Origin of the sequence: Pseudomonas sp. NFPP07, assembly GCF_900115645.1 — a bacterium.
In the GTDB taxonomy this organism is placed as follows: domain Bacteria; phylum Pseudomonadota; class Gammaproteobacteria; order Pseudomonadales; family Pseudomonadaceae; genus Aquipseudomonas; species Aquipseudomonas chlororaphis.
Genome location: NZ_FOXG01000014.1, coordinates 38,083 through 95,753 on the forward strand (window position 1 = coordinate 38,083; position 57,671 = coordinate 95,753).

At 65.0% G+C, this 57,671-nt stretch carries 28 protein-coding genes and 1 pseudogene (1 of these 29 running past the window's edge); 19 read left to right on the plus strand and 10 right to left on the minus strand.

Annotated features, from left to right (window positions below):
- Positions 1-150: 150 nt before the first annotated feature.
- The 7 genes from BM019_RS28920 (at position 151) to peaD (ending at position 9,786) form a co-directional block, all read left to right on the plus strand.
- Entirely contained in the window at positions 151-1,533 is a 1,383-nt protein-coding gene (locus BM019_RS28920) for an MATE family efflux transporter (protein WP_009044842.1), read from the plus strand.
- Between the two features lie 90 nt (positions 1,534-1,623).
- Positions 1,624-3,453, plus strand: a complete 1,830-nt coding sequence (locus BM019_RS28925; protein WP_092422278.1) for a hypothetical protein — start codon at positions 1,624-1,626, stop codon at positions 3,451-3,453.
- 25 nt (positions 3,454-3,478) lie between these two features.
- Positions 3,479-4,651, plus strand: coding sequence for an aminotransferase class I/II-fold pyridoxal phosphate-dependent enzyme (locus tag BM019_RS28930; protein ID WP_092422281.1), 1,173 nt, complete (start codon positions 3,479-3,481; stop codon positions 4,649-4,651).
- 553 nt (positions 4,652-5,204) lie between these two features.
- Positions 5,205-6,785: a quinohemoprotein amine dehydrogenase subunit alpha gene (gene peaA / locus BM019_RS28935; RefSeq protein WP_092422363.1), complete on the plus strand. Its 1,581-nt coding sequence runs from the start codon at positions 5,205-5,207 to the stop codon at positions 6,783-6,785.
- Positions 6,786-6,864: 79 nt separating this feature from the next.
- The gene (gene peaB, locus BM019_RS28940; RefSeq protein WP_092422284.1) at positions 6,865-8,298 is read left to right on the plus strand and encodes a quinohemoprotein amine dehydrogenase maturation protein; all 1,434 of its coding nucleotides are present in this window, start codon (positions 6,865-6,867) and stop codon (positions 8,296-8,298) included.
- Position 8,299: 1 nt separating this feature from the next.
- Positions 8,300-8,623, plus strand: coding sequence for a quinohemoprotein amine dehydrogenase subunit gamma (qhpC, locus tag BM019_RS28945; protein ID WP_092422287.1), 324 nt, complete (start codon positions 8,300-8,302; stop codon positions 8,621-8,623).
- Positions 8,624-8,661: 38 nt separating this feature from the next.
- Positions 8,662-9,786: a quinohemoprotein amine dehydrogenase subunit beta gene (gene peaD, locus BM019_RS28950; RefSeq protein WP_092422290.1), complete on the plus strand. Its 1,125-nt coding sequence runs from the start codon at positions 8,662-8,664 to the stop codon at positions 9,784-9,786.
- Between the two features lie 87 nt (positions 9,787-9,873).
- Here the strand turns inward: peaD and BM019_RS28955 are convergent, their stop codons facing one another.
- The gene (locus tag BM019_RS28955) at positions 9,874-10,275 is read right to left on the minus strand and encodes a lysozyme inhibitor LprI family protein (protein WP_062825161.1); all 402 of its coding nucleotides are present in this window, start codon (positions 10,273-10,275) and stop codon (positions 9,874-9,876) included.
- Positions 10,276-10,467: 192 nt separating this feature from the next.
- Between BM019_RS28955 and BM019_RS28960 the strand changes: the two genes are divergently transcribed.
- Genes BM019_RS28960 through BM019_RS28970 form a run of 3 tightly spaced genes read left to right on the plus strand, consistent with a single transcriptional unit; the run spans position 10,468 to position 12,094 of the window.
- The gene (locus BM019_RS28960) at positions 10,468-10,923 is read left to right on the plus strand and encodes an SRPBCC family protein (protein ID WP_092422293.1); all 456 of its coding nucleotides are present in this window, start codon (positions 10,468-10,470) and stop codon (positions 10,921-10,923) included.
- A complete protein-coding gene (locus BM019_RS28965; RefSeq protein ID WP_092422296.1) occupies positions 10,913-11,272 on the plus strand; it encodes an ArsR/SmtB family transcription factor in 360 nt (119 codons plus the stop codon). The genes BM019_RS28960 and BM019_RS28965 overlap by 11 nt, the downstream gene beginning before the upstream one ends.
- Positions 11,273-11,287: 15 nt before the next feature.
- Positions 11,288-12,094 carry an aminoglycoside phosphotransferase family protein gene (locus BM019_RS28970; RefSeq protein WP_092422299.1) on the plus strand — a complete coding sequence of 269 codons (807 nt, stop codon included), beginning with the start codon at positions 11,288-11,290 and terminating at the stop codon, positions 12,092-12,094.
- 221 nt (positions 12,095-12,315) lie between these two features.
- Here BM019_RS28970 and BM019_RS28975 read toward each other — a convergent pair whose 3' ends face one another.
- Positions 12,316-12,720, minus strand: a complete 405-nt coding sequence (locus BM019_RS28975; RefSeq protein WP_009044831.1) for a GFA family protein — start codon at positions 12,718-12,720, stop codon at positions 12,316-12,318.
- A gap of 508 nt (positions 12,721-13,228) precedes the next feature.
- Between BM019_RS28975 and darA the strand changes: the two genes are divergently transcribed.
- The 3 genes from darA (at position 13,229) to darC (ending at position 15,667) form a co-directional block, all read left to right on the plus strand.
- A complete protein-coding gene (gene darA / locus BM019_RS28980) occupies positions 13,229-14,170 on the plus strand; it encodes a 2-hexyl, 5-propylresorcinol biosynthesis aromatase DarA (RefSeq protein WP_092422302.1) in 942 nt (313 codons plus the stop codon).
- A 7-nt stretch (positions 14,171-14,177) separates the two neighbouring features.
- Positions 14,178-15,329, plus strand: coding sequence for a beta-ketoacyl synthase DarB (gene darB, locus BM019_RS28985; RefSeq protein ID WP_007921929.1), 1,152 nt, complete (start codon positions 14,178-14,180; stop codon positions 15,327-15,329).
- Between the two features lie 80 nt (positions 15,330-15,409).
- Positions 15,410-15,667 carry a 2-hexyl-5-propylresorcinol biosynthesis acyl carrier protein DarC gene (gene darC / locus BM019_RS28990; protein ID WP_139217398.1) on the plus strand — a complete coding sequence of 86 codons (258 nt, stop codon included), beginning with the start codon at positions 15,410-15,412 and terminating at the stop codon, positions 15,665-15,667.
- 89 nt (positions 15,668-15,756) lie between these two features.
- On the opposite strand, the gene inhA is transcribed toward darC, so the two are convergent.
- Positions 15,757-16,443 carry an isonitrile hydratase gene (gene inhA, locus BM019_RS28995; RefSeq protein ID WP_092422308.1) on the minus strand — a complete coding sequence of 229 codons (687 nt, stop codon included), beginning with the start codon at positions 16,441-16,443 and terminating at the stop codon, positions 15,757-15,759.
- Between the two features lie 114 nt (positions 16,444-16,557).
- On the opposite strand from inhA, the gene BM019_RS29000 reads away from it, so the two are divergent.
- On the plus strand, positions 16,558-17,550 hold the full coding sequence (locus BM019_RS29000; protein WP_092422311.1) for a GlxA family transcriptional regulator: 993 nt from the start codon (positions 16,558-16,560) through the stop codon (positions 17,548-17,550).
- Here the strand turns inward: BM019_RS29000 and BM019_RS29005 are convergent.
- From BM019_RS29005 to BM019_RS29025, 5 genes are all read right to left on the minus strand, one after another.
- On the minus strand, positions 17,536-18,438 hold the full coding sequence (locus BM019_RS29005) for an alpha/beta fold hydrolase (protein WP_092422314.1): 903 nt from the start codon (positions 18,436-18,438) through the stop codon (positions 17,536-17,538). The genes BM019_RS29000 and BM019_RS29005 overlap by 15 nt on opposite strands.
- A gap of 134 nt (positions 18,439-18,572) precedes the next feature.
- Positions 18,573-19,043 carry a cysteine hydrolase family protein gene (locus tag BM019_RS29010; protein ID WP_092422317.1) on the minus strand — a complete coding sequence of 157 codons (471 nt, stop codon included), beginning with the start codon at positions 19,041-19,043 and terminating at the stop codon, positions 18,573-18,575.
- Between the two features lie 102 nt (positions 19,044-19,145).
- Positions 19,146-20,966: a glycoside hydrolase family 15 protein gene (locus BM019_RS29015; protein ID WP_092422320.1), complete on the minus strand. Its 1,821-nt coding sequence runs from the start codon at positions 20,964-20,966 to the stop codon at positions 19,146-19,148.
- The gene (locus BM019_RS29020; RefSeq protein WP_062825171.1) at positions 20,959-21,759 is read right to left on the minus strand and encodes a glucose 1-dehydrogenase; all 801 of its coding nucleotides are present in this window, start codon (positions 21,757-21,759) and stop codon (positions 20,959-20,961) included. Before BM019_RS29020 ends, BM019_RS29015 begins: the two co-directional genes overlap by 8 nt.
- 119 nt (positions 21,760-21,878) lie before the next feature.
- Positions 21,879-22,466, minus strand: a complete 588-nt coding sequence (locus tag BM019_RS29025; protein WP_092422323.1) for a TetR/AcrR family transcriptional regulator — start codon at positions 22,464-22,466, stop codon at positions 21,879-21,881.
- Between the two features lie 131 nt (positions 22,467-22,597).
- On the opposite strand from BM019_RS29025, the gene BM019_RS29030 reads away from it, so the two are divergent.
- Positions 22,598-23,791, plus strand: a complete 1,194-nt coding sequence (locus BM019_RS29030; RefSeq protein ID WP_092422326.1) for an MFS transporter — start codon at positions 22,598-22,600, stop codon at positions 23,789-23,791.
- A gap of 3 nt (positions 23,792-23,794) precedes the next feature.
- Here the strand turns inward: BM019_RS29030 and BM019_RS29035 are convergent.
- Positions 23,795-24,927, minus strand: a pseudogene (locus tag BM019_RS29035) (cupin-like domain-containing protein).
- Between the two features lie 311 nt (positions 24,928-25,238).
- Between BM019_RS29035 and BM019_RS29040 the strand changes: the two are divergent.
- Positions 25,239-25,979, plus strand: coding sequence for a thioesterase II family protein (locus BM019_RS29040; RefSeq protein WP_085533874.1), 741 nt, complete (start codon positions 25,239-25,241; stop codon positions 25,977-25,979).
- A 346-nt stretch (positions 25,980-26,325) separates the two neighbouring features.
- Here BM019_RS29040 and BM019_RS29045 read toward each other — a convergent pair whose 3' ends face one another.
- Positions 26,326-27,294: a siderophore-interacting protein gene (locus BM019_RS29045; RefSeq protein ID WP_009044816.1), complete on the minus strand. Its 969-nt coding sequence runs from the start codon at positions 27,292-27,294 to the stop codon at positions 26,326-26,328.
- 211 nt (positions 27,295-27,505) lie between these two features.
- Here BM019_RS29045 and BM019_RS29050 point away from each other — a divergent pair, with 211 nt between their 5' ends.
- The 3 genes in view from BM019_RS29050 to BM019_RS29060 are tightly spaced (at most 12 nt apart) and all read left to right on the plus strand, a layout consistent with a single transcriptional unit that may run on beyond the window.
- A complete protein-coding gene (locus tag BM019_RS29050) occupies positions 27,506-38,665 on the plus strand; it encodes a non-ribosomal peptide synthetase (protein ID WP_092422329.1) in 11,160 nt (3,719 codons plus the stop codon).
- Entirely contained in the window at positions 38,665-45,261 is a 6,597-nt protein-coding gene (locus BM019_RS29055; protein ID WP_092422332.1) for a non-ribosomal peptide synthetase, read from the plus strand. Before BM019_RS29050 ends, BM019_RS29055 begins: the two co-directional genes overlap by 1 nt.
- Positions 45,262-45,273: 12 nt before the next feature.
- Positions 45,274-57,671 carry the 5' portion of a non-ribosomal peptide synthetase gene (locus BM019_RS29060; RefSeq protein WP_092422335.1) on the plus strand. Its footprint extends 778 nt past the window's final position, so 12,398 of the gene's 13,176 nt are visible here — the first part of the coding sequence; its start codon is at positions 45,274-45,276; the stop codon falls past the right edge of the window.

Consider the following 57,671-nt stretch of genomic DNA (forward strand, 5'->3'; position numbering starts at 1 on the left):
CTATTTAAGTTGGTAGTCGTGAGTTCGAGTCTCACTCTCTTCCACCAATTATCAGAAGGTCGGCTTGTTCATTTCGGCGAGAGATCGATCGAGCGGCTGGTGGCTACACTCTATTTGTTGTGTGTGCTGAATTAAATCAAGGATGCAGGTATGCAGTGGATTGCAGAAGGTCGGCGCATTATCAAAGTGGCGGTGCCGCTTTCGATCGTTTATTTGATCGAAAGCATGATGGCCTTCGTTGACTCCGTGTTCATGGGGCGTTTTCGTGCCGATGAAATCGCCGGTTATGGCCTGGGGGCGCGTATCGTTTTCGATGCGACCAATGTCATCTGCCTGTGCGTCATCGGCATGGTCGCGGTTTTCTCCGCCAAGTACGACGCGCTCAAAGACAAGCGGGCGGTGGAAGCGCATGTGCAGCACGGCTTCTATATGTGCCTGCTGCTCAGCCTGCCGGTGGTCCTGGTGACCTTGAACCTTGGCAGTCTGCTGATGGCCTTCAACGTCGACGCGGCGGTGGCCCTGCAGGCCGATCAGTATGCGCAAGGCGCGGTGTACTCGATCTTGCCGCTGGCGTTGTTCTGCGTCTTGCGAGACCACTCGGCGGCGGTTTCCGACTTCTCGTCGATTTTCTACATCACGCTCTTCGCCAGCGTTTTCAAAGCGTTGATTTCCTACGTGCTGATCCTCGGCGAGTTTGGTTTTCCACGGCTGGGTGCGTACGGCGCGGGCCTTTCGACGTCCCTGGTCAGCTGGGGCATGCTGGGCGCGGAGATCCTGCTGTATTCCCTGAGCAATCGCCGGTCCGGCAAGACGTACGCGATCTTCACCGGCTGGGTCAGCCTGCGCTGGGCACTGGTCAAAAAGTACCTGGCGATGGGCCTGCCCCTCTCGGCGAACAGCCTGGTCATTTCGTTGATGTTCATCGTGCTGATGCTCTTTACCGAGAAAGTCGGGACCCTGGAGCTGGCCGCGGCGCAACTGGTGTTTTCCTATATCTACCCGGTCTTCATGCTGGTTGAAGGGGTGCGGGAAGCCATCGCCATTCGTGTGGCCCAGGAGCATGCGCTGGGCAACGTGCACAAGGTGCGCAAGCTGACGGTGGTGGCTTGCCTGGTGAGCATGCTGTTTCTGTTTCCTTTCGCCTTTGTGGTCTTTTTCGATTCCACGCTGGTCGCCTCGATGTTCTTCAACGTCAACGAGTTGGCGAACATTGGCCTGCTGACCCAGTTCAACCTGATCGTCGGCCTGGCCGCCCTGAGCATCGTCGTCGAGTGCGTGCAGGTCATCGTGCTCGGCGCGCTGAAGGGCCTGGAAGACACCAAGGTGCCGTTCCTGATCAATACCACCACCGCCTGGGTGATCGGCGTCGCCGGGGGCTATCACCTGACATTCAACCTGGACCAGGGGGTCGTCGGCCTCTGGGTGGCGCTGATTCTCAGCCATCTGGTGTCGCTGGTGATGTTGGCGGCCCGGCTGCTGCTGGTCACCAGGCCCAACAGCCCTCTGTTGTGCGCGACCTCGGTGCACGACTGACGGCTACTCATCGCCAGGCCGGTCGAACCCGGCCTGGACACCCATCATCAAGGTTTTCGGAAGATCGCCGGTCTGTACGGGGGAGTGCGTATGCGTGAAGTACTGGCTACTTACATTGAGGCTTATGACGTCGCGATCGATTGCCTGGAGCGTTTGCATGGCACCGAGCTGGCGATGGCCGTCGATCAATTGTTGTCGCGGATCGCGGCCTGTGACGATGTGCTGGTCAACAACGTGCTCAAGCACCATCGTCATGTACTGGAGCTGAACAGCGAGGAATGGGCGTGGTTCCTGCCCGGTATTCTCGAGCTGGAGCGCAACAGCGCCTTTGTGGCGGCCTACCTGATCGAGAAGATCCCGCTGCTCAAGCAACAGCTGGATATGCGGGCCTTCGTCGAGTTCCTGCTCGCCATCAAGGATCATTCGGCGCGCGGCCTGTCCTACCTGATCGGCACTGCCGATTCGGCCCTGTGTGACGACCTGGAGTCGATCCTGGAGGCGGTAGGCACTGACTATTATCAGGCCGCCATGGACTGTGTGCTGCGCCATAAGGATTCACTCGGCGCGTGCTGCGCGCCCTTGCTCATCCACATCAAGAACTACAGCCGGCACCTGCCTGCCACCGACCTGGACGCGCTGGCGGCCCTGGTCTGCGAAGTGCACACCCGTTACGGCAGTTTCGGCGCGGTGGCCCTGCTGGAAAACGCCGATGGGGTATTTGCCCGGCACAGTGTCCAGGCGGTGCGTGAACGCCTGGACGAACTGGCCGAGGCCAGTGTCGATTATTTCCATTACCTGCTTGCCAATGGCCTGCCGCAGGTCGGCGCGGTGCGCGCCGACACGGCTACGGTCGAGCAACTGGACGGCGCGAGCCTGACCTCGCATATCGATGCCCCGGGGGTGTTCGATGGCGGGTTGGTCTCGGCGATCATTTCCAACATGAACTTCATGGACCCGAAGACCCTGGAGAACATGCGTCATCAGTTGTCGATCGATGATTTCAACCGCTGGTTCGAACAGCAGCCCGCGTTCGCCAATGCGCGCATGCAGATCGCCGATGCCTATGCCGGAGCCTGGTTCTCGCCGTTCGACTACTGGGGGGGCGAAATGGGCATCGCCCGCTTCAGGACGCTGATAGGCCAGGCGATCGAGGTGAGCTACGACAAGCAGGCCCGGCAAACCCTGGTCTACCAGAACAAGGCGCTGTTCGACCGGCATGCCGAGTACAGCGAAAACCGCCTGCGACTGATGATCGATGCGGCGTTTCCCCAGGGCGGTGACGGATCGCCGGTGCCCGAGGATATCGCCAGTATCCGGACCTATCTGGACGACCACGATCGCCAGGCTTTGCGTGATCGGCAGTCCAGGCAGCGGGTGTTCATCAGCACCTGGAACAGGAACCCCTGGCAGGACTACAGCCGCTCCGACGAGTTTTATTCCTGCACCGGCATTGGCGATTACGCCGTCAACAATGCCCCGGGTTACCTGGTCGAACCGAACCTGTGCCGGCTGTATGTCTGGTACCAGGGGCGACGCATCGGCCGGCTCAACCTGATTGCGGTGGCGGATGTCGAGGGGACGCCGGGCCTGTTGCTCGATGGCGTCGAGGGTGGCGGTCGCCTGTTGCAGTCGGAAGAACGGGTGCTGGACATCCTCGGCAGTGTCGCCGGGTTCGCCAGGCGTTGTGGCCTGAGTGCCTATTACATCAACTGCAAGGCCACCTACAACAATGTGCCCAAACAGTTCATAGCCCAGGCGATTCGTCATGTCGGGCTACCGGTGACGCCTGCTTATCTACGTCGCTATTACCAAGGAATGGAAATCTATCAGGCGATGCCCCACGGACTCATACCGTTCTTCGAATCCTTCGGGAACAACCTGTCCGGGATCGTGAGCGGCCTGAAAATCACGTTGCCCTAGGGGTCAACGTTCACAAGGAGGTGTTATGTCGACTACATTGACCGATCACGAGTACCTGGCCCTGAACTCAGCCTGCAGCTTCGCTGACGGGCACGCCTATCACGAGTTGCCCTGCGGGCTGGAGGGGGTCGTCGAGCAACTGCCGAACATTTGGTATGACTGCAATCAAACCAAGGTTCGCGACATGGAGAAGTCTTTCAAGTGTGAGTGGGCCAACCTGCTCGATTCCAGCGAGTTGTTGCGCCACGAGCACTTCCGGGTTTCCCCGACCGCGTCGAACTCCATCGATATCGTCGCGACACTCCTGGCCGAGCGGGCCCCGCGGGTGCTGCTGATCGAACCGACGTTCGACAACCTGTACCTGATGCTCAAGCGCCGCGGCTGCGAAGTGTCACCGCTGAACGAGCAGGCGATGATCGACGCCATCGACCAGGATAACGTGGCCGAGCTGCTGGACGGGCATGCGTTCGATACCCTGTTCCTGGTCAACCCGAACAACCCCACCGGGTACCTGATCCGCGAGAAACAGTTCAAGGTCATCGCCGAATACTGCCAGCGGCGCAACAAGGTGCTGGTGGTGGACTCGACCTTTCGTTTCTATACCAGGCAACCCTTCAATGACTATGCCGCGCTGTTGAAGGCGGGCGGCTCGTTCGTGGTCATCGAGGACACCGGCAAGACCTGGCCGACCCAGGACATGAAGTCGAGCATGATCGTCTATTCCGAGGACCTGGCCGCGGGGCTGGAAAAGATCTACGAAGAGATCTACCTGTGCCATTCGCGTTTTGTCATGGGGGTGTTCGTCGATCTGTTCCGGCGCACGGCGGCGGTGGGCCTGGAACAGGCGCTGGTGCATGAGATCGGGCTGCGCAGCGGCAAGGTCAGGGCATTGCTGGCCGGTACCGATCTGCGCTGCATTACCGACAGCCGCGCGACGGCGATGCCGCTGGAGTGGATCGATGTCTCGCGCACCGGGAAGACCGACGCGGAGCTGATCAAGCAGTTTCTGCGCCACGGCTTCCATTGCCTGCCAGGCAGCCACTTTTTCTGGCACGCCTATTACGAACGCGGCATCCAGAGTTCGCGCTTCATCCGCATCTCGCTCGCCCGTCCCGCGCAGGTCTTCGAAAACGGCCTGACGCTGTTGCGCAACATCTGCCATGAATCGAACCTGGCCAGGCTGGCCGTGAACGGTTGAGTCATCCCCCTGCGTTCCTGCTGGTGGCGGCTCATTCATCCGCAGGGCCCAGCAGGCCTTTCTCATCTTTTTTGTGAGTCCCGATCGACGGCTTCACAAAAAAGATGATTTCTGGTGCCTCCTTGGCGAGCTCCAGAACCCTCCATTGCGCGGCACGGCACCCGCCGCTGGCGCCCCAAGCCCCATGCCCTGCGACCGCCGCCGGCGCCTGTACGCCACGGGTTCGGCCAGGCTCCCGTGGGCGTCCTTCCTGTGCTTAGCTTTCAGGATCCTGCTGTTCTCGCGGGGCGTGAACGGGTCTCGTCTCAGAGTGGAACAGTTGTCGCGAAATTAAACGCGGCCAGCCGGCGATTGCCTGGGAGATGCGTCCTGCAGCTTCAGCAAGTCCTTGATAAAACACATCATTTGTAAGCTGGCACGCTCCGTGTATTGCTGACTTCAGACGTTTCTCTTGCCTCCATGCCCGGCGCGACGGGCATGGCAGAAACCCTGAAAACGACGCACGACAATAATAAAGCTCGCCAATAAAAAGCTCCGTGGAGGTCCGACCTTGATCAAGAGAACACTCCGAGCAGGCACGTCCAGCGGCCTGCTGGCGCTGGCGGTCTGCGCCGCCTTGCATGCCCCTCCCAGCCTTGCCGCGCGCGAGGCCCAGGCCATCCTCAAGGAAACCTGCCAGGGCTGCCATACCCCGGAAACGGCGGGCGGCCTGAGCCGCATCAGCCACCAGCGCAAGACCCCGGAAGGCTGGCTGATGAGCATCGCCCGCATGCAGGTCATGCATGGCCTGCAGATCAGCGACGACGATCGCCGCACCCTGGTCAAATACCTGGCCGACACCCAGGGCCTGGCGCCGAGCGAAACCGACGGCGTGCGCTACGCCCTGGAGCGGCGCCTGAACACCGTGGAAAAGTTCGACGAACAAACCAGCCAGATGTGCGGACGTTGCCACTCCGGCGCGCGGGTCGCCCTGCAGCGGCGCCCGGCCCAGGAGTGGGAGCGCCTGGTGAACTTCCACCTTGGCCAATGGCCGTCCCTGGAATACCAGGCGCTGTCCCGCGATCGCGACTGGTTCGACCTGGCGCGCAAAGAGATGGTGCCGCTGCTGGCCAAGCGTTATCCGCTGGACAACCCGGCCTGGGCCAAATGGCTGGCCAGCGCGCCCAAGGCCGAGACCCTGGTGGGCGACTGGAGCTTCAGCGGCCACCTGCCGGGCAAGGGCGAACTGGCCGGGGTGATGAGCGTCGCTGCCGATGGCAACGACACCTTCAAGGTCGGCATCAAGGGCCAGTACGCCGACGGCAGCCCGTTCAACGGCGAGGGCAGCGCGATCCTCTACAGCGGCTACGAATGGCGCGGCAATGTCAGCATCGACGGCGTGAGCATGCGCCAGGTATTCGCCGCCAAAGGCAATGCATTGCAGGGCCGGATGTTCGAGGCCGAGCACGACGAGCGCGGCCTGGACTTCGTCGCCGCCAGGCAGGGCAGCAGCCGTTTGCTGGCGGTGCAGCCGGGTTACCTGAAGGCTGGCGCCGAAGCTGAAGTCACCCTGATCGGCAGCGGCCTCACCGGCAAGCCGAACTTCGGTAAAGGCGTGGAAGTGCTCGAAGTCATCGAGCAGAGCGCGGAGCGGATCAAGGTCCGGCTCAAGGCAGCCGCCAATGCCCAACCGGGCCTGCGCAACGTCACCGTCGGCACGCTGAAAGGCCCGACGCTGTCGGTCTACAGCAGCATCTCCGAAGTCAAGGTGGTGCCGGAGTTCTCGGTGGCGCGGATCGGCGACGGCGGCGGTTCGACGCCGAAAGTCCAGGGCCGCTTCGATGCCGAAGCCTGGGGCAAGGGCGCCGATGGCAAGCCGTATCGCATCGGCGTGTTCCCGGCGCAGTGGAAGGTCGAGCCCTTCGACGAGCGCGCCAGGGAAGACGAGGACGTCAAGTTCGCAGGCACCATGCAGGCCGACAGCGGCGTGTTCATTCCGGGCGATGCCGGGCCGAACCCGCAGCGCAAGATGTCCACCAACAACGCCGGCAACCTCAAGGTGATCGCCGCCATCGACGACGCAGGAAAATCCCTGACCGGCGCAGGCCACCTGATCGTCACCGTGCAACGCTGGAACAATCCACCCATCCCCTAAGGCACGGTCCGTGACTGACGACACCCTTTCGGAATGACCGCGGGCCCCCGCCAAAAGGGGCCGGCACAGGAGGTTTGCAATGGACGCTATCTTGAATCTGGTCGAACGCAACCTGCACGAAGTGCAGGTCGATGCCGACCGTATGCTGTTCCATATCCCCAGCAGTTCGCTGTTCGCCAGCGATGCCTTGACCGGCAGCATCATCGATGCCCTGCGCGGGCCGGGCTGTTCTTCCAGCGACCTGATCCAGCGGCTGGCCAGCCAGTACGACGGCGAGGAAATCAACGAAACCCTGCGCGAGTTGATTGCCCTGGAACTAGTCAGCGACGGCTCGCCGCTGACTGAGGAATGGACCGTCAAGCGGGTCGAGCGCACGGCAATCAACACCGTGGTGCTCAACGTCAACACCGGCTGCAATCTGAGTTGCACCTACTGCTACAAGGAGGACCTGGACAAGCCCTCGGCGGGCAAGAGGATGGACGTCGAGACGGCCATCGCCTCGGTGGAAATGCTGCTCAGGGAATCCCCCGACGAGGAGCGTTTCACCGTGGTGTTCTTTGGTGGCGAGCCGCTGAGCAACCGCAAGCTGATCGAGTACATGGTCGACTATTGCGAGCAGCGTTTTCGCGAGGCGGGCAAGTTCGTCGAGTTCGTCATGACCACCAACGCCACGCTGCTCACCGAAGAGACGGTGGACTACCTGAATGCCCACCGCTTTGGCTTATCGGTGAGCATCGACGGGCCGAAGACCGTGCACGACCGCAACCGCATCACCGTGGGCGGGCAGGGCACCTATGACGTGGTGCGGCGCAAGGCGCAGATGCTGCTGGCGCGCTACGACAGCCGCCCGGTCGGCGCGCGGGTGACGTTGACCACCGGCGTCACCGATGTGGAAACCATCTGGGACCACCTGTTCAACGAACTGGGTTTCGCCGAGGTCGGGTTTGCCCCGGTGACCTCGGGCGATATCAGCAGCTTCAACCTCACAGGCGAGGAACTGATCGAAGTCTTCGCCAGCATGAAGCGCCTGGGCCGGCGCTACCTGGAGGCGGCCCTGGAGCATCGCAATATCGGTTTCTCCAACCTGCACCAGCTGATCACCGATATCCACGAAGGCCACAAGAAGGCGCTGCCCTGTGGCGCCGGGCTGAAGATGCTGGCGGTGGACCACAAGGGCGAGCTGAACCTGTGCCACCGCTTTACCGGCTCATCGCTGCCGACCTTCGGCAATGTGCGCGAGGGCGGGGTGAAGCAGATGGAGCTCAACGACTTCCTGTCCCAGCGCCTGGACCGCAGCAACACCGGCTGCGACAGCTGCCGCATCCGCAACCTGTGCTCCGGCGGCTGCTACCACGAGAGCTACGCCCGCTACGGCGACCCGGCGCACCCGACTTATCACTATTGCGAACTGATGCGTGATTGGGTGGATTTCGGCATCGAGGTCTACAGCCGGATCATGGCCCGCAACCCTGCGTTCATCAGCAGTTACATCACTCCGCGCAAGGCCCACTGACATGAAACATCTCAAGCCGATCAATAACAAAGCCCAGAAACTGGAACAGGCCGCCGACGAGAACCGTATCGAAGAAGTGGTCGCCATGAGTTCGGTGGCCGGTTGTGCCTCGACCACCGACCCGGGCTGGGAAATCGATGCCTTCGGTGGCGTGTCGTCCTTGTGCCAGCCGATGGAGGCCGACCTCTACGGTTGCTCCGACCCTTGCTGGTGGCCGGCCCAGGTGCCGGACATGATGAGCACCTACCCCGACTGGAACAAGGACGCCCAGGTCTCCAACGAGAACTGGCGCAACCTCGGCACCGTCTTTCCCAAAGATAAATAGCCTAAAGACAAGTAATCGGTCAGTAGAAGGATTCCAGCATGCGCTTGATCAATGCCTGCGGCCTGGCCGCTTCCGCCGTCCTGGGGGCCTGTTCCCTCAGCGTCCTGGCCGATGACAACAGTGACAAGGCCCTCAACGCCGGCCATGAATACATGGTCACCACCAACTACCCGAACAACCTGCACGTGATCGACCTGGCCAGCGACACGCTGTACAAGACCTGCAAGATGCCCGACGCCTTCGGCCCCGGCACCGTGCAGCTGGCGCCGGACCGCAAGGTCGCCTACGTGCTGAACAACCATTACGCCGATGTCTATGGCGTCGAACTGGACAGCTGCAAGCAGGTGTTCCACGCCAGCATCACCCAGCAGCCGGGGGAAAAGGCGCGCTCGATGTTCGCCTTCACCGTCAGCCACGACGGCAAGGAGCTGTACACCGTGGCCAACCCGACGCTGATGCTCAACGACCGCTATGAGGTCAAGCCGCCGCGGCTGGATGTGTATGCCACCGACGGCGGGCTCAAGGCCAAACCGGTGCGCAGCTTTCCGGCGCCACGGCAACTGACCATCATGCAGAGCGGTGACGACGGCTCGTTGTATGTGGCCGGGGCGGATGTGTACAAGGTCGACGTCAAGACCGGCAAGTTCGATGTGCTGATCCCCAGCCGCCACTGGAAACGCCCGAACTACAGCGCGCCGGACGTGCTCTACGTGTGGAACCAGCAGACCTGGCGCCATGATTTCTCGCTGCTCTACACCGCCGCCAGGTTCAAGGATAAGAAACAGGACCCGGCCACTGCCGAGTACCTGTACGGCCTGTTCAGCATCGACTTGAAAACCGGCAAGAGCGAAACCACCGACTTCGGCCCGCTGACGGAAATCTACTTCAGCGGCATGCGTTCGCCGAAGGACCCGAACCTGATGTTCGGCGTGCTCAACCGCCTGGCCAAGTACGACATCCGGCAGAAAAAACTGCTCCAGGCCGCCACCCTGGACCATTCCTACTACTGCATTTCGTTCAACAAGGCGGGCAGCAAGATCTATCTGGCCGGGACCTTCAACGACGTGGCGATCTTCGATGCCGACAGCCTGAAGCAGATCGGCAGCATCAAGCTGCCGGGCGGGGACATGGCGATCACCACGGCCCAGGTGTTCGAGCGCTAGCCATCGCGAGCAAGCTCGCTCCTACAGGAACGGCGACGCCCTGTAGGAGCGAGCTTGCTCGCGAAAAATCTAAAGATCGCCGCCGATTCAATTCCCCGGCACTGGGCAGCCGAGGTCGCCTTCCTGGCACTTGAGGTAGGTCTTGAACGCCTCGACCCGGGCCTTGGTCAGGTCGGTGGTGCAGTTGCTGTAGATCAACGGATAGACGCTGCCACCGGCCACCCCGGAGGCGGCGAACCCGCATTCCGCATCCCGAAAAGCCACCCAGGCGCGCTGGGCGCCGACCAGCAGCTTCTTGCCGTCCGGGTTGTCCTTCAGGCGCTGGGTGATGCGCTGGTAGAGCGTATTCAGTTCCTTGTCCGCCGCCTTGTGCTGCTCGGCGGCGCACTGGTTCATGGCGGCCTGGGTGCTGGCATTGGCACAGTCGGCGGCCTGGGCCAGCGGGGTGAGCAGAAGGGGCGCCAGGGCCAGGAAAATGCGTGAGTTCATGGTGATTCTCGCGATGGACGATCAAGGGGGCATCAAGGACGTTTTGCGGGCCGCCCGGTTCTGGTTGGCGACAGCTCTTTGGCCTGCATCCTAGCCCTGACGACGACCGCGTGTCCGTCTTTGCGGAAAAATGCAACTTAAAGGTTGCTCTTCTGCCAGGGCGAGCTAGGGTTTGATCACTGGAGGTGACCCATGAACTCATCAGATCGCATCGAAAGAAAGATCCTGCTCAAGGCAACCCGTTCTCGCGTCTGGGCCGCGCTGGCGAATGCCGAGGCGTTCGGCAGCTGGTTCGGCGTGGCGCTCGCGGGCCAGCGTTTTGTCGTCGGGCAACGGACCCGGGGGCAGATTACCTATCCCGGGTATGAACACCTGATCTGGGATGTGCTGGTGGAGCGGCTGGAGCCCGAACATCTGTTCGCCTTCAGCTGGCACCCTTATGCGGTGGAGCCGGGCGTGGATTATTCCGCCGAGCCCAGCACCCTGGTGCAATTCGAACTCGAAGACCTGGACGGCGGCACCTTGCTGCGGGTGGTTGAGTCGGGATTCGATGGCATTCCACCCGAGCGGCGGCTCAAGGCGTTTCGCATGAACAGCCGCGGCTGGGACGAGCAGATGAACAATATCGAGACCTACCTTGGCCCCTGATACTTCTTCCCCATCCCTGCTGCCGGCGGCGGCATCCCTGGACGGCTCGGCCATGATCTTCGCGGCACTGGGCGACGAGACCCGCCTGCGGCTCGTTGCCATTCTGTGTAGCGGCGGCGCCCTGTCGATCAGCCAGTTGACCCTCGGCACCGACATCAGCCGCCAGGCGGTGACCAAGCATTTGCAGGTGCTGGCGCAGGCCGGGCTGGTGCGCGACGCCAAGCTGGGGCGCGAGCGCCTGTGGGCATTCGAACCGGGCCGGCTGGCCGAGGCCCGGCGCTCGCTGGAGGTGATCAGCCAGCAATGGGATCATGCCCTGGGTCAATTGCAGGCCTTTGTCGAGTCATAACGGAAAGAGTCACGGATGTTCGAGTTTTACCTGAAACGCTGGAACCTGCAGGTCGATGGCGCGCCCATCGTCACCCCTGGCAGCCACCTGTTGCCGGTGCGCCTGGACGATGCGCCGGCGATGCTGAAGATCGCCCTCGACGACGAGGAAAAATACGGCAACCGCCTGATGGTCTGGTGGGCCGGGGAGGGCGCCGCCCGGGTCTACGCACACCACGGCGATGCCTTGTTGATGGAGCGGGCCATGGGTCGGCGCTCGCTGATGCAGATGGCCCTGGCCGGCGAAGACGACGAGGTCAGCCGGATCGTCTGCGCCAGCCTGGCACGCCTGCATGCGCTACGCGCGACGCCCTTGCCGCCGCTGTTGAGCCTGCAGGAATGGTTCAAGGCCCTGCGCCCGGCCGCCCGGCGCGAGGGTGGAGTTTTCCTGCGCTGCCTGGCCACGGCCGATGAACTGCTGGCTACCCCTCGGGAACAGGTGGTGCTGCACGGCGATATCCATCACGACAATGTGCTGGATTTCGAGGACCGCGGCTGGCTGGTGATCGATCCCAAGCGGGTCATGGGCGAGCGCGGTTTCGATTTCGCCAACCTGATCTGCAACCCGGACCTGGCGACCAGCAGCGATCCGCGGCGCTTCACCCGCCAGGTCGAGGTCATCGCCCAGGCCGCCGGGCTGGAGCGCAAGCGCCTGCTGCAATGGGTGCTGGCCTATACCGGGCTGTCCGCCGCCTGGTTCCTGGAGGACGGCGACGTACCCAGCGCGGAACACCAACTGCAAGTGGCGGAATTGGCCATCCACGCTCTGGAAGACGCGGCCTAGGGGTTTTGGCAGGTCGATCTATGGCGAAAGGCTTACATGCGCTGGCTGCTATCTCGCCTGTTGCCGATTGGGCGACAGGCTTAATCTTCACCCACCAACTGCAGCGCAGGACGCGCTCAGGGTCATGGATGACCGACCATGTGCAAGGATGCAGCGACAGGATGTCGTAATGGTCTTGAAGAAACCCCGCTTCGGCGGGGTTTTTTTTGCCTGTGGAAAAGCTAGAGGTGGCGGGTTTCCTCCGGCACGTTGCCCCAGTTGTCATGGCGCCCGTCGGCATAGTGCACCGGGGCCGCAAGCAGTTCCTGCAGGTCGATGTCATCCAGGGTCATCACTTGCACCGCGACATAGTCGCCGCCGATCTCCTGCACATGACCGCGCCCGAAGGGGCGCACGCCGCAATGCTTGCAGAACAGATGATGGGTATTGCCGCTGTTGAACCGATAGTCGCTCAGCGCCTGTTCGCCACTGAGCAGGCGAAAGGCCTTGGGGGCGATGATCGCGTTCCAGTTGCGGGTCTTGCTGCAGATCGAGCAATTGCACTTGTTGGTGCCCTGGCTCAAGTCGATCTCGGCTTCATAGCGCACGGCACCGCAATGACAACTGCCGGTGTAAGTCTTGTGCATGGCAAGGTTCCTGAGGGAAGGCTGGGCCAGAGTGTAGAAGCTGCCCGGACATTAGCGGGAAAACTTTTTGATTAAGGCCAGTAGCCAGTATTGAATGTGCCCTGCTTAAATAAAAAAAGTTCCGATAAGAGCATGTAAGTTCGTCCGTTGGGTAGCGCGAAGGGCCTACCAGAGTTGGTAGGTTTACAAGCGTCCGATTGCAGATACAGTTTCAACCAGAAGACGGGTTCTGTCCCACTACAGGTTCTTTCTGTCAAAAACAGGCAGAAAGTATTTGTCATGCGGGGTGGGCGATTTCCGGTTTCAGTTCGTCACCAGGCCACTGCTCCGGGTGCTGCTGTTTTTATCGTGCATCATGTTTTGTTTTTTAAGTTCGACCAGCCACGAATACAGTGCGCGTCTTTCTCGTCGTGCCCAACTTATAAAAACTGCCTTTTATGCTGAAGTTCACATTCAAGTGAATCTCTGGCGTGTCTGTGTGGTTGAAAAGCCAAAGGTCCCCGCACTTATGAAACATGTTCTTGTGGTTCGTTATTCGCAAAGCGGTCAGTTGAACGACGTGGTCGAAAGCCTGATCTCGCCCCTGCGTTCGACGCGGGAGGTCAAGGTGCATGAAGTGGTGCTCAAGCCCCGGGTCGCCTATCCGTTTCCCTGGCCAGTGGGCCGGTTTTTCGACGTGTTTCCCGAGACCGTGCAGCTCAGCCCGCCGGCCATCGAACCGCTGCATACCGATCATCCCGGGCCCTTCGACCTGGTGATCCTGGCGTACCAGGTCTGGTATCTGTCGCCGTCGCCGCTGATCACCGCGTTTCTCAAGAGCGCGCAAGGCAAGCGCCTGCTGGCCGGGCGCCCGGTGGTCACGGTGATCGCCTGCCGCAACATGTGGCTGATGGCCCAGGAGGCGGTCAAGCGTTTGCTGCACGAGGCCGGCGCGCGGTTGCGCGACAACGTGGTGCTGACCGACCGGGCCAATACCTTCGCCACCCTGATTACCACGCCGCGCTGGATGTTCACCGGCAGCCGCGAGTCATTCCTCGGCCTGCCCAAGGCCGGGATCAGCGCCGAGGATGTCCAGGGCGCCGCACGTTTCGGGCGGGCATTAAAGGCCGCCCTGCAGGCCAATAAAGAGCAAGCCGACGGGCCGATGCTGGCAGGGCTGGGGGCGGCGACCGTCAACCCCGGGCTGATACTCAGCGAGCGGGCGGCCTATAGAGGCTTCAAGTTCTGGTCGGGAATAATTTGCCGCTTCGGCAAGTATGGGCAATGGCTACGGCGACTCTTGCTGTGCCTGTTCATCGTTTATCTATTGTTGGTCATCTTGACTGTCCTGCCTGTTTCACTGGTGTTACGCCGTTTGCTTCATCCCTTTATCCGGGCGCGTCTCGATAAGTTACAGCGTTATTACGAACAGCCGTCCGGTTCGCAACTAAATCTTGAATCCGAAGGGTGAAATCATCATGAGTGAATTGTTTGTCTATATCACGAAAACATCCACTTATATGCCGGGAGAGGCAGTGGATAACGATACGATGGAGAGCATTCTCGGGTATGTGGGCGGGCGACCTTCACGGTCTCGGCAAGTAGTGCTGCGTAATAACGGAATCAAGCAGCGCTATTATGTGCTGGACCCGCAGACCGGTATTCCCCGTTTCACTAACGCGCAAATAACCGCCGAGGCAATCAAGGGCCTGGTGGGCGACGGCTTTACCCTGGACGCCATGGAATGCCTGTCCACCGGCACCACCATGCCGGACCAGTTGATGCCCAACCATGGCGTGATGGTGCATGGCGAACTGGGCAACAAGCCTTGTGAGGTGGTGTCCACCGCCGGCATCTGCCTGGCGGGCCTCACCGCGCTGAAATACGCCTACCTGTCGGTGCTTGCGGGGGCCAGCCGCAATGCCGTGGCCACCGCCTCGGAGGTGCCTTCGCCGGTGCTGCATGCGCGCAATTTCGATGCGGAAAACGAGGCGCTGGTGGCGCAGATGGCTGCCCGTCCGGAAATCGCCTTCGATAAGGATTTCCTGCGCTGGATGCTGTCTGACGGGGCCGGGGCCTTCCTGCTCGAGAACCAGCCACGGGCCGGAGGTTTGTCGCTGCGCATCGACTGGATCGACATCTTCTCCTACGCCAACGAATTACCGACCTGCATGTACGCCGGCGCGGAAAAGGCCGAGGACGACAGCCTGATCGGCTGGAAGCTGCTGACCCCGGAGGAGTGGGCCTCGCGCTCGATCTTCGCGATCAAGCAGGACGTGCGGCTGCTGAACGAGAACGTGGTGAAGTACACCCTCGGCAAGCCGCTCAAGGAGGTGATGATCAAGCGCAACCTGTCGCCCGAGGCCATCGACTGGTTCCTGCCGCACATGTCATCGGAATACTTCCGCAAGCCGATTGCCGAGTGCCTGGAAAACACCGAACTGGCGATTCCCCAGGAGCGCTGGTTCACCAACCTGTCCGAGCGCGGCAACACCGGCTCGGCGTCGATCTACATCATGATCCATGAGCTGCTGGAGTCCGGACGCCTGCACAAGGGGCAGCGCGTGCTGTGTTTCGTCCCGGAAAGCGGGCGCTTCTCCGGCGGCTTCATGCACCTGACGGTGGTCTGACGCGCCTCGCCAAGGCGCAAGAACCCGGTGGCCGGCGTGGGTCGGCCACTGTTTCGTGGTACGCATCCAACTGCAAGGGAATGAACATGGAAAACCTCGAACAACGCGTGAAAAGAGTGGTGGCGACCGAACTGGCTGTCGACCTGGCGCAGATCGGCAACCAGGACTCGTTCGTCGAGAACCTGGGAGCAGACTCGCTGGCCCGGGTGGAACTGGTGTCGGCCCTGGAGGCCGAGTTCGACCTCACGATCCCGGACGATGCAGCCGATGGCCTGCAGACCGTGCAGCAGGTGGTCGACTACCTGCGACAGGCCAGTGAGCAAGCAGTCCCGGCCTGACGCCGGTTCATCGAAGATGCGGCCAGGGCTCAGCTGGCCGATAAGGTTGCTCTGGTCCGCATCTTTCTTCAGCTTCTGTAAGCGCCGTCTCAGGCCTGCCGCCACTGCGCCACGACCCTGTCGACGATCTCGCCGCGCTGCTGGATGGCGTTCGCCGCGAGCCGCTGGGCTTGCTCTACCACCGCTTTGGGCGCTGTCTCTGGGCTACCGGCCGTGAAAGGTGGAGCCGGGGCGTATTCCAGTTGCAGCTGGACCCGCTGCGCCGTTGCATCGCCGAACAGTTCGCCGGCCAGGGTCAGGGCAAAATCGATCCCGGCGGTAATTCCGCCACCGCTCAACAGGTTGCCATCGCGCACCACGCGTTCCTGTACCGCGATCGCCCCCAGCGCCTCCAGCAAATGGTGGTAGGCCCAGTGGGTGGTGGCGCGCCTGCCCCGCAGCAGCCCGGCGGCGCCAAGCACCAGGGAGCCGGTGCAGACCGAGGTGACATAACGCGCCTGCGCCGCCTGCTGGCGGATGAAGTCGAGGGTCTGCGGGTCTTCCATCAACGGCCCGACACCGGCGCCACCGGGGATGCAGATCACGTCCAATGGCGGGCAATCGGCGAAGCTGGTGGTCGCCTGCAGCACCAGGCCGGTGCTGGCGGTGACCGGCCCGCGCGCCTTCCAGACCAGATGCACCTGCACGTCCGGCAGCGACGCGAGCACATCGTAGGGGCCGGTCAGGTCGAGTTGCTGGACGTTGGGGAACAACAGGAAACCGATCTGCAGCGTCATGGGGTCTCTCCCTGGAGAAGTTCGAAGGTGTCCGCTCTTATGTGGCTGGACGGTTCGACTCTAGCGCCCTAGGCTTTGGCGAATACGCCAACCTACCCACGATTTACGCCAATCATGTCCCAGACCGCCAGAACCGTTCATGTACTGACTTTCGCCAACGCCCAGGTACTCGACGTCACGGGCCCGCTGCAGGTGTTTGCTTCGGCCAACGACCTGGCGCGGCACAAAGGCCTGCCGCTGCCCTACGCGGTGAATGTGATCGCCGCGGGCGACGGGCCGGTGACCACCTCGGCCGGGCTGGTGCTGCTGGCCGAGCCCTTGCCGGCGCCGGGCACGCCTTGCGACACCCTGGTCATCGCCGGCGGCTGGGGCGTGTACGCCGCGGCGGAAGATCCGGCGCTGGTGGCCTGGGTCCGCCAGCAGGCGGCGCTGGCGCGGCGGGTGGCGTCGGTGTGCACCGGGGCGTTCCTGCTGGCCGCCAGCGGCTGGCTCGACGGGCGCCGGGTGGTCACCCACTGGACCCGCTGCGAGCAACTGGCGCGGCAATATCCGCAGCTGCGGGTGGAAGCCAACCCGATCTTCATCAACGAGGGGCCGGTGTGGACCTCGGCCGGCGTCACCGCCGGTATCGACCTGGCTCTGGCGCTGGTGGAGGCGGACCTGGGGCACGCCATGGCGCTGGACGTGGCCCGGCAACTGGTGGTGTTCCTCAAGCGCCCGGGCGGCCAGTCGCAATTCAGCGCGACCCTGGCCCTGCAAAAACAGGGCAGCCGCTTTGACGACCTGCACGCCTGGATCGCCGAAAACCTCGGTCGCGAGCTGAACATCCCGGCCCTGGCCGAGCGGACCGGCATGAGCGAACGCAGCTTTGTCCGCCACTACCGCGCCGATACCGGCCAGACCCCGGCCCGGGCCATCGAACAGATCCGCGTGGAAAGCGCCCGACGCCTGCTCGGCGACAGCGGCGTGGCGATCAAGCGCATCGCCGTGCAGTGCGGCTTCGGCAGCGAAGAAACCCTGCGCCGCAGCTTCCTGCGGGTCGTCGGCGTGACGCCGCAGGCCTATCGGGAGCGCTTTTCGCCGGAGGGGGAGTCAGGCTTCCAGTAGTTCCAGCAATGCCTGCAAGGTGGCGTGCGGCGCTTCCTGCGGCACGTTGTGGCCGACCCCGGGCAAGATCCGGCGTTGGTAAGGGCCGGTGAACAGGCCGATGTCTTCGTCCTCTTCGCTCGCCGGGCCGACCCCGTCATCGCCGCCGCACAACGAGAGGGTCGGCACGCGGATCGGCGGCTGCTGCGCCAGGGCCTGCTCGATATGTTCCAGGCTCGGGTCGCCCGGCGCGTACATGAAGCGATGCCGGTAGGAGTGGATCACCACCTTGACGAAGTCCGGGTTGTCGAACGACGGCGCGCTCAGATCATAGAGTTCGCGGCCGCGATCCCAGGTCGGCGACCACAGTCGCCACAGCAGTGCGCACAGTTCGCGGCGGTTGGCGGTCAGGCCGTCGACCCCGCGTTGGGTGTGGAAATAGTACTGATACCAGAGCCGGTGCTCGGTCTCGGGCGGTCGCGGCTGGGTCGAGCGGGCGATGTCCTGGATGTTGTAGCCGTCGGCGCTTACCAGGCAGCGCACCCGTTCCGGCCACAGGGCCGCGACGATGCAGGCGGCGCGACCGCCCCAGTCGAAACCGGCGAGGGCGGCCCGGGGGATCTCCAGGGCGTCCATCAGGTCCAGCAGGTCCTGGGCCAGCGCCGCCTGTTGCCCGGAACGCGGGATGTCCGGGCCGGCGAAACGGGTCGGGCCGTAGCCGCGCAGGTACGGCACGATCACCCGATAGCCGCGCGCCGCCAGCTCGGGGGCGATCTCGTCGTAGCTGCGCGGGTCGTAGGGAAAACCATGCAACAGAATCACCGGCTCGCCGTCGGCGGGGCCGTGGTGTTCGTAGGCGACACGCAGGGACGGGGTCTGGATGTACTGGACAGAGAGCGAGCTGTTCATGACGGATCCGGCGACAGGGAAAGCAGCAACCTTAGCTCAAACTGCATGCCTGGTCAGTGTCGGGCCAGGACTTCATTCGTGGGCTTTGCCCTGGGCATGAAGCGTTGACGAATGCTTCAGACCTCAGCCAGCGGCTACAGGAAGGCGAGCTCGGCGCTGGTCGTGAGGTGCTTGAAATGGTGCTGCCACAACCGCACGCCCAACTGCCCGCTGCGGTCCAGTGACGAGCCCAGGGTCAGGTCGGTGATCAGCGTCGGTTGCAAGCCGGCGTCGAACAGGGCGAAGCCGGCGGCGAGCACGCAGGTGTCGGTCTGGATGCCGCAGACCAGCACGCGGTCCGGGGCCAGGCTGCGCAGGTAGGCGATGGTCTCTGGCGTGGGGGCGTAGCCGTGCTTGATGAACACGCGGTCGGCGGCGACCAGGCTGTGGTCGTCGGCGGCGGGGCGCCAGCCGAGCTGGCGGACGAAGGGCGTGCGACTTTCGTCATGGCGCTCGACGGTGGCCACCGAGGGCAACTGGCCGAGCAGGGCGTTGATGCCGTTCACCAGCCAGTCCGGCGGGTTGAACGTGGGTTGCACATCGATGATCAGCAGCACCTGGCGCATGGGAATCCTTGAGCGGGCCGGGCGGCCTATTCTGCCCGCAAACCGCCGTTGCCGCGAATGGCTTGTCTTCTGTAGGCGCCAGGCGATGGGGCGTATTGCGGGTCAAGGCTGCCAGAGGATCTTCTCGCCACTGAGCCGGCGATCGAGAAAACTCGCCGCGCTGATCAAGGCCAGGTGGGTCAGTGCCTGGGGGGTGTTGCCCAGGTGCCGGGCATGGCTGTCGAACTCTTCGGCGTACAGCCCCAGAGGGTTGGCGTAGCGCAGCAGTTGCTCGAACTCCAGGTGGGCCTGGTCCAGTCGGCCGGCGCGGGCCAGGCATTCGACGTACCAGAACGAGCAGGCGGCGAATGCGCCTTCGGTGCCGGCCAGGCCGTCGATCTGGCTGTCTTCGTTGCGGTAGCGGTAGACCATGCCGTCGCGCACCAGGGTCTTCTCGATGGCTTCCAGGGTCGCCAGCCAGCGCGGGTCGCGGGCGCCGACGAAGCGCACCAGCGGCATCAGCAGCATCGAACCGTCCAGCGCGGTGCCGCCCCGGCACTGGACGAAATGCCCGCCTTCGGCGTTCCAGAAGTTGCTCCAGATATCGTCGTAGATCGCCTGGCGGGTCTGGTCCCAGCGGGCGAACGGCGCCGGCAGCGAGCGCTTGGAGGCGAGGCGGATGGCCCGGTCCAGGGCGACCCAGCACATCAGCCGCGAATGCAGGAAATGATGCTGCTCGCCGCGCATTTCCCAGATGCCCACATCCTCGCCGTCCCAGCTGCTGCAGACCTGGTCCACCACGTCCACCACGTGTTTCCAGCCTTCGTGGGAAATCGCCTCGCCGTATTTGTTGACCAGGTACACCGCGTCCAGCAGCTCGCCGAAGATGTCCAGCTGGACCTGTTCATAGGCCTGGTTGCCGATACGCACCGGCGTCGCGCCGCCATGTCCGGACAGGTGCGGCAGTTGGGTTTCCGGCAGCTGCTGGCGGCCGTCGATGGCGTACAGGATATTCAGCTTGGCCGGCTGGCCACGGCAGTCGCTGACCCGCCCGCGCAGCCAGCGCATATAGGCGTTGGCCTCCTCGACGAAGCCCAGGCGCATGAAGGCGTAGACGGTGAACGACGCGTCGCGGATCCAGGTGTAGCGGTAATCCCAGTTGCGTTCGCCGCCCGGGGTTTCCGGCAGGCCGAAGGTGGCGGCGGCGAGGATCGCCCCGTGCTTGCGCGAGGTCAGCAGCTTCAGCGCCAGGGCCGAGCGGTTGACCATTTCGCGCCAGCGGCCGCGGTAGTTGGACTGGCCGATCCAGTCGCGCCAGAACTTTAGGGTGCGTTCCAGGCACAGGTCGCTGCCGCCTGTGACCAGCCGCGGATCGTCGAGCCCGCCCAGCATGAATTCGGCGCTCTGCCCCTGTTCCAGCTCGAACTCCGCCACCGCCGCCTGCCGGTCGATGCGCAGGGGCTGGCTGGCCACCAGGCGCAGCCCCGGCTGCCGCTCGGCCTCGAAGCACACCGCGTCGCCGTCCAGCCGCGCGCGGGTGGGGGCGCGGGCATAGTCATGGCGCACCGCGCAGCGCAGGCGCAGGGTGGTGCGGCCGCTGACCACCCGCACCCGGCGGATCAACAGCGGCAGGTCGTCCTCGCTGTCGCCGATGGCCAGCAGGTCGGTGACTTCGACCACCGCCCGCTCGCTCAGCCAGCGGGTCTGCAGGACGTTGCTGTCGGGCAGGTAGATCTGTTCGTGGCGGGCGTCGGGCAGGTCCGGCGCCAGCTGAAAGATGCCGGCGTCCGGGGTGTCGAGCAGCGAGCAGAAGATCGACGGGCTGTCGAACTCCGGCCAGCAGAAAAAATCCACGCTGCCCTTGTCGTTGACCAGCGCGGCGCTGCGCAGGTCGCCGATGATGCCGTGGGCGTCGATCGGCGCCTGTCGTTCAGTGTCAGCCATGGTCGCGAAACTCCGGGTACAGGCTCATGCCGCCATCGATCACCAGGGTGCTGCCGAGCACGTAGTCGGACGCATCGCTGGCCAGCCAGACCACGGCGTTGGCCACGTCCTTGACGTCGCCGATGCGCCCGTAGGGAATCAGCTCGAGCAGCTTGCGCTCGGCCGCGCCCTCGGTGGCCTTGCGATTGAGCGGCGTGGCGATCGCGCCCGGGGCAATGGCATTGACACGGATGCGCTGGTGGCTGACTTCCTGGGCCAGGCTGCGCATCAGCATGTCCACGCCGCCCTTGGACGCCGCGTAGTTGACGTGCCCGGCCCAGGGAATCCGCTGGTGCACCGAGCTCATGTGAATGATCTTGCCGGCGGCGCGCGACACGCCGCTGCGGATGCCCTGGCGATGGAAAATGCGCAGGGCGGCGCGGGCGCAGAGGAACTGGCCGGTGAGGTTGACGCTGATCACCTGGTTCCAGTCCTCCAGGGTCATGTCCACCGTGGCGGCGTCTTTTTGCAGGCCCGAGTTGGCCACCAGGATATCGAGGAAACCGAAGGCTTCCAGGGCCTTGTCGAACAGGTGCTGGACCTGGTCTTCCTGGGAGATGTCGGCGCCCACGGCAATGGCCCGGCCGCCGCAGGCGTTGATATCGGCGGCGAGTTTTTCCGCGGGCGCCGCCTGCCGATGGTAATTGAGCACCACCGAGGCCCCGGCCGCGGCCAGGGCGGTGGCCGCCGCGGCGCCGATGCCGGAACTGGCGCCGGTGACCAGGGCGACTTGTTGGTTCAGGGAGATATTCATGAGCACGCACCTTAACCGGAGAGCCTGTTCAGCTGACTGGCTAGAGCGGGCAGGAGTTCACCGCAGTTACGAAGTCCCGGAGGAGGGCGGGGCCGGTGCCAAGCATCCGGCGCCAGGGCTCAGCGCACCCGCAAGCCCTGCAGCAGCGCCTCCAGCCCGGCCAGTGCCTGCTGCAATCGTTGCCCCAGATGCTCGTCCCGGGCGATCCACAGCGAAGCGTCGAGCAGGCTGCCGTTGATCAGGCGCGCCAGGGCTTCGCTGGGGGCGTTGACCACCAGGCCGGCCTGCATCAGCTCATCCAGCAGCGTGCTCAAGGACGCCACGCACTGCTCCTCGCTGGCCTCGGTCAGGTCGCCGAGTACCGCGCGCGCATCCTGCAGGACGATGCGCTGGATCTCCGCTTCCTGGGCCATTTCCAGGTAGGTGCGGCAGCGCTGGACGAAGGCGGCCCAGAGGTCGTCGGTGCCGCGCGAGATTGCCTCCAGGCGCTGGTCCATCTCGGCGTCGAGCTGTTCCACCACCGCTGCCAGCAGGCCTTTCTTGTCGCCGAAATGGTGATACAAGGCACCTCGGGTCAGGCCCGCCTCGGCCGTCAGCTCGTCCATCGAGGTGTTGGCATAGCCCAGGCTGCCAAAGGACTGGCGGGCACTGGCGATGAGTTTGCTGCGGGTTTCTTCGATCATCTCGGCGCGTTGACGCGGGCTCATGGCGGGCACTCACACAGCTGATACATGGATTGACATACGCCGCGTATGTTCTCATGCTTTCTCACATACGCACCGTATGTATTTTGCCTTGCGGTGCATTTCTGGCAAGCCTCAAACAAGGTGTGATGACAATGGCAAACCCTTACCGCGAACTGTTCAACGCCCCCGGCAGCCGCGCTTTCGTGGTGGCGGGGATGATTGCGCGGATGCCGATGTCGATGACCGGCATCGGCCTGATCACCATGCTGGCCCAGCTCAAGGGCGGCTACGCGCTGGCCGGTGCGGTGGCGGCGACCTTCGCTCTGGCCACGGCCTTCTGCGCGCCCCAGGTGTCGCGCATGGTCGACCGTTTCGGCCAGGGCCGGGTACTGCCGATCGCCGCCGGTGTGGGCGGCGGGGCACTGCTGGCGTTGCTGCTGTGCACCCGCTTGCAGACGCCGCACTGGACGCTGTTCCTGTTCGCCGCCCTGGCCGGCTGCATGCCGAGCATGCCGGCCATGGTTCGCGCCCGCTGGACCGAGCTGTACCGCGGCCAGCCACAGTTGCAGACCGCCTATGCCCTGGAATCGGTGCTCGATGAGGTGTGCTTTATCGTCGGCCCGCCGTTATCGGTGGGGCTGTGCGTGGCGGCCTTCCCCGAGGCCGGGCCGCTGGCGGCGCTGCTGATGCTGGCGATCGGCGTCACCGCGCTGGTGGCGCAACGGGCGACCGAGCCGCCGGTGCATCCCCATGAGGCCCGGCACGACGTGTCGATCATCCGTTCGCTGGAGTTGCAGCTGCTGGTGCTGCTGATGATCGCCATGGGCATGATCGTCGGCGTGGTGGATGTGGTCAGCGTGGCGTTCGCCCAGCAGCAGGGGCAACCCGCGGCGGCGAGCATCGTGCTGTCGGTGTACGCCATCGGTTCCTGCCTGGCGGGCATCGCCTTCGGCGCGCTGAAACTGAATATCCCGCTGCCGCGACTGTTCATGTACGGCGGCATCGCCACCGCCGTGACCACCCTGCCATTGCTGCTGGCGAGCAATATCTTCGGCCTGTCCCTGGCGGTGTTCGTCTCCGGCCTGTTCTTCGCCCCGACCCTGATCGTCGCCATGGCCCTGGTCGAGAACATAGTTCCACCGGCCAAGCTCACCGAAGGCCTGACCTGGCTGGTCACCGGGGTCAGCATCGGCGTGGCCATCGGCGCCGCCAGTTCCGGCTGGCTGGTGGATGCCTTTGGCGCGCGCAGCGGCTTCTGGGTAGCGCAGGCGGCAGGAGTGGTGGTGCTGGGGACGGCGGTGCAGAGCTGGCGCCGGCTGACCCGGGGCCAGCCGGCGGTCGCCTGAGCCTTACCAGCCGCGCCCGGAGTTGACCCAGAAATTCACCGACAGCGAGGTGGATACCGACTGCACCTGGTGGAACCAGCCCTCGGGCAGGAACAGCAGGTCGCCGGCTTCCAGGATGACCCGCAGGAAGGTCACGTCCCGCGACGCCGGAAAACGCTGGTAGTCCGGCGCGTCCGGGTTGACCTCGCAACCGTCGAGCCCGCCCTGGGGCGCGGTCGACCAGGTGCCCAGGGCCTCACGGTGGTGGGGCGCGGCGAGGATGAAGGACTTCTCCAGACCTGGGCGAACAGGTTGTCGGTGTCGTCGCGGTGCAGCGGGGTCAGGGTGCCCTTGGGGCCGATCCAGATCCGTGGCGGGATGAACAGCGAGCGGTCGAAGTAGGGCGGGTACTGGATCTGCTCCAGCAACTGCGCCGGCAGGATGTTGTTGCCCATGTAGGCGGGCGGTTCGCCGTCGGCGTTTTTCGGCGCCGGGTTGTCCAGCGAGGCGATGAACTCGGCCATGGAGGTGGAGCGAAAGTCACGCTCGGTGGAAAAGGTCTTCTTCACGTAGTCGCCGTGGCGGGTGATGCCTTGCAGTTCGGCGAAGTGCACCAGCGATTCTTCGCGGCTGAGCTGGAACAGCGGCCAGTCCTGCAGGGCATCGCTGATCACCACGGGAATGCCCTGGGGCAGGTAACGCGTCCTGAACTCCTCCACCGACAGCCCGCTGCGCGGACGCCGTTCCACCGTGCGCTGGGTCGGCAGGCCGGCCGAGACTTGTTCGCTGTAGCGCGGCGGGGTGGGGTAGCGGGTGTTCATCTCGACTTTCTTTTCCAGCGCGCCACCGCCATGCCGCGCATGGTCGATGATCTGCGGCAGCAGCGTGGCCAGGCCCATGTTGCCGCCGATCTTCAGGCGGCCGCTGGCGAACAGTTCCTCGACGTTGGCGCTGCCGCCCATGATCCCGAGAAAGTCGGCCTGGGCGACCTCGATGGTGACATCAGGCGTCGGATGCCGGCCGGCTTCGGTGCGGCTGTGCGCCTGGACCTCTGACCAGAATGCCAGTTGTGGACCGAACACGAATTGAAAGGTGCCTTCGATTCCCACGGCACCGGCATTGGCGAACAGCTTTGACAGAATGGTCTGCAAGTCCACGGCGATCTCTCTTGTTTGCGGTTTGATCTGCAGCAGAGAACGAAGGCTGTATCGGGAAATTTATGGGGACGACTGACTCAATGACGACCGGTCAAGCGAAGGGGATCTATTGTAGGAGCGAAGCTTGCTCGCGATGAACCTGAGAACACTGCGTTTATCCAATGCAAGACGCGGTGTCGTTAACGACCATCGCGAGCAATCGGGTGTCGACCGGCTGCTCCTGCAGATGGGCGTCAGGCGGGCTGCCGCACTAATTTGCCGGCCAGGTGGCACGTCCAGTCTTTACCATCATTTTTCTCAAGGGGAACACCGTGACCCAGCTGACGTTGCTGTGCCTGCCGTATTCCGGAGCCAGCGCCATGGTCTACAGCCGCTGGCGGCGCAAGCTGCCCGAATGGCTGAAGTTGCAGCCGGTGGAACTGCCCGGGCGGGGCGCCCGTTATGCCGAGCCGCTGGCCACCGACATGCGCGAGCTGGCGCGGCAACTGGCGCTGGAAGTTCGCGCGGGCCTGCGTGCGCCCTATGCCTTGTTCGGCCATAGCCTGGGGGCGCTGCTGGCCTGCGAGCTGGCCCACGCCCTGCGGGCCCTGGGTGGTCCGGAACCGGTGGCGCTGTTCGCTTCGGGAACCGCGGCGCCGACCCTGCGCACCGACTACGACCGGGGTTTTGCCGACCCCAAGACGGACGAACAACTGATCGAACAGCTGCGCACCCTCAATGGCACCAGTGAAGAGGTGTTGGCCAACCAGGAGTTGATGAGCCTGACCCTGCCGATCCTGCGCGCCGACTTTCTCCTGTGTGGCCGTTTTCGCCCGCTGCAGCGACCGTTGCTGAACTGTCCGGTGCATGTCCTGGGAGGCAAGGCCGACCGGGCCACCACCGAACAGTTGATTGGCTGGAGGAAGGAGACCCAGGGCAGCTTCTCCGTGGACATGCTGGCGGGCGGGCACTTCTTTATCCACGAACACGAAGCCAGGGTCCTGAGCCTGATCAAGGGCCACCTTGAGGTGCATCGTCGGCGTCACCTGCAACGCGAAACCGCGGTTTCCTGAGCCAGGCAATGTAGCCGCTGCCGCAGGCTGCGAACGGCCGGTACGGCCACGGCGCTCTCGGTGGCCCCATCGCAAGATCGTCAAGCAAGGCCCCGCGGGCCTTATCGCAGCCTCGCGGGCTCGGCAGCGGCTACAGGAGTGGGTGTAGCCGCTGCCGCAGGCTGCGAACGGCCGGCACGGCCGCGGCGTTCTCGGTGGCCCATCGCAAGATCGTCAAGCAAAGGCCCTGCGGGCCTTATCGCAGCCTCGCGGGCTCGACAGCGGCTACAGGAAGTGGGTGTAGCCGCTGCCGCAGGCTGCGAACGGCCGGCACGGCCGCGGCGCTCTCAAGGCCCAGGCAGATCTGTCAGCCCAACGACGTGCCCAGGCGCCAGTAGCCCATCAGGGTCAGGTTGCGGCGTTCCTGGCCGCGTTCGTTGATCAGGTGGCGGCGGATGCTCATCACCGTGGCGGACTCGCCGGCCACCCAGGCATAGAAGCTGTTGTCGGCGGGCGTGGCGGTCTCCCAGGGGCGTTGTTCTTCGTCGCCCTCGCGGACCTTGATCGGCCGGTGCGCGGTGTGGGGCGGCGGCAGCTCGGCCAGCTCCCGGGCGGCATGGATCAGGGTTTCCCCGTGCTGGGCGCCCAACAGGTCCCGCGGCAGCCAGTTGAGTCGGGTCTGGGGGTTGCAGCGCAAGTCGATGCAGTCGCTTTCGTGGGGCACTTCGATAAATGCCTGCACGTCCGGGTAATCCGGATACTCCTGCAGCTCCTCGAGAATCCCGGCAATGGCCGGCAGGGCGGTTTCATCGCCCATCAGCAGCACTTTGCGGATATCTGCCGGCGGCATCCATTCATAACCGCCGGGATCGCCGCTGTAGGCCTTGTTCGGCACCACCATCTGCAGGCGGTCGCCGGGCCGGGCGTGGGTGGCCCAGCTGGACGCGGGGCCGTTGACCCCGTGCAGCACGAAGTCCACATCCAGCTCCGCCGGCAGCAGGCGCAGGGCGCGGATGGTGTAGGTGCGCATCGGCGGCTGCTGCTCGGCCGGCAGCTTGCGCCGGGCGGCGTGCCAGTCACCTTCCACCGGCAGTTGCGGGGCGCTGCCGTCGGCGCCGGGGAACAGCAGCTTGATGCGCTGGTCCGGGGCCAGGGTGCGGGCCTGGGCGATGTCCTCGCCGGCGAACACCAGGCGCACCAGGGACGGGCTGAGGACGATGCGCCGCTTGAGCTCGACGTTGATCACCCGGTAGCCCTTGGGTCTGGGCCGGTCGATGCCCGTCAGTTTGCGCAAGCCTTGGGTGAGGATGTCGGTCAGCGATTGAGCGGAGGACATGGGCGGGTACCTGTTGCAAGGGGGGATAAGCAAGGAACGAAGGGGGGTGGGTCCGATTTACCGTCGGCGCCGCTGGTCGGCCTGTCCTGGGCGGCCCTGGGGTTGGCGGCCGGCGTGGCGCGCGGGGTTAATTTTCCCGGGCCTTCATCCGTTCCGTAGGGATGACCGAGCCAATGCTCGATACCCCACACGCAAGTACGGATGACCCCCGATGAATGCCGAAGACTCCTTGAAGCTCGCCCGTAGATTCATTGAACTGCCGCTGGAAAAGCGCCGGCTGTTCTTGAAGGCTCTGGACAAGGAAGGCGTCGACTTCTCTCTGCTGCCCATTCCCGCGGGGGTCGCAGTGCCTGACCGCCAGGCGTTGTCCTACGCGCAGCAGCGCATGTGGTTTCTCTGGCAGCTGGACCCGCAGAGTGCGGCCTACAACCTGCCCAACGCGGTACGCCTGAGCGGGCCGCTGGATCGGGCGGTGCTGGCCCGGGCCTTCGACTGGCTGCTGGAGCGCCATGAAAGCCTGCGCACGGTGTTCCGCCTGGAGCAGGACGAGCCGCGGCAGGTCATCCTGACGACCCAAGTGAGCATCGATTACCAGGAACTGAGCGACCTTGACCCTGCGCTGCGCGAGGCCAGCGTGCGGCAGCGGGCCGACGCCGAGGCGCGCCGGCCCTTCGATCTGCAGCAGGGGCCGCTGTTGCGGGTCTGTGTGCTGGGATTGGGGGAGCAGGAGCACGTCATGCTGCTGACCTTGCACCATATCGTCGCCGACGGCTGGTCCATGGGCGTGCTGATCGAGGAGTTCCTGCAAGCCTACGACGCGCTGCTCCAGGGCGCGGCGCCGAGCGCGCCGGCCCTGCCGATCCAGTACCGCGACTACGCCCTGTGGCAGCGCAGCTGGCTGGAGGCGGGGGAGCAGGAGCGGCAGCTGGCGTACTGGCGGGCCAAGCTCGGGGACGAGCATCCGGTGCTCAGGCTGCCCACCGATCATCCGCGCCAGGCTCATTCCAGCCGCCAGGGGCGGCGCCTGGACTTCGAGCTGGCGCCGGACCTGGCCCAGCAACTGGGCGCCCTGGCGCGACAGCAGGGGGTGACCCTGTTCGCCGTGCTGCTGGCCGGTTTCAAGCTGCTGCTGGCGCGCTACAGCGGCCAGCAGGACATCCGCGTGGGCGTGCCTATCGCCAACCGCACGCGCCAGGAAGCCGAAGGGCTGATCGGCTTCTTCGTCAACACCCAGGTGCTGCGCAGCGAGTTGAGCCCGCACTTGACGGTGGAGCAACTGCTGGCGGATATCCGCGAGACCACCCTGGGCGCGCAGGCCCACCAGGAGCTGCCTTTCGAGCGGCTGGTGGAGGCCCTGCAACTCGAGCGCAGCCTGAGCCACAGCCCGCTGTTCCAGGTGCTCTACAACCACCAGCCGCAGGTCACCGAGCTGACCACCCTGCGCAGCCGCTCCGGTCTTGAGGTGCAGGCCCTGGCGCGCAACGAACGCACGGTGCAGTTCGACCTGACCCTGGACACCTTCGAGCGCGGTGGCCGGCTGCAGGCCGCCTTCACCTATGACTGCCAGCTGTTCGAGGAACGGACCGTCGAGCGCATGGCCGGCCACTGGCAGAACCTGCTGTGGGCGATGGTGCGTGAGCCGCGTTCGGCGATCGCCGAGCTGCCGCTGCTCAGCCCCGAACAACGCCAGGCCACCCTGGCCCAGGGCGTCGGTGCGCATGAGGCGTTCGCCGCCGTTTCGGTGCTCGAGCTGTTCGCTGAGCAGGTGCGCGTACGGCCCGAGGCCCCGGCCCTGGTGTTCGGCGAGCAGTGCCTGAGTTACCGCCAGCTGGATCAGCGCGCCGCGCGCCTGGCCGCGGCCCTGGTACTGCGTGGCGTGGGCCCCGAGGTGCTGGTGGGGATTGCCGTGGAGCGCTCCCTGGAGATGGTGGTGGGCCTGCTGGCGGTGCTCAAGGCCGGCGGTGCCTATGTGCCGCTGGATACCCAGTACCCCGAGCAACGCTTGCGCTACATGCTGCAAGACAGCGGCGTTGCCCTGCTGCTGAGCGAGACCGCGGTGCAGGCGCGGCTGCCGCTGGCGGCCCAGGTCAGCGTGCTGTTGCTGGACCAGCCGGACAGCTGGGCGCCGGCCAGCGATTCGCAGGCGCCGTTGCCGCGGGTCGAGGCCGGGCACCTGGCCTATTCGATCTACACCTCCGGTTCCACCGGGGCCGCCAAGGGCGTCACCATCACCCACGCAGCCCTGGCCAACTACGTGCAGGCGATCCTGGCGCGCCTGCCGCTGGGGGCCGCGCGCAACATGGCGGTGGTCTCCACCATTGCCGCCGACCTGGGGCATACCACGCTGTTTGGCGCCCTGTGCTCCGGCAGCTGCCTGCATGTGATCGACCTGGATACCGGCCTGGACGCCGAGGCCTTTTCGGCCTACCTGGACTCCCGGCAAATCGATGTGCTGAAGATCGTCCCTTCGCATTTGCAGGCGCTGATGGGCGGCGCGGAGCCGGCCCGTGCCCTGCCAAGGCAGTGCCTGGTGCTGGGCGGCGAAGCCTGCCCGGCGGCGCTGGTCAGAAAGATCGCGGCCCTGGCGCCGCAGTGCGCGGTGTTCAACCACTACGGCCCGACGGAAACCACGGTCGGCGCCCTGACCCTGGCCGCCGCTGCCGTGGATCAGGCCGTGGCGGTGGTGCCCCTGGGCCAGCCGCTGGCCAACGTTCGCGCCCGGGTCCTGGATGCCTCGTTGCAGCCCGTGGCGCCCGGCACCCCGGCCGAGCTGTACCTGGGGGGCGCCGGCCTGGCGCGGGGCTACCACCGCCGGCCGGCCTTGACCGCCGAGCGTTTCGTTCCCGACCCTTTCAGCGCCGACGGGCAGCGGCTGTACCGCACCGGTGACCTGGCGCGCTACCTCGATGGCGGAGTCATCGATTACCTGGGGCGCATCGATCACCAGGTGAAGATTCGCGGCTACCGCATCGAGCTGGGGGAAATCACCGCGGCGCTCAAGCAGTTGCCGCAGGTCGAGGACGCCGTGGCGCAGGTGGTCAGCGTGGCGGATGAGCCGCAAGTGGCGGCTTATGTGGTGCTGGCCAAAGCCAGTGTCCAGGAGCCGGAAGCGGCCTGGCAGGAGATTCGCCGGCAGTTGGCGGTGGCGTTGCCCGACTACATGCTGCCGATGCATTTCATGGCCCTGGAAGGCATGCCGTTGACCGCCAACGGCAAGCTCGACCTGCGGGCCTTGCCGCCGTTGCAGCAACAGGCGCCGGTCGCGGTCTACGTTGCCCCGGTCAGCGAGTTGCAGCGGGGCATCGCGGCGATCTGGCAGGACGTGCTCAAGGTCGAGCGGGTGGGCCTGAGCGACAACTTCTTCGCCCTGGGCGGGCATTCGTTGCTGGCCACCCAGATCATTTCCCGGGTCCGCCGGCTGCTGGCGGCGGAGGTGCCGCTGCGGGTGCTGTTCGAGACCGCGCGCCTGGATGAGTTCGTCGAGCAGGTGCAGGCTTGCGCCGGCGCGGGTTCGCTGTCGCTGATCGAGGCGCTAGGGCGCGACGAGCCATTGCCGGCGTCCCATGCCCAGCAGCGGCAGTGGCTGTTCTGGCAGATGCATCCCCAGAGCACCGCCTACCACACGCCGATCGTGGTCCGGCTCCAGGGGGCGCTGGACCGGCAGGCGCTGCAGCACAGCTTCGACGCCCTGGCCCGACGCCATGAAGCCTTCCGCACCACCTTTACCCAGCACCAGGACAGCCTGTGCCAGGTAGTGCACCCCCAGGGTGAAATTACCCTGGCCTGGGAACGCCTGGCCCCGGACCTGTCCCGCGAGGCGGTCGAGGCCAGGGCCCTGGAAGAAACCCAGGTGCTGTTCGACCTGGAGCGCGGCCCCCTGTGCCGGGCCCGGGTGTTGCAGATCGCCGAGCAGGACTGCCTGCTGGTGGTGACCCTGCACCACATCATTTCCGATGGCGCCTCCATGAGTGTGCTGGCCCGGGAATTCGTCGCCCTCTACCGGGGGTTCATCCAGGGGCAGGCGCCGCGGTTCGATGAACTGAGCGTGCAGTACGCCGACTACGCCAGCTGGCACCGGGCCTGGCTCGAGCAGGGCGAGCAGCAGCGGCAACTGGATTACTGGCGCGAGCAGCTGGGGCTGGAGCACCCGGTGCTGGAACTGCCGGTGGACCATCCGCGCCAGGCCCTGGTGAGCCATCGCCAGGAACGCCTGGGTTTGCGCCTGCCGCTGGACCTGGAGCAGGGCCTGCGGCGCCTGGCGCGCGAGCATGACATGACCCTGTTCCAGCTGTTCCTCGGCTCGTTCGCCCTGCTGCTGCACCGCTATTGCGATCAGCCCGATATCCGTATCGGCGTGCCGGTCAGCAACCGTCGCCACCAGGAAATGGAAGGCGTGATGGGCTTCTTCGTCAACACCCTGGTGATGCGCGTCGACCTGGCGCCGAACCTGGCGGTGGGGCAGTTGCTGCGCCAGGTCAAGGCCACGGCCCTGGCTGCCCAGGCCCATCAGGACCTGCCGTTCGATCGCCTGGTGGATGCGCTCAAGCCCCAGCGCGCGCTGGACCAGAACCCGCTGTTCCAGGTGATGTACAACCACCTGAGCATTGCCGGGGAAAGCGCCGACGGCGCGAGCCTGCCGGGCCTGCAGGCCGAGGAGATGGTCCTGCAGGGCGGTACCGCGCAATTCGACCTGACCCTGGAAACCCTGGAGACCGACGCCGGGATCAACGCGTCGTTCATCTATGCCGCTGAGTTGTTCGAGGTGTCGACCATCGAGGGTTTTGCCGATCACTGGCGCAACCTGCTGCAAGGCATGCTCGAACCGCGACAGGCGATTGGCGAGCTGCCGATGCTGGGCCGGGAGGAGCAGGGGCGGATTCGCCAGGACTGGGATCACACTGATGTGGTCTATCCAACTAACCGTTTTGTCCACCAACTGTTCGCCGACCAGGCGGCCAGGGCGCCAGAGGCGCCGGCGGTGTTGTTCGCCGAACAGCGCCTGAGCTATCGCGAGCTGGATATTCAGGCCAACCAGCTGGCGCACAAGTTGATCGAGCTGGGCGTCGGTCCGGAAGTCCGGGTGGCCATCGCCATGCCGCGTTGCACGGAAATCATGGTGGCCTTCCTTGCGGTGCTCAAGGCCGGTGGGGTTTATGTGCCACTGGATATCGAATACCCCCAGGACCGCCTGCGCTACATGATGCAGGACAGCGGCGCGTGGCTGCTGTTGACCCAAAGCCATTTGCTGGAGCGCCTGCCGATTCCTGAAGGGCTGCCGACCCTCAGCGTCGAAGGCGCGGCTGACTTCGCGGCTTACCCGACGACCAGCCCGGAGGTGACCCTGGCCGAGGAAAACCTCGCCTACGTGATCTACACCTCCGGCTCCACCGGCCTGCCGAAGGGCGTGGCGGTTTCCCACGGTCCGTTGGCCATGCACAGCCTGGCCACTGGCGAACGCTATGAAATGAGCCCGGCGGACTGCGAGTTGCACTTTATGTCCTTCGCTTTCGACGGCTCTCACGAAGGCTGGATGCACCCGCTGATCTACGGTGCCAGCGTGCTGATCCGTGATGACAGCCTGTGGTCGCCGGAATTCACCTATGAGCAGATGCACCGTTATGGCGTCACCGTGGGGGTGTTCCCGCCGGTGTACCTGCAACAGCTGGCGGTGCACGCCGAGCGCGACGGCAACCCGCCGGCGGTGCGGGTCTACTGCTTCGGCGGCGACGCAGTGCCCCAGGCCAGCTACGACCTGGCCTGGCGCGTGTTGCGGCCCAAGTACATCTTCAACGGTTATGGCCCGACCGAAACCGTGGTCACCCCGTTGATCTGGAAGGCCAAGGCTGGCGATCTGTGTGATGCGGCCTACGCGCCGATCGGCAATATCGTCGGCAATCGCAGCGCCTACGTGGCCGATGCCAACCTCAACCTATTGCCGGTTGGGGTGGCGGGCGAGCTGTACCTGGGTGGCCTCGGTGTAGCCCGGGGTTACTTGGACCGGCCAGGGCTGACAGCGGAACGTTTTATTCCCGACCCTTACAGCACCACGGGGGCGCGGCTGTACCGCAGCGGCGACCTGACCCGCTACCGCACCGACGGTCTGGTGGAGTACGTCGGTCGTGTCGACCATCAGGTCAAGGTGCGCGGCTTCCGTATCGAACTGGGCGAGATCGAGGCACGGCTGCTGGAGCAGGACCCAGTACTGGAAGTGGCGGTGATTGCCCAGCCCGGGCCGAGTGGCCAGCAACTGGTGGGCTACATCGTGCCGGTGGACGCGCAGGTTACTTCGAGCAACGAGCGCCAGGCGCAACTGCGGGAAAGCATCAAGGCCCGCCTGCGGGAAAACCTGCCGGACTACATGGTGCCGACTTACCTGCTGTTCCTCGAAGCGCTGCCGCTGACACCGAACGGCAAGCTGGACCGCAAGTCGTTGCCCAAGGTCGATGCGCAGCTGATGCAGCAGACCTACGTAGCGCCGCAAAACGACCTGGAACAGCAGATCGCCGCGATCTGGGCCGATGTGCTGAAGCTGGAGCAGGTGGGCGTCACCGACAACTTCTTCGAGCTGGGCGGCGACTCGATCATCTCGATCCAGGTGGTCAGCCGCGCGCGTCAGGCCGGTATCCGTTTCACCCCGAAAGACCTGTTCCAGCACCAGACGGTGCAGGGGCTGGCCACGGTGGCGGAGCAGGGCGAGGGCGGGTTGCAGATCGACCAGGGCCCGGTGCGTGGCCAGATGGCGTTGCTGCCGATCCAGCAGTGGTTCTTCGACACCCCGGTGCCGGAGCGTCATCACTGGAACCAATCGGTGTTGCTCAAGCCGCTGAAAGCCCTGAGTGCCAAGGCGCTGGAGCACGCCTTGCACGCCTTGCTCGAACACCACGACGGCCTGCGCCTGAATTTTGTCGAGGCAGGCGCAGCCTGGAGCGCGACTTATGCGCCGTCGGCGCCGGTGACTTCGGCACCGTTGGCCGCGATGCAAGCCGATGCGCTGCTGTGGCTGGTGGACGACGCCACTGAGGATTCACTGCAAACGCTGTGCGACGCGGCGCAACGCAGCCTCAATCTGCAACAGGGGCCTTTGCTGCGTGCCGTGCTCTGCACCTTGCAGGACGGCAGCCAGCGTCTGTTGTTGGCGATCCATCACCTGGTGGTGGACGGCGTGTCCTGGCGGGTGCTGCTGGAAGACCTGCATCGGGCCCTGGTGCAGCAAGCGGCCGGGCAAGCCATCCGACTGCCGGCCAAGACCAGCTCGACCCAGGCCTGGGCCGGGCAACTGCAAGCCTATGCCAGCAGCACGGCGCTGCAGCGGGAGCTGGGTTACTGGCAGGCGCAGTTGCAGGGCGTCGAGTCGGGCCTGCCCTGCGACCGGGTAACGGACCGGGTGGCGATCAAGGATGCCCTGAGCGTCAGCACCGAGCTGGATCAGGCCTATACCCAGCGCCTGCTGCAGGATGCCCCGGCGGCCTACCGCACCCAGATCAACGACCTGCTGTTGACCGCGCTGGCCCGAGTCATCACCCGCTGGACCGGTAGCGACAGTGCCCTGGTGCAACTGGAAGGCCATGGCCGCGAAGAGTTGTTCGACAACATCGACCTGAGCCGCACCGTGGGTTGGTTCACCAGCGTGTTCCCGGTCAAGCTGACACCGCAGGCGGCCCTGGCCGACTCGATCAAGCAGATCAAAGAGCAACTGCGTGCCGTGCCGAACAAGGGCATCGGCTTTGGCGCCCTGCGTTACCTGGGGGATGCCAATGCCCAGGCAACCCTGGCGGCGCTGGCCGTACCGCGCATCACCTTCAATTACCTGGGCCAGTTCGACGCCAGCTTCGACGAGCCGGATGCCTGGTTTGCCCCAAGCGCCGAAGCCAAGGGCGCAGACCAGAGTGCCGAGGCCCCGCTGGGCAACTGGCTAAGCATCAATGGCCAGGTCTATGGCGGTCAGTTGAAGCTGGGCTGGAGCTTCAGCCAGACAATGTTCGAGCGCTCGACCATCCAGCGCCTGGCGGATGACTACGCCGAGGAACTCAAGGCACTGATCGAGCATTGCAGCCAGCCCGAGCACCGTGGCGTGACGCCGTCGGACTTCCCGCTGGCGGGCCTGAGCCAGCAGCAACTGGATCGCCTGCCGCTGTCCCTGGCCCAGGTCGAGGACCTCTATCCGCTGTCGCCGATGCAGCAGGGCATGCTGTTCCACACCCTGTACGAGCAGCAGGGCGGCGACTACATCAACCAGCTGCGGGTGGATGTGGACGGGCTCGATCCCGAGCGCTTCCAGCAGGCTTGGCAAGAGGCCATCGACCGTCACGATATCCTGCGCAGCGGTTTCCTCTGGCAGGGCGAGTTGCCGGCGCCGATCCAGGTGGTGCACAAGCGCATCGCCCTGGATTGTGTCGTGCATGACTGGCGTGCCGTGGCATCGGCGGCCGAGGACCTGGACGCCCTGGCCGAACAGGAGCGTCAGCGCGGTTTCGACCTGGCGGCGGCGCCGTTGCTGCGCCTGACCCTGGTGCGTCTCGACGACCAGCGCTATCACCTGATCTACACCAACCATCACATCCTCATGGACGGCTGGAGCAACTCGCGGTTGTTGGGCGAAGTGCTGCAACGTTACTCGGGGCAATCGGCGGGGGCGGCGCCTGGCCGCTACCGCGATTACATCGCTTGGTTGCAGCGTCAGGATGCCCAGGCCGGCGAGCGTTTCTGGAAAGAGCAACTGGCGGCCCTGGACGAGCCGACCCGCCTGGCCCAGGCCATCCACCGCAGCGGGCAGAGCACCGTGGACAAAGGCCATGGGGCTTACCAGCAGCAGTTGGACGAGCAGCAGACCCAGCGCTTGAGCGAGTTCGCCCGCCAGCAGAAGGTCACGGTCAACACCCTGGTGCAAGCCGCCTGGCTGTTGTTGCTGCAACGCTACACCGGGCAGGACACGGTGGTGTTCGGCGCCACGGTGTCCGGGCGTCCCGCGGAACTCAAAGGCGTGGAGCAGCAGATCGGCCTGTTTATCAACACCCTGCCGGTGCTGGCCTCGCCGCGGCCGGACATGGCCGCCAGCGCCTGGCTACAGCTGGTGCAGGAACGCAACCTGGCCCTGCGCGATTTCGAGCACACGCCGTTGTATGACGTGCAGCGCTGGGCCGGCCTGGGGGGCGAAGCCCTGTTCGACAACATCCTGGTGTTCGAGAACTACCCGGTGTCCGAAGCCCTGGCACAAGGCGCTCCGGCGCAGTTGAGCTTCGGCGTGGCGGCCAACCACGAGCAGACCAACTACCCGTTGACCCTGTCGGTCTACCTGGGGCAGACCCTGGCCTTCGACTACAGCTATGCCCGCGAGCATTTTGCCCAGGCGGACATCCAGCAACTGGCCGGCTACCTGGAGCAACTGCTCATGGGCATGCTGGCGAGCCCGCAGGGCAGCCTCGGCGAGCTGTCGTTGCTTGGCGCCACCGAGCGTCGGCTGATCGATGAGCAGCGCGGCCGGACTCCGGCGCGGGACCTGGCGCCGCAGTCTGTCCATCAGTTGATCGAGGCCCAGGCCCAGCGCACCCCGGATGCCGTGGCACTGCTGTGTGATGGCCGGCAACTGAGCTACGGCCAGTTCAACCAGCGGGCCAACCAACTGGCCCACAAGCTGATCGAGCAGGGCATCGGTCCGGATGTCCGGGTCGGTATCGCCGTGGAGCGCGGGCTGGACATGATTGTCGGCCTGCTGGCGGTGCTCAAGGCCGGTGGCGCCTACGTGCCGCTGGACCCTGAATACCCCCAGGACCGCCTGCACTACATGATGCAGGACAGCGGCATCCAGCTCTTGCTGACCCAGGCGCCATTGCTTGAACGCTTGAAGGACGGCGTAGCGGTGCCGCACCTGTGCCTGGACCTGCATGAGCACAGCCTGCACGGCTACCCCCTGGACAATCCGCGGTCGCGGGCCCAGGCCGACAACCTGGCGTACGTGATGTACACCTCCGGTTCCACCGGGCGGCCCAAGGGCGTGGATATCAGCCACGCTGCCTTGAGCCGGCACGCCCAGGTTTCCCGGGATTATTTCAAGATGACCGCCGAGGACCGTGGGCTGCAGTTCTCCACCTTCAACTTCGACGCCTTCGTCGAGCAGCTGTACCCGGCGCTGATCTGCGGCGCCTCGGTGGTGATCCGTGGCAAGGACCTGTGGGACAGCGAGACCTTCTACCGTGAGCTGATCGGGCAGGGCATCAGCATCGTCGACTTGAGCACCGCCTACTGGTTCATGCTCGGCAAGGATTACGCCAGCCGCGAACCCCGGGACTTCGGGCGCCTGCGCCAGCTCAACCTGGGCGGCGAAGCCATGGCGGCCGAAGGCGTGGCCGCGTGGAAAAAGGCCGGGTTGAAGGACGTTTGCCTGCTCAATACCTACGGGCCCACCGAGGCCACGGTGAGTGTCACCGCCCATGACTGCAGCCGCTACCTGCGGGACGAGGCAACCCTGCCGAGCCAGATCCCCCTGGGCAAGGGCCTGCCGGGCCGTTCCATCTACCTGCTGGACAACAGCGGCAACCTGACCCTCAAGGGCGCCACCGGCGAGCTGATGATCGGCGGCGAGCTGCTGGCCCGGGGTTACCACGATCGCCCAGGTCTCACGGCGGAGCGTTTCATCCCCGACCCGTTCAGCCAGGACGGCGGGCGCCTGTATCGCTCCGGTGACCTGGCGCGCTACGACGCCGAGGGCGTGATCGATTACGCCGGGCGTATCGACCATCAGGTGAAGATCCGCGGTTTCCGTATCGAGATGGGCGAGATCGAAGCCCGTCTGCTGGAGCTGCCCCAGGTGCGTGAAGCCGTGGTGCTGGCCCAGGAGGCGGCCGGTGGTCCGCAGTTGGTGGCTTATCTGGTCGCCGCAGAAGGCGTCGCGGCGCAGAGCCAGGACGACCAGGCCCGGTTGCGCGACGAGTTGAAAGCGGCGCTCAAGGCGGTGCTGCCGGACTACATGCTGCCGGCGCACCTGCTGTTCCTGGAAGCGCTGCCGCTGAGCCCCAACGGCAAGCTGGACCGCAAGGCCCTGCCCAAGGCCGACGCCAGCCTGTTGCAGCAGGCCTATGTCGCGCCGCAGAGCGAGCTGGAACAACAGGTCGCGGCGATCTGGGCCGAGGTGCTCGAAGTCGAGCGAGTGGGCATGAACGATAACTTCTTTGAATCAGGTGGGCATTCCTTGTTGGTAACCGCGATGGTCTCTCGAGTCCAGCTCAAGCTTGGGCGTCAAGTCAGTGTGCAGATGGCGTTCGAATTTCCAACCCTGGGGCTGTTCGTCAGCCAGTTGCAGCAGGCCCCGGGCCAGGCGCAGGGCGCCGACCTGAGTGCGCTGGCGCTGTTGCTCGACGAAATGGAGGCCGTGTAATGGATAACGCCACCGCGCTGAAGATTGTCAAAGGCTTCATCCTGCTGCCGCTGGAGAAGCGCAAGGTCTACCTGCAGAAGATGCTGGAGCAGGGCATTTCCCCGGCCAACCTGCCGATTCCGCAGGTGCGCCTGGGCCAGGCGCGCCTGCCGCTTTCCTATGCCCAGCAACGCCAGTGGTTTCTCTGGCAACTGGCGCCGGACAGCATTGCCTATCACATCCCCAAGGCCCTGCGCCTGCGTGGCCGGCTGGACGTGGAGGCCTTGCAGCGCAGCTTCGACACATTGATTGCCCGTCATGAAAGCCTGCGCACGCATTTCGTCGAGGACGCCGACGCGGCGGTGCAAGTGGTGCTGCCCGAGGTGCGCCTGGAAATCGCCCGCCAGTCGTTGCCGGCCATGGCCGATGAACGCGAGATCGACAGCGCGGTGCAGGGCTTCGTGCAGGCCCAGACCCGGCAGTTGTTCGATCTGCTGCAAGGGCCTTTGCTCAGGGTCGGCCTGTTGCGAGTGGCCGAGGACGACCATGTGCTGGTCCTGGCCCAGCACCATATCGTTTCCGATGGCTGGTCGATGCAGGTCATGGTGGATGAACTGATGAGCCTCTACATCGGCTACAGCCAGGGGCAACAGCCCCAGCTGCCGCCACTGCCGATCCACTACGCCGACTACGCCATCTGGCAGCGCAACTGGATGGAAGCCGGTGAGAAGGAGCGGCAACTGGCCTACTGGACCACGCAGTTGGGGGGCGAGCAGCCCCTGCTGGAACTGCCGCTGGATCGTCCGCGCCCGGCCGTCCAGAGCCATCGCGGCGCGCGCTTGGAGCTGATTTTGGAGCAGCCGTTGAGTGAAGCCCTGGGCAGCCTGGCCCAGCGTGAAGGGGTGACCCTGTTCATGCTGTTGCTGGCCTCGTTCCAGACCTTGCTGCACCGCTACAGCGGCCAGGCCGATATCCGCGTCGGCGTGCCCATCGCCAACCGCAACCGGGTCGAGACCGAGCGCCTGATCGGCTTCTTCGTCAATACCCAGGTGCTCAAGGCCGAGATCGACGGGCAGATGTCCTTCAGCCAACTGTTGCAGCAGGTGCGGCAAACTGCCCTGGCGGCCCAGGCGCATCAGGACCTGCCTTTCGAGCAATTGGTGGAGGCGCTGCAACCGGAGCGCAGCCTGAGCCACAACCCGCTGTTCCAGGTGATGTTCAACCATCAGGTCGAGGCCGCGGCTCCAGCCGGCGCCCTCAACTTGCCGGGCCTGAGCATCGAAGCCCTGGACTCGGCGGGGCAGTCGGCGCAGTTCGACCTGACCCTGGACACCGTCGAGACCCAGGGCCGGATCGCCGCTGCGCTGATCTATGCGACCGATGTATTCGATGCCGCGACCATCGAGCAGATGGCCGGCCACTGGCGCCAATTGCTGCAGGGCATGGTCCGCCAGCCCGAGCAGCGCATCGACCTGTTGCCGATGCTCGACGCCGGGGAGCAGGCGGGGATCGTGGCCCAGTGGAATCCGCAGCCGCAGGCATTCCCCTCGGCGGCCTGCGTGCACCAGCTGATCGAGGCGCAGGCGGCGCAGGCGCCCGAGGCCATCGCCCTGACGTTCCAGGGGCAGCACCTGGACTACCGGCAGCTCAATGAACGGGCCAACCGCCTGGCGCACAAGCTCATCGAGCAGGGCGTGGGGCCCAATGTGCTGGTGGGGCTGGCGGCGGAGCGTGGCCTGGAGATGCTGATCGCCCTGCTGGCGATCCTCAAGGCCGGCGGTGCCTATGTGCCGCTGGACCCGGCCTATCCCCAGGACCGTCTGCAACACATGATGCAGGACAGCGGCATCAGGCTGCTGCTGACCCAGGCGCCTCTGCGGCAGGGGCTGCCGGCATTTGCCGGCAGCACCCTGTTGCTTGAGCAGCCACTTACGGACTACGGGGTGCACAACCCCGAGGTCGGGGTGACCCCGCAGGACCTGGCCTATGTGATCTATACCTCCGGCTCCACCGGCAAGCCCAAGGGCACCTTGCAGCCCCATCACAACGTGCTGCGGCTGTTCGCGGCGACCGCCGACTGGTTCCGCTTCGGCCCGCGGGATGTCTGGAGCCTGTTCCATTCCTATGCCTTCGACTTCTCCGTGTGGGAGATCTTTGGCGCCCTGATGCATGGCGGGCGCCTGTTGATCGTGCCCCAGGAGGTGGCGCGCTCGGCCCAGGACTTCTACCCGCTGCTCTGCGCCGAAGGGGTCACAGTGCTCAACCAGACGCCGTCGGCCTTCCGCCAGTTGATGCACGTGGCCTGCGCCGCCGAACAGGGGCATGCGCTGCGCTACATCGTGTTCGGCGGCGAGGCCCTGGAGGTCAATACCCTGCAACCCTGGTTCCAGCGTTTCGGCGACCGCCAGCCGCAGCTGGTGAACATGTACGGCATCACCGAAACCACGGTGCATGTCACCTACCGCCCGCTGTCCCGGGCGGACGTGACGCTGGCGGGGGCCAGTCCGATCGGCGAGCTGATTCCCGACATGTCCTGGTACCTGCTGGACGGCAATCTGCAACCGGTGCCCAAGGGTTGCATCGGTGAGCTGTATGTCGGGCGCGCCGGGCTGGCCTGGGGCTACCTGAACCGCGGCGACCTGAGCGCCGCGCGGTTTGTCCCGGACCCCTTCGGCGAACCTGGCGCGCGCCTGTACCGTACCGGCGATCTGGCGCGTTACCAGGCCGATGGTTCGATCGGCTACATCGGTCGCATCGACCATCAGGTGAAGATCCGCGGTTTCCGCATCGAACTGGGCGAGATCGAGGCACGCCTGCTGGAACTGCCCGCGGTGCGCGAGGCGGTGGTCCTGGCCCAGGAGGGGCCGGACGGTCCGCAACTGGTGGCCTATGTGGTGCCGGCCGGCCCGACCTGGAATGACCTGGCCTGGAACGACCCGGCCCTGGCCGACGCGCAACTGGCGCTGCGGGAAAACCTCAAGGCCGGGTTGCGCGAGCATCTGCCGGCGTACATGGTGCCGGCCCACGTGCTGTTCCTGCCGGCCTTGCCGCTGACCGCCAACGGCAAGCTCAATCGCGGCGCCTTGCCCGCTGTCGACAGCGGCTTGCGGCAGCGCGCCCATGTGGCCCCGCGCACCGAACTTGAGGCACAGGTGGCCGGGATCTGGGCCCAGGTGCTGAAGCTGGACCGGGTGGGCCTGAGCGACAACTTCTTCGAACTGGGCGGCCACTCGCTGCTCGCCACCCAGGTGATGTCGCGGCTGCGCCAGGAACTGGGCATCGAGGCGCCTCTCAAACGGCTCTTCGAAGGCGAGTCGCTGGAACACTTCGTGGGTCTGCTGGCAGCTGAAACCTCGGCAGCGCTGGAAGCGATTCCCCTAGTGGATCGCCAGCAGCCCCTGGCGGTCTCCTATGCCCAGGAACGCCAGTGGTTCCTCTGGCAACTGGATGCCGACAGCAGCGCCTACCACATCCCCATGGCCCTGCGCCTGCGCGGCGCCCTGGATGACGCGGCGCTGCAGAGCAGCTTCGATGCCCTGATCGCTCGCCATGAAACCCTGCGTACGCGCTTTGTCGAGGGCCCCCAGGGCCTGACTCAGGTGATCGATGCCCAGGCCCGCTTGCGGATCGACCGACAGGACCTGTCCCTGCGGGTGCAAGCCGGCAACGCCGAGCAATTGATCGAGCAGGTGCTCGAGGCCCAGGTACGCCAGGCCTTCGACCTGCGCCAGGGGCCTTTGCTGCGGGCCACCCTGGTGCGCCTGGCGGCGGACGAGCATGTGCTGGTGCTGGTGCAGCACCATATCGTCTCCGATGGCTGGTCGATGCAACTGATGGTCGAGGAGCTGATCCAGCTGTATGGCGCCCATGCCCAAGGGCAGTCGGCCGAGTTGCCGGCGCTGGCGGTGCAGTACGCGGACTACGCGGCCTGGCAACGGCAATGGATGGACGCCGGCGAGCGTGAGCGTCAATTGGGCTACTGGCTGCGGCAACTGGAAGGCGGCACCCAGGTGTTGGACCTGCCACTGGACCATCCTCGTCCCTTGCAGCAAAGCCACCGCGGCGCGCGCCTGGGCATCAGCCTGGACGGCGCGTTGCCGGGCGCCTTGAAGCAACTGGCGCAGCGCGAAGGGGTGACCCTGTTCATGCTGTTGCTGGCCTCGTTCCAGGTGCTGCTGCACCGCTACAGCGGCCAAGCGGATATCCGCGTTGGCGTACCCACCGCCAACCGCAACCGGGTCGAGACCGAGCGCCTGATCGGCTTCTTCGTCAACACCCAGGTGCTCAAGGCCGAGGTCGACGGGCAATCGAGCTTCAGTGACTTCCTTGGTCAGGTCAAAGGCCGTGCCCTGGAAGCCCAGGAGCACCAGGACCTGCCTTTCGAACAGTTGGTGGAGGCCCTGAACCCGGAGCGCAGTCTAAGCTACAGCCCGTTGTTCCAGGTGCTGTTCAACCATCAGGCCGCTGCCCGCCAGGGCGCCCGGGGGCTGGTGGTGCCCGGCTTGCAGGTGGAGATGCTCAGCGGCGAGGAGAGCAGTACCCAGTTCGACCTGACCCTGGACACCTTCGAGTCCGACGATGGCCTGTGGGCTTCGCTGACCTACGCCACCGACCTGTTCGAACCTTCGACCATCGAGCGTCTGGCCCAGTCCTGGGTGCAGTTGCTGCAGGGCATTGTCCAGCAACCCCGGCAACGCCTGGGGGACTTGCCGCTGTTGGCCGCCTCCGAGCAGAACAAGCTGCTGCATGAGTGGGCCCCGGCATCGGTCGAGTTCCCGAGCGAGCACGGTGTGCATCAACTGGTTGAGGCCCAGGCGCGGAAAACCCCCGAAGCCGAAGCCCTGCTGTTTGCCGGGCAAAGCCTGAGCTACCGGGAACTCAATGCCCGGGCCAACCGCCTGGCGCACAAGCTGATCGAACTCGGTGTCGGGCCGGAAGTGCGGGTCGGAGTGGCCTTGCAGCGCACCCCACAGATGGTCGTGGCCCTGTTGGCGGTGCTCAAGGCCGGGGGCGCCTATGTGCCGCTGGACCCGGATTATCCACAGGACCGCCTGGCCCATATGCTGCGTGACAGCCAGGCGCAGATCCTCCTGACCGAGAGCGCGTTGCTGTCGCTGCTGCCTGCGGTGGAGTCTTTGCAGACCCTGCAACTGGATGCCCAGCCGGGCTGGCTGGACGCTTATTCACTAGAAAACCCGGCGCCGCGAGCGACCGCGGACAACCTGGCCTATGTGATCTACACCTCCGGTTCCACCGGCTTGCCCAAGGGCGTGGCGATTGCCCATCGCAACGTGTTGGCGCTGATCGACTGGTCGAATCGGGTGTACAGCACCGACGACCTGCAAGGGGTGCTGGCCTCGACCTCGATCTGCTTCGACCTGTCGGTGTGGGAGCTGTTCGTGACCCTGTCCTGCGGTGGCTCCATCGTCCTGGCGCGCAACGCCCTGGAACTGCCGGAACTGGCCGATCGCGACCGGGTACGGCTGATCAACACCGTGCCTTCGGCGATCGCCGCGCTGCAACGCAGCGGGCAGATTCCGCCCAGCGTGCGGATCATCAACCTGGCGGGCGAGCCGCTGAAGCAGGCCCTGGTGGATAACCTGTACCAGCAGCCGGGGCTGATGCATGTCTACGACCTGTACGGTCCTTCGGAAGACACCACCTACTCGACCTACACCCGGCGCGAGGCCGGCGGCCAGGCCAATATCGGCCGGGCCATCAGCAATACCCAGAGCTATATCTTGAGCCCGGATTTGCAACCGGTGCCGGTGGGCAGCGCCGGCGAACTCTATCTGGCCGGAGCCGGGGTGACCCGTGGTTACCTGGCGCGTCCGGGGCTGACCGCGGAGAAGTTCGTGCCCAATCCGTTCTCCAGCGACGGTGGCCGGCTGTACCGCACCGGCGACCTGACCCGTTACCGCGCCGATGGGGTGATCGAGTACATCGGCCGTATCGACCATCAGGTGAAGATCCGCGGCTTCCGTATCGAGCTGGGGGAAATCGAGGCACGGCTGGTGCAGCAGGCGGCGGTGCGTGAAGCCTTCGTCCTGGCCCATGACGGTGAAAACGGCCAGCAACTGGTGGCCTATATCGTGCCGAGCGAAACCACCGCGGCCGTCGAGGCCCAGGCCGCGCTCCGGGAAAGCATCAAGGCTGCCTTGAAAGAACATCTGCCGGACTACATGGTGCCGACTTACCTGCTGTTCCTCGAGGCGCTGCCACTGACGCCGAACGGCAAGCTGGACCGCAAGGCCCTGCCCAAGGTCGATGCGCAGCAGCTGCAGCAGGTGTATGTGGCGCCGCAGAGCGAGCTGGAGCAGCAGGTCGCGGCGATCTGGGCGGATGTGTTGAAACTGGACCGGGTGGGCCTGAGCGACAACTTCTTCGAACTGGGCGGCCATTCCCTGCTGGTGGCCCAGGTCGTGACCCGGGTCAAGCAGCAGTTCGGGGTGGATATTCCCATCAAGTCGCTGTTCGGCGCGGAGAGCCTGTCGGCCTTTGTCGAGAAGGTTCAGGCCCTGCGGGAAACAACCTCTTCACTGCAGGATGAATTGGCTAAATCTTTGGAGGCCCTCAAACGTTTATCTCCTGATGATCTTGAAAAAATAATTTCTTAGGAGAGGTAGTACATGCAAGCTTTAATCGACTCGGTAGGCACGCTTTCTGCCAAAGAAAGAAAAGCCCTGGCGATTTTGCTTAAAGAAAAGGGCATCAACCTTTTTGGTATCGCTCCTATCTGCAGCCGCGGCGCCGACGAGGCGCCGGTTCTCTCCTATACCCAGGAAAGCCAATGGTTCCTTTGGCAACTGGAGCCCGACAGCAGCGCCTACCACATCACCACGGCGTTGCGCTTGACCGGAGAGCTGGACCTGGACGCGCTGCGCCATGGGTTCGACAGCCTGATTGCCCGGCATGAAACCCTGCGTACTACCTTTTGCGAAGAAGATGGCATCGCGGTGCAGGTGGTTCATCCACCGGCGCCGCTGGACATCGAGGTCATCGATCTGCAAGCCGGCGGCCTGTCTTATGAGGAACAGGTCAACGCCCTGACCGACAGCAAGCGCCAGCCTCCCTTCGACCTGCGTAACGGCCCGCTGCTGCGAGCCAGCCTGTTGCGAGTGACGGCGGACGAACATGTGCTGGTCCTGACCCAGCACCATATCGTCTCCGATGGCTGGTCGATGGGGGTGATGGTCGATGAGCTGATCCAGCTCTATGCCGGCTACCGCCAGGGACGCACGGTCAACCTGCCGGCCCTGCCGATCCAATACGCCGACTATGCCAACTGGCAACGGCAGTGGATGGACGCCGGCGAGCGTGAGCGGCAACTGGGCTACTGGCTGCAGCAATTGGGCGGGGAACAGCCGCTGCTGATGCTGCCCCTGGACCATGCGCGCCCGGCGATCCAGAGCTATCGCGGTGCGTTGTTCGACATCCCGCTGGGAGATGAACTGCGGGTCGGCCTCAAGCAACTGGCGCAGCGTGAAGGGGCGACCCTGTTCATGCTGTTGCTGGCCTCGTTCCAGGTGCTGCTGCACCGCTACAGCGGCCAGACGGATATCCGGGTCGGCGTGCCCACCGCCAACCGCAACCGGGTCGAGACCGAACGCCTGATCGGCTTCTTCGTCAACACCCAGGTGTTCAAGGCCGAGGTCGATGGTCAGCTGGGCTTCATTGACTTCCTGCAACAGGTCAAGCAGACCGCCTTGATGGCGCAGTCCCATCAGGACCTGCCGTTCGAACAGTTGGTGGAGGCCCTGCGCCCCGAGCGCAGCCTGAGCCACAGTCCGCTGTTCCAGGTGATGTTCAACCATCAGACCGCGGTCAAGAAGGGTGCGCAGAGCCAGCGCCTGGACGACCTCAGTATTGAAACCCTGAGCTGGCAGGGGCGCGCCGCGCAGTTCGACCTGACCCTGGACACCTTCGAGTCCGAGGATGGCCTGTGGGCTTCGCTGACCTATGCGACCGACCTGTTCGAACCTTCGACCATCGAGCGCCTGGCCCAGTCCTGGGTGCAGTTGCTGCAGGGCATTGTCCAGCAGCCGCGCCAGCGCCTGGGGGACCTGCCGCTGCTGGGCGCTGCCGAGCAGAACCAGCTGCTGCACGAGTGGACCCCGGCCAGCGGTGAATTCCCCAGCGATGGCTGTGTGCAGCAACTGGTGGAAGCGCAAGCACTGAAAACCCCTGAAGCCGAAGCCCTGTTGTTCGCCGGGCAAAGCCTGAGCTACCGGGAACTCAATGCCCGGGCCAACCGTCTGGCGCACAAGCTGATCGAACTCGGCGTCGGGCCTGAAGTGCGCGTTGGCGTGGCCTTGCAGCGCACCCCAGAGATGGTCGTGGCCCTGTTGGCGGTGCTCAAGGCCGGGGGCGCCTATGTGCCGCTGGATCCGGATTATCCACAGGACCGCCTGGCCCATATGCTGCGCGACAGCCAGGCGCAGATCCTCCTGACCGAGAGCGCATTGCTCAGCGTGCTACCCGCGGTGGACACCCTGCAGACCCTGCAAGTGGATGCGCAACCGGGCTGGCTGGACGCTTACTCGACCGACAACCCGGCGCCGCGAGCGACCGCGGGCAACCTGGCCTATGTGATTTACACCTCCGGTTCCACCGGCCTGCCCAAGGGCGTGGCGATTGCCCATCGCAACGTGCTGGCGCTGATCGACTGGTCCAGCCGGGTGTACTCGGCCGATGACCTGCAAGGGGTCTTGGCTTCGACCTCGATCTGCTTCGACCTGTCGGTGTGGGAGCTGTTTATCACCCTGTCCAGCGGCGGTTCCATCGTCCTGGCGCGCAACGCCCTTGAGCTGCCGGAGCTGGCAGACCGCGACCGGGTGCGCTTGATCAACACCGTGCCTTCGGCGATCGCTGCGCTGCAACGCAGCGGGCAGATTCCGGCCAGCGTGCGGATCATCAACCTGGCGGGTGAGCCGCTGAAACAGGCCCTGGTGGATAGCCTTTATCAGCAGCCCGGGCTGGTGCACGTCTACGACCTGTATGGCCCTTCGGAAGACACCACCTACTCGACCTACACCCGGCGCGAGGCCGGCGGCCAGGCCAATATCGGCCGGGCCATCAGCAATACCCAGAGCTATATCTTGAGCCCGGATTTGCAACCGGTACCGGTGGGCAGCGCCGGCGAGTTGTACTTGGCCGGTGCCGGGGTGACTCGTGGTTACCTGGCGCGTCCGGGGCTGACCGCCGAGAAGTTCGTGCCCAATCCGTTCTCCAGCGACGGTGGCCGGCTGTACCGCACGGGCGACCTGACCCGCTATCGCGCCGATGGGGTGATCGAGTACATCGGCCGTATCGACCATCAGGTGAAGATCCGCGGCTTCCGTATCGAGCTGGGGGAAATCGAAGCGCGGCTGGTGCAGCAAGCGGCGGTGCGCGAAGCCTTCGTCCTGGCCCATGACGGTGACAATGGCCAGCAACTGGTGGCCTATATCGTGCCGAGCGAAACCACCGCGGCCGTCGAGGCCCAGGCCGCGCTCCGGGAAAGCATCAAGACTGCCCTGAAAGAACATCTGCCGGACTACATGGTGCCGGCGTACCTGTTGTTCCTCGAGGCGCTGCCGCTGACGCCGAACGGCAAGCTGGACCGCAAGGCCCTGCCCAAGGTCGATGCGCAGCAGCTGCAACAGGTCTATGTGGCGCCGCAGAGCCAGCTTGAGCAACGGATCGCCGCCATCTGGGCCGATGTGCTGAAGCTGGAACAGGTGGGGGGCACCGATAACTTCTTCGAACTGGGCGGCGACTCGATCATCTCGATCCAGGTGGTCAGCCGCGCGCGCCAGGCCGGTATTCGCTTTACCCCGCGGGACCTGTTCCAGTACCAGACGGTGCAAGGTCTGGCGGCGGTGGCCGAGCAGGGCGAGGGCGGGGTGCGGATCGACCAGGGTCCGGTGCGCGGCAGCACGGCGCTGTTGCCGGTGCAGCAGTGGTTCTTCGAGGCGTCCATGAGCGAGCGCCATCACTGGAACCAGTCGGTGCTGCTCAAGCCGGCCCAGCCGTTGCGCGCCGAAGTGGTGGAAAACGCCTTGCAGGCGCTATGGGTGCAGCATGACGCCCTGCGCTTGCAGTTCAACCAGCAGGCCGATGGCTGGTCGGCGCGGTTCGCCGATGCCGGCCAGCGGCCGAGCCTGCTCTGGCAGGTCACGGCGCAGAGCACCCAGGCCATGGAGCAATCGGCGATCGAGGCCCAGCGCAGCCTGAACCTGCAGGACGGACCGCTGTTGCGGGCCGTGCTGTTCAGCCTGGCGGACGGCAGCCAGCGCCTGTTGCTGGTGATCCACCACCTGGTGGTGGACGGGGTGTCCTGGCGGATCCTGCTGGAGGACTTGCAACTGGCCCACGCGCAATTGAGCGCCGATCAGCCCCTGGCATTGCCGGCCAAGACCAGCTCGACCCAGGCCTGGGCCGAGCAGATGCAGGCCTATGCCCAAAGCGCGGCGCTGCAAGAGGAACTCAAGTACTGGCAGGCCCAGTTGCAAGGCGTCGAGTCGAGCCTGCCGCTGGATCGCCCCGTGACCGCGTTGCAGAACCAGCATGCCAGCAGCCTGAGTTCGCGTCTGGACAAGGCGCATACCCAGCGCCTGTTGCAGGACGCCCCGGCGGCCTACCGCACGCAGATCAACGACCTGCTGCTCACGGCCCTGGCCCGGGTCATCACCCGCTGGACCGGCGAGGCCAGCGCCCTGGTGCAACTGGAAGGCCATGGTCGCGAAGAGCTGTTCGATGACCTGGACCTGACCCGCACCGTGGGTTGGTTCACCAGCATGTTCCCGGTCAAGCTGACGCCGCAGGCGGCCCTGGCCGACTCGATCAAGCAGATCAAGGAACAGCTGCGCGCCGTGCCGAACAAGGGCATCGGCTTTGGTGCCCTGCGTTACCTGGGGGACGAGGCGGCCCGGCAGGCCCTGGCGGCCCTGGCCGTACCGCGCATCACCTTCAACTACCTGGGGCAGTTCGACGGCAGCTTCGACGAGCAGGATTCCCTGTTCAAACCTACCGGTGAAGCCAAGGGCGAAGACCAGAGCCCGCTGGCCCCGCTGAGCAACTGGCTGAGCCTGGATGGCCAGGTCTATGGCGGCGAGCTGAGCCTGAGCTGGACCTTCAGCACGCAGATGTTCGACGCCGCGACCATCCAGCGCCTGGCGGACGACTATGCCGAGGAACTCAAGGCCCTGGTGGAGCATTGCTGCGAGCCGGGTCAGGGCGGCGCGACGCCGTCGGACTTCCCGCTGGCCGGCCTGAACCAGCAGCAGCTGGATCGCTTGCCGGTGGCGCTGGCCCAGGTCGAAGACCTCTACCCGCTGTCGCCGATGCAGCAGGGCATGCTGTTCCACACCCTGTACGAGCAGGCCGCGGGCGACTACATCAACCAGCTGCGGGTGGACGTGGACGGGCTCGATCCGCTGCGCTTCCAGCAGGCCTGGCAGGCGGCCATCGATCGGCATGACATCTTGCGCACCGGCTTTATCTGGCAGGGCGAGGTGTCGACACCGCTGCAGGTGGTGCACAAGCACATCGCCCTGGAGTGCAGCGAGCACGACTGGCGTGGCCAGCCACAGCCGCAGGAAGCCCTGGACGCCCTGGCCGCCGCCGAGCGCCAGCGTGGCTTCGAACTGGATGCGGTGCCTTTGCTGCGCCTGACCCTGGTGCGTCTCGACGACCAGCGTCATCACCTGATCTATACCAACCATCACATCCTGATGGACGGCTGGAGCAACTCGCAGTTGCTCGGCGAAGTGCTGCAGCGTTATGCCGGCCAGGCGCCGAACCATGCGCCCGGTCGCTACCGCGATTACATCGCTTGGCTGCAACGCCAGGATGCCCAGGCCTGCGAACGTTTCTGGAAAGAACAATTGCAGGCGCTGGACGAACCGACCCGCCTGACCCAGGCCCTGTCCCGGGTCGCGCAGATGCCGGCCGGCGCCGGCCATGGCCAGCACCATCGCGAGCTGGACCTGGCGCAGACGGCACGCCTTGGCGAATTTGCCCGGCAGCAGAAGGTCACCATCAATACCCTGGTGCAAGCCGCCTGGCTGCTGTTGCTGCAGCGTTGCACCAGCCAGGAAAGCGTGGTGTTCGGCGCCACGGTGGCGGGGCGTCCGGCGGAGCTCAAGGGCATCGAGCAGCAAGTGGGCCTGTTCATCAACACCTTGCCGGTGGTGGCCACGCCACGTCCGGACATGACCGTGAGCCAATGGCTGCAGGCGGTGCAGAGCCGCAACCTGGCGCTGCGCGACTATGAATACACGCCACTGTACGAAGTGCAGCGTTGGGCCGGGCTGGGTGGCGATGCGCTGTTCGACAACATCCTGGTGTTCGAGAACTACCCGGTGTCCGAGGCGCTGGAAAAAGGCGCGCCGGCACAACTGCAGTTCGGCGCGGTGGGCAACCATGAGCAGACCAACTACCCGCTGACGGTCGCGGTCAATCTGGGCCAGAGCCTGTCGTTCGAATTCATCTACGCCCGCGAGTCGTTCTCCGAGGCTTCGATGGTGCAGTTGGGCGGGCACTTGCAGAGCCTGTTGCTGAGCCTGATGGCGCATCCGCAGACGGGCCTGGGCGAGTTGCCATTGTTGACCCTGGAAGAGCAGCGCGGCATCCGCCAGGACTGGGATCACACTGATGTGGTCTATCCAACTAACCGCTTTGTCCACCAACTGTTCGCCGATCAGGCGGCCAGGGCGCCAGAGGCGCCGGCGGTGTTCTTCGCCGAACAGCGCCTGAGCTATCGCGAGCTGGATATTCAGGCCAACCAGCTGGCGCACAAGTTGATCGAGCTGGGCGTCGGTCCGGAAGTGCGGGTGGCCATCGCCATGCCGCGTTGCGCGGAAATCATGGTGGCCTTCCTGGCGGTGCTCAAGGCCGGCGGGGTCTATGTACCGCTGGATATCGAATACCCACAGGACCGCCTGCGCTACATGATGCAGGACAGTGGCGCGTGGCTGCTGCTGACCCAGAGCCATCTGCTGGACCGCTTGCCGATCCCGGACGGTTTGCCGACCCTCAGCGTCGAAGGCGCGGCCGATTTTGCGGCCTATCCGGTGACCAGCCCAGAGGTAGACCTGGCCGAGGAAAACCTGGCCTATGTGATCTACACCTCCGGCTCCACCGGCCTGCCCAAGGGCGTGGCGGTATCCCACGGTCCGCTGGCCATGCACAGCCTGGCCACCGGCGAACGTTATGAAATGAGCCCGGCGGATTGTGAACTGCACTTTATGTCCTTCGCTTTCGACGGTTCCCATGAAGGCTGGATGCATCCGCTGATCTACGGCGCCAGCGTATTGATCCGCGACGACAGCCTGTGGTCGCCGGAATTTACTTACGAGCAGATGCACCGCTACGGCGTCACCGTGGGGGTGTTCCCGCCGGTGTACCTGCAACAGCTGGCGGTACATGCCGAGCGCGACGGCAATCCGCCGGCGGTGCGGGTCTATTGCTTCGGCGGCGACGCAGTGCCCCAGGCCAGCTATGACCTGGCCTGGCGCGTGCTGCGGCCGAAGTACATTTTCAATGGTTATGGCCCGACCGAGACGGTGGTCACCCCACTGATCTGGAAGGCCAAGGCCGGCGATCCGTGTGACGCGGCCTATGCGCCGATCGGCAATATCGTCGGCAATCGCAGCGCCTACGTGGCCGATGCCAACCTCAACCTGTTGCCGGTGGGCGTGGCGGGCGAGCTGTACCTGGGCGGCCTCGGTGTGGCCCGGGGTTACCTGGATCGTCCGGGGCTGACAGCGGAACGCTTTATTCCCGATCCTTACAGCACCAGCGGGGCGCGGCTGTACCGCAGCGGCGACCTGACCCGCTATCGCACCGACGGTCTGGTGGAATACGTCGGTCGTGTCGACCATCAGGTCAAGGTGCGCGGCTTCCGTATCGAACTGGGCGAGATCGAGGCACGTCTGCTGGAGCAGGACCCGGTGCTGGAAGTGGCGGTGATCGCCCAGCCCGGGCCGAGCGGCCAGCAGTTGGTGGGCTACATCGTGCCGGTGGATGCCGAGGTGGCGTTGAGCAACGAGCGTCAGGCGCAGTTACGCGAGAGCATCAAGGCGCGGCTGCGGGAGAGTCTGCCGGACTACATGGTGCCGACCTACCTGCTTTTCCTCGAAGCGCTGCCGCTGACACCGAACGGCAAGCTGGACCGCAAGTCACTGCCGAAGGTCGATGCGCAGTTGATGCAGCAGACCTACGTAGCGCCGCAAAACGACCTGGAACAGCAGATCGCGGCGATCTGGGCCGATGTGCTGAAGCTGGAGCAGGTCGGCGTCACCGACAACTTCTTCGAGCTGGGCGGCGATTCGATCATCTCGATCCAGGTGGTCAGCCGCGCCCGTCAGGCCGGCATCCGTTTCACCCCGAAAGACCTGTTCCAGCACCAGACGGTGCAGGGGCTGGCCACGGTGGCGGAGCAGGGCGAAGGCGGGTTGCAGATCGACCAGGGCCCGGTGCGTGGCAGCACCGCGCTGTTGCCGATCCAGCAGTGGTTCTTCGACACCCCGGTACCGGAACGTCATCACTGGAACCAGTCGGTGCTGCTCAAACCGGCCCAGCCTGTGCAAGCAGCTGTCCTGGAGACGGCCTTGCAGGCGCTGACGGTGCAGCACGACGCCTTGCGCCTGCGGTTTGTCGAGGGCGAGGGGGGGTGGAGCGCAGCCTTCGCCGAGTTCGACCAGCAGACGCAACTGCTGTGGCAGGCCAGCGTGGCCAACGACCAGGAGTTACAGCAATTCAGTGAGCGCGCCCAGCGCAGCCTGAATCTGCAGGACGGCCCGCTGCTGCGTGCCGTGCTCTTTACCCTGGCTGACCAGAGTCAGCGCTTGCTGCTGATCTTCCATCACCTGGTGGTGGATGGGGTGTCCTGGCGGATCCTCTTGGAAGACCTGCAGGCGTTGCTGGGCAACCGGCCGCTGCCGGCCAAGTCCAGTTCGACCCAGGCCTGGGCCGGGCAACTGCAAGCCTATGCCAGCAGCGCGGCCCTGCAACAGGAGCTGGGTTACTGGCAGGCACAGCTGCAAGGCGTCGACTCGAGCCTGCCCTGGGATCACGCCAGCGACGGGCTGCAGAACCAGCACGCGTGCAGTGTCGATACCCGGCTGAGCAAGCGCGATACCCAGCGCCTGCTGCAGGATGCGCCGGCGGCCTACCGCACCCAGATCAACGACCTGCTGCTGACGGCATTGGCGCGGGTCATCACCCGCTGGACCGGTAGCGACAGCGCCCTGGTGCAACTGGAAGGCCATGGCCGCGAAGAGCTGTTCGACAGCATCGACCTGAGCCGCACCGTGGGTTGGTTCACCAGCGTGTTCCCGGTCAAGCTGACACCGCAGGCGGCCCTGGCCGACTCGATCAAGCAGATCAAGGAACAACTGCGCGCCGTGCCGAACAAGGGCATCGGCTTTGGCGCCCTGCGTTACCTGGGGGGCGAGGCTGCCCAGCAGACTCTGGCCGCTCTGGCGGTGCCGCGTATCACCTTCAACTACCTGGGCCAGTTCGATGCCAGTTTCGATGAAGAGCAGGCGCTGTTCACGCCGGCCCGTGAAGCCAAGGGTGAAGACCAGAGTGCCGAGGCCCCGCTGGGCAACTGGCTGACCCTCAACGGCCAGGTCTATGGCGGCGAGCTGAGCCTGGGCTGGAGCTTCAGCCAGGCGATGTTCGAGCCGGCGACCATCCAGCGCCTGGCGGATGAGTACGCCGAGGAACTCAAGGCCCTGATCGAGCATTGCAGCCAGCCCGAGCACCGCGGCGCGACGCCGTCGGACTTCCCGCTGGCCGGCCTGAACCAGCAGCAACTGGATCGCTTGCCCGTGCCGCTGGCCCAGATCGAAGACCTCTACCCGCTGTCGCCGATGCAGCAGGGCATGCTGTTCCACACCCTGTACGAGCAGGCCGCGGGCGACTACATCAACCAGCTGCGGGTGGACGTGGACGGGCTCGACCCGCGGCGCTTCCAGCAGGCCTGGCAGGACGCCATCGATCGCCACGACATTTTGCGCAGCGGCTTTATCTGGCAAGGCGAGCTATCGACGCCGGTTCAAGTCGTGCACAAGCAGATCGTGCTGGACTGTGTCGAGCATGACTGGCGGGGCCAACCTCAACAGCAAGAGGCCCTGGACGCCCTGGCCGCCGCCGAGCGTCAGCGCGGTTTCGAGCTCAGCGCTGCGCCGTTGCTGCGCCTGACCCTGGTACGGATCGATGACCAGCGTTATCACCTGATCTACACCAACCACCACATCCTGATGGATGGCTGGAGCAACTCGCAGCTGCTCGGCGAGGTGTTGCAACGTTATGCCGGTCAGTTGCCGGGCCATGTGCCCGGTCGCTACCGCGATTACATCGCTTGGTTGCAGCGTCAGGACGCCAAGGCCGGCGAGCGTTTCTGGAAAGAGCAACTGGTGGCCCTGGACGAGCCGACCCGCCTGGCCCAGTCCATGGTGGCGGCTGCGCAGGCGTTGAGCGCCAGCGGCCATGCCACCCATCTGCACAGCCTGGATGCGCAGCAGACCCGACGCCTGGGCGAGTTCGCCCGCCAGCAGAAGGTCACGGTCAACACCCTGGTGCAAGCCGCCTGGCTGCTGTTGCTGCAACGCTGCACCGGGCAGGACACGGTGGCGTTTGGCGCCACGGTGTCCGGGCGTCCCGCGGAACTCAAAGGCGTGGAGCAGCAGATCGGTCTGTTTATCAACACCTTGCCCGTGGTGGCCACGCCACGTCCGGACATGACGGCGCGCGACTGGCTGCAAGCGGTGCAACGCCACAACCTGGCTTTGCGTGACTACGAACATACGCCGCTGTATGAAGTGCAGCGCTGGGCCGGCCTGGGTGGCGAAGCCCTGTTCGACAATATCCTGGTGTTCGAGAACTACCCCGTCTCGCAAGCCCTGGAGCAGGGCGCGCCAGGACAATTGCGCTTCGGTAGCGTGGGCAACTTTGAGCAGACCAACTACCCGCTGACCTTGCTGGTGGGCGTGGGCGAAAGCCTGTCCCTGGAGTTCAAATACGCCCTGGCGTCGTTCTCCCCGGCAGCCATGACCCGGTTGGGCGAGTACCTGGAAAACCTGCTGCTGGGCATCATGCTCGACGCGCAGCAGTCCCTGGGCGAGTTGCCGTTGCTGGGGGCCGCCGAGCAGTCGCGGATCCTCCATGAGTGGAATCCGCCGGCCAGCCATTTCCCGAGCGAGCGCTGTGTGCATGAGCTGATCCAGGCTCAAGCGGTTAAAACCCCGGATGCCCAGGCTCTGATCTTCGGTGAGCAACGTGTCAGCTACCAGGCATTGAATGCTCGGGCCAACCGCCTGGCGCACAAGCTGATAGAACTCGGCGTCGGGCCTGAGGTGCGCGTCGGCGTGGCCTTGCAACGCTCGACGCAAATGGTTGTGGCCTTGCTGGCGGTGCTGAAAGCCGGCGCTGCCTATGTGCCGCTGGACCCGGATTATCCGCAGGATCGCCTGGCCCATATGCTGCAAGACAGTCAGGCGCAGATTCTGTTGACCGAGCGCGCATTGTTGGAAGTCCTGCCAACCCTTGAGTCCGTGCGAACCCTGCAACTGGATGCCGACGCTGGCTGGCTCGATGGGTACTCCGCGGAGAATCCACAGGCGGTGGCGACCCCGGATAACCTGGCCTATGTGATCTACACCTCGGGTTCGACCGGCCTGCCCAAGGGCGTGGCCATCGCTCACCGCAACGTGTTGGCGCTGATCGACTGGTCGCTGCAGGTTTACAGCCCGGCGGATCTGCAAGGGGTCTTGGCTTCGACCTCGATCTGTTTCGACCTGTCGGTGTGGGAGCTGTTCGTTACCCTGTCCGCTGGCGGTTATATCGTCCTGGCCCGTAATGCCCTGGAGTTGCCCGAGCTGCCGGCGCGCGATCAGGTGCGCCTGATCAATACCGTGCCGTCGGCCATTGCCGCTCTGCAGCGTGGCGGGCAGATCCCGGATGGCGTACGCATCATCAACCTGGCCGGCGAACCGCTGAAGCAGAGCCTGGTCGACAAGCTTTATGAGAACCCGGGGTTGCAGCACGTCTATGACCTGTATGGGCCGTCGGAAGACACCACTTACTCGACCTATACCCGTCGGGAAAAAGGCGGTCGGGCCAATATCGGCCGGGTGATCAGCAACACCCAGGGCTACATCCTCGGCGCGGACCTGCAAGCGGTGCCGGCGGGTAGCGCGGCGGAGCTGTACCTGGCCGGTGCCGGGGTCACCCGGGGTTACCTGGCCCGCCCGGCGCTGACCGCCGAGAAGTACGTGCCCAATCCGTTCGCCACGGACGGCGGTCGCCTGTATCGCACGGGCGACCTGACGCGTTATCGCGACGACGGGGTGATCGAGTACATCGGCCGTATCGACCATCAGGTCAAGGTGCGCGGTTTCCGCATCGAGCTGGGCGAGATCGAAGCGCGACTGGTGCAACAGGAGGCGGTACGCGAAGCCTTTGTCCTGGCGCAGGACGGCGATGGTGGCCAGCAACTGGTGGCGTACATCGTGCCGGCCGATACCGACGTAGCGCTCGATGTGGCGCGCCAGGCCAATCTGCGTGAGGCCATCAAGGCGCGGCTCAAGGACAACCTGCCGGACTACATGGTGCCGGCTTATCTGTTGTTCCTTGAGGCCTTGCCACTGACGCCGAACGGCAAGCTGGACCGCAAGGCCTTGCCGAAAGCCGATGCCAGCCAGGTGCAGCAGGCCTATGTCGCGCCGCAAACCGAGCTGGAGCAACAACTCGCGGCGATCTGGGCCGATGTACTGAAACTGGACCGGGTCGGCCTGACCGACAACTTCTTCGAACTGGGCGGCCATTCGCTGGATGCCTTGCGACTGGTCAGTGAGATCAGGCAGGCCTTGGGGCTGGAGTTGAGCCTCAACACCGTCTTCACTTCGCCCGATGTGCAGCAAATGGCCCGGTTCGCGACCACGCGCCAGGCGTCCAAGGCTGACAACATCGTCGCGCTGGGCGGAACCGGGCAGCCGGTTTTCTGTTTCCACCCGGCGGGCGGGACCGTCTATTGCTA

Bases quoted from the DNA above. Each gene is read 5' to 3' on its own strand.
- qhpC (WP_092422287.1), top strand. From the start codon at position 8,300: ATGAAACATCTCAAGCCGATCAATAACAAAGCCCAGAAACTGGAACAG.
- BM019_RS29010 (WP_092422317.1), bottom strand. From the start codon at position 19,043: ATGCGCCAGGTGCTGCTGATCATCGATGTGCAACCCACGTTCAACCCG.
- BM019_RS29020 (WP_062825171.1), bottom strand. From the start codon at position 21,759: ATGAATATCTCCCTGAACCAACAAGTCGCCCTGGTCACCGGCGCCAGT.
- BM019_RS29000 (WP_092422311.1), top strand. From the start codon at position 16,558: ATGTCCCAGACCGCCAGAACCGTTCATGTACTGACTTTCGCCAACGCC.
- BM019_RS28955 (WP_062825161.1), bottom strand. From the start codon at position 10,275: ATGAACTCACGCATTTTCCTGGCCCTGGCGCCCCTTCTGCTCACCCCG.
- BM019_RS28975 (WP_009044831.1), bottom strand. From the start codon at position 12,720: ATGCACAAGACTTACACCGGCAGTTGTCATTGCGGTGCCGTGCGCTAT.
- BM019_RS29015 (WP_092422320.1), bottom strand. From the start codon at position 20,966: ATGGCTGACACTGAACGACAGGCGCCGATCGACGCCCACGGCATCATC.
- peaB (WP_092422284.1), top strand. From the start codon at position 6,865: ATGGACGCTATCTTGAATCTGGTCGAACGCAACCTGCACGAAGTGCAG.
- BM019_RS29050 (WP_092422329.1), top strand. From the start codon at position 27,506: ATGAATGCCGAAGACTCCTTGAAGCTCGCCCGTAGATTCATTGAACTG.
- peaD (WP_092422290.1), top strand. From the start codon at position 8,662: ATGCGCTTGATCAATGCCTGCGGCCTGGCCGCTTCCGCCGTCCTGGGG.
- darB (WP_007921929.1), top strand. From the start codon at position 14,178: ATGAGTGAATTGTTTGTCTATATCACGAAAACATCCACTTATATGCCG.
- BM019_RS28925 (WP_092422278.1), top strand. From the start codon at position 1,624: ATGCGTGAAGTACTGGCTACTTACATTGAGGCTTATGACGTCGCGATC.
- BM019_RS29005 (WP_092422314.1), bottom strand. From the start codon at position 18,438: ATGAACAGCTCGCTCTCTGTCCAGTACATCCAGACCCCGTCCCTGCGT.
- inhA (WP_092422308.1), bottom strand. From the start codon at position 16,443: ATGACGCTGCAGATCGGTTTCCTGTTGTTCCCCAACGTCCAGCAACTC.
- BM019_RS28960 (WP_092422293.1), top strand. From the start codon at position 10,468: ATGAACTCATCAGATCGCATCGAAAGAAAGATCCTGCTCAAGGCAACC.
- BM019_RS28970 (WP_092422299.1), top strand. From the start codon at position 11,288: ATGTTCGAGTTTTACCTGAAACGCTGGAACCTGCAGGTCGATGGCGCG.
- BM019_RS28920 (WP_009044842.1), top strand. From the start codon at position 151: ATGCAGTGGATTGCAGAAGGTCGGCGCATTATCAAAGTGGCGGTGCCG.
- darC (WP_139217398.1), top strand. From the start codon at position 15,410: ATGAACATGGAAAACCTCGAACAACGCGTGAAAAGAGTGGTGGCGACC.
- BM019_RS29055 (WP_092422332.1), top strand. From the start codon at position 38,665: ATGGATAACGCCACCGCGCTGAAGATTGTCAAAGGCTTCATCCTGCTG.
- BM019_RS29045 (WP_009044816.1), bottom strand. From the start codon at position 27,294: ATGTCCTCCGCTCAATCGCTGACCGACATCCTCACCCAAGGCTTGCGC.
- BM019_RS29025 (WP_092422323.1), bottom strand. From the start codon at position 22,466: ATGAGCCCGCGTCAACGCGCCGAGATGATCGAAGAAACCCGCAGCAAA.
- BM019_RS29030 (WP_092422326.1), top strand. From the start codon at position 22,598: ATGGCAAACCCTTACCGCGAACTGTTCAACGCCCCCGGCAGCCGCGCT.
- BM019_RS28930 (WP_092422281.1), top strand. From the start codon at position 3,479: ATGTCGACTACATTGACCGATCACGAGTACCTGGCCCTGAACTCAGCC.
- darA (WP_092422302.1), top strand. From the start codon at position 13,229: ATGAAACATGTTCTTGTGGTTCGTTATTCGCAAAGCGGTCAGTTGAAC.